Genomic DNA, 57,671 nt, shown 5'->3' with positions numbered 1-57,671 from the left:
ACGAGCCTGGGTGACTGGCAGGTCGACCCGCAGGTCTGGCCCGACGGTCTGGCCCCGCTGGCCGATCACGTGCGAGCCCGGGGCCTGGAGTTCGGGCTGTGGTTCGAGCCGGAGATGATCAGCCTCGACTCGCAGGTGGCCCGTGAGCACCCGGACTGGATCCTCGCTCCTTCGCAGGGTTTGGGCGCGTCCATGCGTCAGCAGTACGTGCTCGACCTGACCAACCCCGAGGCGTTCGCCTACCTGCTGGAGTCGATCAGCGGCCTGGTCGCGCAGTACGGCGTGGCCTACGTGAAGTGGGACCACAACCGTGAGCTACACGAGGCGGTCTCACGCATCCACAGCGACGCGGTCGCCGTCTCGGCCCAGACCCACGCGCTGTACCGGCTGATGGACGAACTGCGCTCGCGCACCCCGGGCCTGGAGATCGAGTCGTGCTCGGCCGGCGGCTCGCGCGTCGACCTGGGCATCCTGGCCCGCACCGACCGGGTCTGGGCCTCCGACTGCATCGACCCGGTCGAGCGGATCATGACCGACCGCTGGACCTCGCTGCTGCTGCCGCCGGAACTGATCGGCGTGCACGTGGGCTCGTCCCCGGCCCACACCACGAGCCGGCAGACCGACGTCACCCTGCGGTTTGCGGGGGCTCTGCTCGGGCACACCGGCGTGGAGTGGGACCTGACCAGCCGCGGTGCCGATGAACTGGCCGCGCTGACGGCATTCGTCGCTTTCCAGAAGGATATTCGCGGCCTGATTGCCCGTGGCCGAGTGGTGAATGCCGACATCCCCGACCCGGCGACCACGTTGCGGGGTGTGGTCGACGCCGACGGCAGTCGGGCCGTGTACGTGTGGGCCCGCACGGTGACATCGTCGTCCATCCTTTCGGGGCAGGTGCAGTTCCCGGGCCTGGACACCGGGCGTGACTACGCGGTGCGCATCGTCAGTGAGTTCGGTCTGCCCTCGTTCCCGGGCCGCGAGCACTCCCCGTGGGTGGCCGCGGCGCTGGAGAACACGCTCACCCTGCCCGGCGCGGTGCTGGCCCGGGCCGGTCTGCCGATGCCGACGCAGGCGGCCCAGCAGGCCCTGGTGCTGGAACTCAACGCTGTCTGAACTCTTTTCGGACGCGCCTCACACGGTTTCGCGGCCGTGTGAGGCGCTGAGAGGCAGTGCCGCGCCGACTGGTCCCTGATCCCGAGCGAAAGGCGCGGTGGTCACCTCTTCACACCGTGGCGAGGACGGCGAGTCCGGTGGCGGCCAGGGTGAGGACCGTCAGGGCCACCTGGAACGCGACGGGCTCACCTCGACGGTGGTGAACGACGACAGCACCGGCCATGAGGACGGTGAGGCAGGCACCGGCGATCGGGCTGAGGATCTCGAAGATGCCCGTGGCGACCGGTAGGAGGAGTCCCAGGGCGCCGAGAATCTCAGCGAGGCCGATGAGTTTGATGCCGGGTTCGGAGACTTCCTCCGTCCATCCCATTCCCGCGGCCTGCAGGGCCGGCTTGGGCCGTACGACCTTCATAGTTCCGGCGGCGAGATACATCAGTGCCATCAGGCCGGCGACGACCCAGAAGACGATGATCATGAGGGGCTCCTGTTGGTCGTTCCCGGTCGGGTCTCGGCCGGGGGCAGATGGGGGATGACGGCCGACATAGCCCGCATCAGGATGGGGCGCCGGCTGTGTGCCGACCGCTCAGAGCCGCAAGCTGGGGGACGATGACCCTGCGGGTGATGCGCCACCCGTCCTCACCGTGGCGAAGGACGTCATGGTGGACGACGCTCTGCACGGTGCCGTCGGGCATCAGCAGGAGGCCCTTGGAGTCCACCTCGGCCTGGGTCTCGTCCTCGCGGACGATGACCACGTTGGTCACGTGGTGCGCGACGGGACCGTTCGCTCCCATCCTCAGTGCACCCTCCCGTACCGCCTCGGTCCCGGTGAGGACCGGCATTCCGACACCGACCGCGCTCATGTCGTAGACCGCGTCGGAGGAGAAGACCGTGTCGAGCCGGTCGAGGTCGCCGCTGTCGACGACGTGGCCGGCCCGCGACACCGTCTCTGTGATGGCCCATCGATCGTCCGCGTTCATGGGGATGCCCCTTTCACGTGCTCGCCGGTCTCTCCGACTCGAGAAATGGTACTCAGTTCCAAATGGAACGCAAGCCCGCACGGAATGCCATCCCGTATGCTCGTGCTCATGACCTCGGGCCGGCTCGTCGAGCGCAAGCAGCAGCAGGCCCGCCGGCGCATCGTCCAGGCGGCCGCCGAACTGTTTGCGGACCGCGGCTTCGACAGCGTCTCCGTCTCCGACATCGCCGAACGCGCAGAGGTCGGGCGCACCACCTTCTTCCGCCACTTCGGCGACAAGCAGGAAGTGGTCTTCGCCCACGAACGCGAGCTGCTCGCCGGCCTGGACGCCGACGCCATCCACGCTCCGCCCGGCGGCGGACGGACAGCGACCGATGCCCTACTGGCCCTTCAGCCGTTCGTGCTGCGGCTGTGCGCCCTCATTGCGTCCGACCCCGACGAGTACCGCAGTCACCATCGCCTCATCGAGGCCAATGCCGAGCTCCAGGCCCGGAGTGCCGCCAAGGCGCAGCTCATCGCCCATCGACTGAGGGCGCTGCTCGTCGAGCAGGGCTGGGAGAGCGACGTGGCCACGTTCGCCGGACACGTCGCCGTCGCCTGCTTCGCGAGCGCCCGCGATACCTGTGGCGATGCCCCCGAGGCGTTGCCCGAAGCGGCCCGAACCGCCTTCGCCCAAGCGCTCAGCCTGGGAGCACCTTCCGGGCAGTAGCTTTGATGCGCCGTTACCGCACACGGGTTTCCGGCCGGGTGAGGCGCTGAGGGTCAGTTTCCAGTCCTCGCTGAGTGCCGTGTGGCCGAAACGGTGCTGCTCCTGTGAGGCGACGAGCTCGAAACCCAGACGCTCGTACATCTTCCGAGTGGCCGTGAGCGATGCGACAGTCCACAGAGTTCCCGTCGCATACCCGGCGGTGCGGGCAAAGCGATGCATTCGTCCACCAGACGGGGCACGACCACGAGCCCGAGTCGTGGACGTGACCAGCAAAGGCCGCAGTTTCGCGACCCCGGGGTCATCGGTGGCGGCAAGGGCGATCGAGCCGACGCACTCGCCGTCCACCTCGGCAATCCGAGCCTTCTTGCGGGTGGTGCCGTGAACGGCGGCGAAGTCCGCGACGATCCGGGCGACCAGGGCCTCGAAGTCGGTGGGCACGCCGCACCCCGTTCATAGAGAACTTAGACATCTCCATGACCACCCGCGACGTGCCCGGCCAAAACCTCCCGAATTTCGGCCTCCCAAGCGGACTCTTCGGCTTCACACCGGAGCCCTGGCCTGTCAGGGCGTCGGCGGTTGGAGGTTGTAGGCGTATTCGAGAGCGATGGCCAGCTCCGCTTCTTGATCGTCTAGGAGGAAACCGGCATGACGCAACACCAAGGACTTGGGAACGGTCTGGATGTTGTCCATCTGGGCGACGCTGTCGTGGTGCAGGCCGTTGCGTCGCCCGACGCGCACTTCGGAGGCCAGCCCTCGGATGGTGCTGGTGATGGGTGCAAGGCTAACCATGTTGCGGGCGTCGTAGACGGACAGGCGGGTCATGACCAGGGCGTTGCGCTCTTTGTCGAGGTTGGCCCACACGATGGGTCGCCGGTCGTCGGCCTCGTAACTGGGAGCGTCCTCAGTGGACTCACCGGGTTCGGTGGGCTCAGTCATCGAGGGCAGGGATGGTGCGGTTGTGGGCCCAGGCTTCGGCGTCGGGGTCCTCACCCTGAGTTCGATAAATCTCGGCGTCGCGCTGGCCTAGGATGCGTCGTTCTTCATGAACGAGGGCTAGACGCAGAGCGGCGGTGCGGTCCTTGGCGCCGTTCTGAACCACGGTGTCTAGTCGTTTGAGGTCCTGATCACTCAGTCGGAAGGTCACGCTCTGTGTTGTCATACCTCAAGTGTAATACGCTTGTATGTACAACTCCAGGCCTCGCCATGCTCGTCAAAGCATGATCAATTGGCGACCGACTATGCCGGTTGGGACTGTCCGGAGAGCACCGCCTTGAGCAGGGCGTTGTCCTCGCGGCAGGCCACGGTCGCGATCGGGCCGCTGAACGTGGTGCGGGCGCCATACTGCAGGAATGGGGTCTCGCAGGACCGCAGGCTCTCGCCGTACTCATCCCACAGGTCAGCTGTCGGTGTGGTCATCAAGCTCCTTGTAGACAGGTCAGGGCGGATGTCGGTCGGGGCGTGGTTCGGATTAGGTTGGCAGCATGTTCGATCTGCGCAGCGAGGTCCTCGCCACCCACCCGGTTTTCGACGGTCACAACGATCTGCCCTGGCAGATCCGCAACGAGCACGGGTACGACCCGGCCGGGGCAGGACTGGCCGAGGGCCAGCCCGCCCTGCACACCGACATCCCGCGGTTGCATGCCGGGGGCGTGGGCGCGCAGTTCTGGTCGGTGTTCGTGCCCTCGCACTGGGAGCACGCGGCGGCGGTGACGGCGACGTTCGAGCAGATCGACATCGTGCGGCGGATGGTGCTGGCGCACCCGGATGTTTTCCGCTGGACCCCGACCGCGGCCGATGTGCGCGCCGCGATCGCCGAAGGCCGCATCGCCTCGCTGCCGGGGGCCGAGGGCGGCCAGAGCATCGCCAGTTCGCTGGGGGTGCTGCGGGAACTGCGGCGTGCCGGGCTGGCGTACATGACGCTGACACACAACGACAACACGCCCTGGTCGGCGTCGGCCACGGGGGAGGCGGTCGACTATGGGCTCACCGACTTCGGCTGCGACGTGGTGCGGGAGATGAACCGGATCGGGATGCTCGTCGACCTCTCGCACGTGCACGAGCGCACCATGAACGACGCCCTCGACGTCGCGACGCGTCCGGTGATCTTCTCGCACTCCAGTGCGCGCGCGATCACCGACCATCCGCGCAACGTGCCGGACGCGGTGCTGGAGCGGCTGCCGGGCAACGGCGGGGTGCTGATGGTGACGTTCGTTCCGCCCTTCGTGAACCAGGCCTGCGCCGACTACCGGGCCGAGGCGGTGCAGGAGCAGCAGCGCCTGGGCCTGAGTTCCCTCGAGACGCACGAGCCGGTCGGTGAGGAAGGGGCGATGAAGGAGTACCAGACGTGGATGACGGCCCACCCTCGCCCGAAGGCTCAGGTCGCCGATGTGGTGGCGCACCTGGAACACGCCCGTGAGGTGGCCGGGATGGACCACCTGGGGCTGGGTGGCGACTACGACGGGGTCGACGAGTTGCCGGCCGGGCTGGAAGACGTGTCGAGGTACCCCGTGCTGCTGGAGGCGCTGGCACAGCGCAGCTGGTCGGCGGCCGATCTGCGCGCTCTGACCAGCGGGAACATCCTGCGCGTGCTGGAGCAGGCGCAAGAGGGCACGTCGGTGGACTGATTTTTCCAACGGGGGACGCCTCGGCACGAGTTCGCGGGGGCGTCCCGGACCGTCCCGGTCAGGTCAGGTCAGGGACGGATCTCGCCCTTGACGAAGAATCTGGTCAGGACCGGTGCCAGCACAGCAGGTTTCACGATGTGCATCTGGCCCGGCAGGGTCTCGTAGGCGGCGTCGGGCAGGGCTTGGGCGAGCGCGGCCATGGCCGTGCGCATCGAGGCCGGGCTCTTGCCGCCGTCGATGACGAGGGTCGGCACCCGCAGCCCGGCCCAGCGGGAGGGGTCGAGCGGCTGGCCGTAGGCGGCGGTGCCGAGGTGGGCCAGGTCGTAGGGTGCGGTGTGGGCCAGCCGCTTGAGTTTCGGCCAGGCCGGCAGCAGGTGCATGAACGCGACCAGGGGAGCGGACAGGCCGACGCCGCGGCGCATGAACCAGGACACCACCGCGCCCCGCTTGTCCTGGGCCAGCAGGGCGGACAGCTGTTCCTGGTGGTCGGCGGGTACCGGCGGGCGGGAGTCGTCCACGAGGAACGGGGCCTCGAACACGGCCACGCGGGTGGCGGGCACACCGTGGGCGACGGCGTCGAGCACGAGCGCTGCACCGGAGGAGATGCCGTAGACGCACGCCTGTCCGCCGGCTTCCTTCACCACGGCGGACAGGTCCTCGTACTCGCGCTCGGGGGCGAACGGCAGCTGGTTGCCGCTGCCACCGCGTCCGCGCCGGTCGTAGGTCCAGACCGTGAAGTCCGCGGCCAGCAGCGCGGCCAGGGCCGGGTTCGGCCCGAACGCGCGGTGTCCGAAGGCGCCGTCGACCAGGACGAGGGCCGGTCCGGAACCGGTGTGCGAGTACGCGATCGGGGTGCCGTCGGCGGAGACCACGGTGCTCATATCGAGGTTCCTCGTCTGTTCGGGAAACGGATGGGATCAGCCTGCCCTGAACCCGGCCACAGCGTCAGGGAGATACGTCATCACACGGATGGCGTTTTCAACGATCTCTTGCCCACCGGGGCGAGAGGTGCCGTGCGACGCGTCCCCCATGTGTGGGCATCGCCGTTGCCGAAGGCAGGCGCTGGCGCAGCGGACCGGGGATCGCCGAGGGCGCCCCCGTCGATGTCGGCCGGGGGAGAGCCCTGTTGGCTCTCGCGCAGGGGCGCCGGCGCTACGGGCGGACGACGTCGGCGCTGTTGTAGGTGCCTGGGGTGTGCCCGGTGACGCGGCGGAACGCGGTGATGAACGCGCTGGGGTGGCGGTAGCCGACGGCGCGGGCGGTGGCGTTGACGGATGTTCCCCGGCCCAGGAGCTGGATGGCCGCGCGGATGCGCACCTGGGTGCGCCAGGCCGCGAACGTCAGGCCGGTCTCGACCGGGAACAGACGCGACAGCGTACGGACGCTGGTGTGCACCTCGTCCGCCCAGTCGCTCAGTTCCCGCTGGTCGTCCGGGTGGGCCAGGAGGCGCTCGGCGATGACGCTCACCCGCGGGTCGGCCGGCACGGCCACCTGGATGTCGTGGGTGCTCAGCGGCGTCAGCAGGTCGAACAGCAGGGTCTCGCTGGAGCGGCGGCTGGGGTCGTGCGCCGCGATCCGCAGCAGGTGGGTGATGAGCTCGCGCAGCAGCGGCCCGACGGTGACCCCGGTCGGCTCGGTCCAGGTGATCGGGCAGCGCTCGGCGTCCAGGTGCAGGATCGACAGCTCGCCGTGGTGCAGCACGGCGCCGCCGTGCTCGTAGCCGCCCGGGATCCACAGTCCGTAACCCGGCGGGATCAGCCAGTCGCGGGCGCCGACCGAGCCCAGCACCGTCGCGCCCGCGCTGCTCATGAGCATCGGCTCGGGATGGGCATGGGTCGGCAGCCCGGAGGGAATGTCGCGGGTGTGGCCGCGCTGGATGCTCAGGATCGGTGAGTCGGGTGGCCCCGTTGTCGCAGGTGCTTCGTGCCGCATGCCCCGATCCTGGGGCACCAGTGGCCGGTGCCGCGCGGACGTGGCGTGTGCGCGTTATTGCCTGTCCGCTATTCGCACCCTGACCGGCCTAGGGTGAGTCGCGACCACCGATCAGCCATCCAGGGGATCTGACCGTGAAACACCGCCTTCTCGAACGACTTTTGCTGTCCGTCCGGGTCCAGGCCGTCGAACCGGTGGCGCCCCGGCTACGCCGGGTGACCCTGGCGGGCCCGGACCTGTCGGGCCTGAGCTGGGTTGCCGGTCAGCACGTGCGGCTGCAGGTGGCCGACGGTCCCACCGGTCTGGACTGGGTTCTGGGCACACTGCGCACCTACACCGTGTGGAACCTCGATGCTCAGGGCCTGGACCTGGTCGTGTTCGACCATGGGGACGGTCCCGGAGCCCGGTGGGCCCGCACCGTTCGGCCGGGCGAGGAGGTCATGCTGCTCAAACCCCAGGGAACTTTCACCATCCGCCCCGCGGCCTATCACCTGTTCGCCGGGGAGGAGACGGCCCAGGCCTCGTTCGGGCCGATGCTGGCGGCACTGCCCGAGGATGCCCCGGTCTTCGTCCGGCTGGAGGTCGACACCCCCGCCGAGCACCTCGACCTTCCCCGCCGAGCCGATGTCGGCTGGTCGTATCGGCAGGGACGCCCGGCAGCCTCGTCCGAGACCCTGGTCCAGGCCGTGCGCGACCTGGACCTGCCCGCCGAGCCCGGGATCGCCTACCTGGCCGGTGAGGCCCGCACGATCCAGATGATCCGCCGCCACCTCGTCGAGGAACGCTCCTGGCCCCGCCGCAACGTCCTCACCAAGCCGTACTGGGCGCCGGGCCGCAAAGGGCTCGACTGAGAATCTCTTTCAAGGCCGTCGCCGACGCGGTGAGGTCCGCCGTCCAGGTGACGCTGACTGCCGCCCAGGACCGCGGTGACCGTGGTCCTTTCCTGCTGTCGCTACCCATACCATTTGTGGCTTCCGGGGCAGATGGAGGCAGATGTGAGCGGGGAACTGGTACTGGTGACCGGCGGGACCGGATTCGTGGGTGCCCACTGTGTCGCACGGTTGCTGCACGAGGGTTTTCGCGTCCGAACGACGGTGCGCTCGCCGCAGCGGGAGGCCGATGTCCGGGCGATGACGGGGGAGGACGGCCCGGCCCTGTCGTTCGCGGTGGCCGACCTGATGGCCGACGACGGCTGGGCGCAGGCAGCAGCAGGATGCGACTACGTGCTGCACGTGGCCTCCCCGGTGCCGCAGGCCAAACCCCGGCACGAGGACGAGGTGATCGAGCCGGCCCGGCAGGGGGCGCTGCGGGTGCTGCAGGCCGCGCGGGAGGCCGGGGTGAAGCGGACGGTCCTGACCTCGTCCTTCGCCGCCGTCAAATACGGCCACGGACAACAGCGGATGTTCACCGAAGCGGACTGGAGCAACCCGGACGGCGAGGAAATGGCCGCCTACCCGAAGTCCAAACTGGCCGCCGAGCGCGCCGCCTGGGACTTCGTCCGCAAAGAAAGTATGGAACTGGCGGTGGTGAACCCGGTCGCCGTGTTCGGGCCGGCCCTGGGCCCGGACCTCTCGCTGTGGGCCGGCCTGATCGACAGCCTGCTGAAGGGTGCCCTGCCGGCGCTACCGAAGATGACGATCGGTGTGGTCGACGTGCGCGACGTCGCGGACCTGCACGTGCGGGCCATGATCGATCCAGCGGCGGCCGGTGAACGTTTCCTGGCCGCGGCGGGCACCTTGACCCTGCCGCAGATCGCCGCCCTGATGCGGGAGAACCTGGGGGAGGCGGCTGCGCGGGTGCCGACCCGGACGATGCCGGACTGGGCGGTGCGGCTGGCCGCGCGCGTCAACCCCCGCGCCGCGCTGGCGGTTCCGGAGCTCGGAGTCGCCCGCGAGGCCTCCAGCCAGAAAGCTCAGGATCTGCTGGGGTGGAAGCCGCGGCCTGCGCAGGATGCGGTGCTCGACCTGGCCCGTAGCCTGTCGTCCTGAGTCGAGGGCCTCACCGGGGGCCGGCGGTGGTCTTCGTGGTCACCGTATGAGCCAGCATCCATCAGCAACACCGACATGACCGGCGCCGGTGTCCGGGTGAGGTGGGTGCCGGCCCTGCTGGGGTCAGATCGAGCGTAGGTGTTTTCGGACGCGCGCAGGGCGCTGGGAGATTCTTGTGCGACGGAGAGCGTCTTGGCCCCGGTCCATAGTAGTCTTCTGAGACTTAGTCGCATTTTGCGACTCTGACTCCAGGATGGACGACGCATGATGGACGCGGCGCGCAGGGCGCCCCTCGATCTCGGTCGAGAAGGGTGAGTTGAGCATGAGCAACCAGCCTGAGCATGAGCGGCCCTCCGGTGGGCGCGGACACCGGCTCCCGAGCCCCCGCGTCGCCTCGGTCCTGGAGACAGACGAATCCGGTGAGGGTTCGCGGGCCGGCGAGGTCAGGGCCAACCTGTGGCCCGACCGGTTCGCTCCGGTGGGCGAGCGAGACCCGATCGCTGAGGCCGCGCTCATGCGCCGCCGCCTGGGCAGCTACCAGCGCGGCCTGACCAACGCCCGCCGGATCAGGACGACGTCAAACCCGACGTCCGCGTTCAGTTCCCGCGGGGCAAGCCTTTTCATCAGCACCGACACAGAGCAAGGAGCGGACCAGTGAACGCGAGCACCGACGTCACCTGGTTGGTCGACGGGTTCGCACAGCGGGTACCAGGCGTGTCGCATGCGGCCCTGGTCTCCTCCGACGGCCTTCTGCTGGCGAGTTCAGCAGGACTGCCACGCGATCGCGCCGACCAGCTCTCCGCGGTGGCCTCCGGCCTGGGCAGCCTCACCAACGGCGCCTCGATGCTCTTCGCGGCAGGAACAGTGATTCAGACAGTCGTCGAGATGCAGGGCGGGTTCCTGCTGCTGATGGCTGTCTCCGACGGTTCGTGGCTGGGTGTGCTGGCCGCGCCGACCTCGGACATCGGCCTGGTCGGCTACGAGATGACGATGCTGGTCGACCGTGTGGGACAGCATCTTTCGCCGGAGATCAGGCGCTGACAGCTGCGCTGTTCCTACGGATGCGCCGCACAGCGACGCAACCTCTCGACAGCGTCGCGGTACAGGGCCACCAGATCGGACTCGGGGGAGTCCACCCACTCATCGAGGGTGGCCTGCAGCAGGGCGACCGTCGTCTCCGCGAGCACGCGGGTGGCGAGCCGGTCATGGCCCTGTTCCGTCGCGAGCAACCGGGAACGGATTCTCTCTGCCAGGGCATGGGCATGAGCGTCGGCGGCCTGGCGTAACGCGTCTTCGCGCTCGATCAGCTTGCGCAGGACGGCGTAGTGAGCCATCTGCTGCGGCGTCACCCGGGCGAGAAGATCTGCGGTGCACTCGGTGAGCGCGGGAAGGGTCGGTGCGACGGCCGAGGACGCCCGGGAGCGCCGGTCCATGGCACCGGACAGATCGATCAGTTCATGCAGCGCTGCCTCTTCTTTCGACCGGAAGTAGCGGAAGAAGGTCGCCCGTGACACCCCGGCTTCGCTCGCGATGTCATCCACGGTCGTCTCGGAAAAACCACGCGCGTCGAACAGGCGCAGGGCCACGGCGCTGATCTCGTCCGTCGTCTGACGGCGTCGGCGCTCGCGCAGCGACTCGGCCGGCGCCCGGTTCGCCGACGCCGTTCCGGATCGTGTCTGTGCAGCCATGGTTCATGGTACCCGCGAGTGAGACTCAGTCGCATGCTGCGACTATGAAGCGTTGGGGTCCGTGTCGGGACATCACCGATCGCGCGCGAGGCCACCTACCGGGCACGCCCGTAGGGTCTTCCTCATGGATGAATGGGGACAGATCAGAGGCGTGAACCTGGGTGGTCTGCTGGACGCTCGAGACGGCGTCTTCCCGGGGTGGCCGTTGCTCCCGGAGCACCTGGACCTGATCGCCGGAGCCGGCTTCGACACCGTCCGGTTGCCGGTGCGGTGGTGGGGACACGAGCCCGGCGCCTTGGACGAGACCGCGCGGTCGGTGGTCGACCTGGCGGTGGAACGCGATCTGTCGGTGGTGCTCTCGATGCACCACGCGGATGGCCTGATGACGGGCGAACCCGGTGCGGCGCAGCGACTCATACAGTTGTGGGAACGCATTTCCCAGGAGTACGCGGGCGTTCCCCATCTGGCGTTCGACCTGCTGAACGAGCCACGTGACGCGCTGACCCCGGGGGAGTGGAACCAGCTCCTTCCTCAGGCGCTCGCGGCGGTCCGTGCCCAGGACGCGACCCGGACCGTGATCGTCGGTGGGGCCCGGATGAACTCCGTGGAGGGTCTGCTGGAGCTCGTTGTGCCGGAGGATCCCCATCTCGTCCTCAGCGTGCACTATTACGAGCCGTTCGCGTTCACGCACCAGGGCGCGTTCTGGGAGAAGGGTGCGGATGCCTGGGTCGGGACTCGCTGGCCGGGAGAACCGGGGCACGCGGCCCGTCTGGCTGTGACCCAGGATCTGACCAGGGCGGCCGAGCGCGCCCGGGAGTTGGGTCATCGGCTGGTCGTCGGGGAGTTCGGCGCGTATGAGAGGGCGCCGCAGGCGGATCGGGTGGCCTGGGCCGGTTGGGTCCGTGCTGAGTGTGAGCGCCTGGGTCTGGGCTGGATCTTTTGGGATTTCACTACCGACTTCGGTGTTTTCGATCGGGAAGCGGGGGCCTGGCGGGAGGACCTGCGATCGGCTCTGCTTCCGCAGGAGGGTGTGCGCTCCGGTCTTTGACGGCGCTAGGTGTCGGCTGGAGCGGTTGCTGGGTAGGCGCGGTGATGAGGCGGTTCTTCACCGGACGGCCTGACCGGTGTCGTGTTCGTCGTTCGTGGGGGCGAGTTCAATGATGCGGCGGGCCGTTCGGGTCGGCAGTACGCGATTCAGGGCCAGCATGAGCGCGAAGAAGGCCAGGGCCAGCAACCACCACGGTGATGAGTTGATGGCCAGTCCGGTGTAGAGCATGCACAGCGGCACGAAGGTCCAGGCGGCGCTTGTTTGCTGCCGCTTGAACCGGCTGAGGTGCAGCACCGCCAGTCGGTGGGCGGCCTGCCGGATCCGGGGGTCGGTGGGCACCGGGCCGCGCCGACTGGCTCGGAGAGCCTGGGCCAGCTCGTCCTGGTTGTCGAGGGCGGCGACCTCCATGGTCTGAGCGTTCGTCTCGGCCGTGAGCCGGCCCACCGCCAGGCCGACGATCGCGCCGGCCGGAAGGGCGAAAAGGACTCCGGGAAAATCAAGATAGGGATCGGTCAGGTGGAGGAACAATGCCAGGAAGGCACTGACCGGCGTCCCCACGATCAGCGCAAGCACCCACCACGGGGCCGTGATCAGGCGAGATCTCACGGACTGACCTGCTCGTTGCCGTGCCGGTCCGGTGCGTTGTCGGTGGTGTCCAGGTCGACGATGCGGCGGGCCAGGTGGTTGGGCTGAATCACGGTGTAGACCAGCATGGCCGCGAAGAAGGCCGCTGCGACCAACCACCAGGGCGACAGCAGGAACGCCATCGCTATGTAGCCAAGAACGAACACGCCGAAGAGGGCCGGCGAACTGATGCGTTGGCGCTCGACCACACTGAGATGATGCCGGGCCACCCGGAGGGCGGCCTGACGAATGCGGGGGTCGGCCGGAACGGGGCCCCGGCGGCTGGCGCGGATGGCCTCGCGCAGCTCCTGAGGATCGTTCAACCCGGCTGCGCTGATCAGGTCGCTGTTCATGTTCGTGATGAAGTGGCTCATGAAGAGACCGAAGAACACACCTGCGACCACGCCCCCGACCACGGGGCCGATGAAACGGGCCGCACCCTCTTCGGGGCCGCTGGAGTTGAAGAACGCGAAGATCGCCATGCAGGTCCCGAAAAAGGTTCCCTGGACCAGTGCAATCTTCCAGCGGGGTGCTCCGACGAGCCATATACGCATGGTCACGATCTTCTGGTGTGTGAGACAACGGCGCATGTCCAGATTGGGGCGTTTCGCGCGCCCTGCCCGATGGGCGTGCTGACACGGCTCATCCCATGTGGGGACGCGAGCTGGATCGCATTGCGCCCGAGTAACTATCGCTGGCCTTTCCGGCCATGCGGCCCACTACTGACCCCGGTCCCGAACCCGCTGCGGAACTCGATGCCGGATTGGGGGTATCGCGGTCGACAGCTAGAAACCTATGGGGATCACGGGACGCGGACGGCCAACGGGTGCACCGGCCCGGGGCTCACACACCACGGTGGGCGCCTGGCGGAGCGGATCCCGGTCGGTGGAAAGACCACCGAGGCAACTTATTTCAAGCGGCTCCGGCAACCTGGGGAGATGAAGGGGGATGCCGTCACATTCGATGCTCTGCTGACCACGCACAGGGGCGTGACGAGACCCGCGCAGACGTGCTCCAGCAATGAGTACAGCCTGGCTTGCCAACCGGAGGGCAGCGTTCCGGTCGTGGGCAGCAGCGGCCCCAGGCCGCGATCGAGGAGTACGCAGGTTGAGGGATGTCCGAAGAGGGCCACCCGACTGGCCGGGGGGCGACCTCGTCGCGGGGAACGACTTCGGCGCGCACTCAAAATTTTTCACAAATGCCGCAATAATGACTTATCGTTGATGGCGAGTCGGCTGCTGGCGCGTGCCCGTGAACGGGGGAACCATGACCGGAAACCCAGGTGCCCGATGTCGTCGTGAGCAATGGCCACCGCAGCCCCATCAGTGTCCTGAGCAGAGTCGTGACCGCCGAGCGCGGGTGCCGACCTCCGGGCACTCGTCTGCCACGGTCGGCTCTTCCCCTTCGGCGCCCTGACCGGCAGCAAGGCCCGGCGTACTACCGGTGTTCTGTCGCAACGCCCTGACCAAAACTTCAGCGGCCCGATGGAAACCAGCACACAGATCTGTTGTGCGATGACGGGCGTGCCCTGATCGATCCTTCCCGGAAATGGTTTCCCCGGTCACGCGCGCATTGCCCTGCACGGATGCCGAGACGTCTTGGTGCCGTTCTCGGACGGACGTCCAGTGAGGAAATCATCTGTTCTGAACAGTCATGATTGAGGAGGTCACCAGTGCCTGCTTTGTTCGTGGGAAGATTGACGAGCGCTCGCCCATGGTCCATGTTCTCCACCTCCCAGTACGTGAAGTATCTATATGGTTGCGCGCTCTTCTCCCTCGGCGCTTACCTGTTTATCTATGCCGATCTGGGCACGGATCCGCTTGACGTGTTTGCCCTCGGCCTGTTGAAACACGTACCGCTCACCGTGGGCATTGCCCAGGCGATCATCGCCGTGCTCTGTATCTTTATCTGGGCTGCTTGGTACCGGCGCCGGCCGATTCTGTCCCCGCTGGTGACCTTCTTCTTCTGCGGCAGCATGATCGACCTGTTGCTGGCGGCCGATCCTGGGCGTCATCTGCCCCTTCCGCATGTGACCGTCATGCTGGTGGCGGCGGCACTGTGCGCCTACGCCTCGGCGATGATCATCATGAGTGGGGTGGGCATTCGGGCGATGGATCTGGTTGCCATCGGCATGGTGGAGAAGTGGCGCTGGCCGTTCTGGATTGCCAAGATGTCGATGGAAGGGACGCTGCTGATCTCCGGCTGGCTGATGGGTGGTCCGGTGGGAGTCGGCACGGTGTGTTTCCTGATCGTCGTAGACACCCTGATCCGACCGATCATGTGGGCCAATACCCGGCTCCTGGGTATACGCAACGTCGGAATGCCGACCATCGACCTGATTCCCGTTGACACCAACCCGGGACCTCTCAGCGCCGGATAGCTTCGGACGTCGGGCTGGCACACGTCGAGCAACCAGGCGCAGGTGGTCTGCTCCCACTCGGCAGCACCGGGGGGCGGACGGCCTCGGGTCGACCGGGCGGTACCTCCCCTGGCCGTCATCTGCGATCCGGACGGTGCTCGGTGAGGTGGTGCCGCCGCAGCGTCACCCGGATGTCCGGGTAGCCGCTACGGGTGTGCCGTCACCAACTCGGGCAACTGTTGTTTCCCTGGTGGTGGATGGAGGAACGATCAGTGCTCCTGCGTGCTGGTGAACAGGGCGATGAGGTCGCCGATGTGGTGGTCGGCCTCGGCGGGGTGCCGGAAACTGCCGGCGGTGTTGATGGTGTACTCGCTGCGGCGTCCCACGCGTTCGCGGTGCAGGTAACCGGCTGCTTCGAGGTCGGCCACGATCGCCTGTACGGCGCGTTCGGTGATGCCGGCAGATGCGGCAATGTCGCGTAGCCGGGCGGTCGGCTCGCGGGCAATGGCCAGCAGGACGTGCGCATGGTTGGTCAGGAACGTCCATGTCTGCGCCCGCGGTGTGGTGGCCGGGTGGGCTGCGGGGGACATGCGGTGCCTCCGTTGGGAGAGTTTGGACGTCACCTCTCAATATACGCACCACAGAACACGAATTCAGCATCGCATGTGAGTGCCGGACGCTTGACATGCGAACGCTAGTTCGTGAATCATTGTTCGTAGTTCGAGGGGGAGTACCCGACGATCCACGCATCGCCGTCACTACGGGCCCGGCCCATCCGGTTCCCGGCGGTGCAGCCACTCGTGCAGTGGCCCGGGGAGACCTTCGTCCAGCAGCGCCGAACCTACCTATCGCATCGATGGTTTCGGCTGGGACGAAAGGTCTTTCTTCGCTATGTCCGTGTCCTGGTGGGTCTGGGCTGTCCTCATGCTGGCCATCGCGGCGATGCTGGCCATCGATCTGTTCCTGCATCGCGACAACCACGTCATCGGCTTCCGCGAGGCCGCGATCTGGTCTGGCGTGTGGATCGCCGCCGGACTGCTGTTCGGCGGCGTCCTGTGGCTCTGGCAGGGCGGTGACGTGGCCGGTACGTACTTCGCCGGCTACCTGATCGAGAAGGCGCTGTCGATCGACAACGTCTTCGTCTTCGCCCTGATCTTCACCTACTTCGCCGTGCCCGCCTCCCTGCAGCACAAGGTGCTGTTCTGGGGCGTCATCAGCGCCTTGGCTTTCCGGCTGGTGTTCATCTTCGTCGGTGCCGAGCTGCTGGAGACCTTCTTCTGGAGCGCCTACGTGTTCGGCGCGTTCCTCATCTACACCGGCTACAAGATGGCCTTCAGCCACGGCGACCAGACCCCTCCCGACCGCAACCCCGTCGTCCGCCTGGCCGGCAAGCTGATCCCGACTGACCCGGGATATCACGGCGACAAGTTCTTCATCCGGATCGACGGCAAGCGCGTGGCCACCTTGCTGTTCGTGGTCCTGATCGCGATCGAGGCCACCGACATCATCTTCGCCATCGACTCCGTGGCCGCGATCCTGGCCATCACCACCAGCACCTTCATCGTCTGGAGCGCCAACGCCTTCGCCATCCTGGGCCTGCGCAGCCTGTACTTCTGCCTGGCGGGGTTGCTGCGCCGCTTCGTGCACCTTCACTACGGCCTGGCCGTGCTGCTGGCCTTCGCCGGGCTGAAGCTGATCCTGTCCGAGACCCCCGTGGGCAAACTGCCCATTCCCCTCACTCTCAGCGTCATCGTCACGGTGATCACGGTCTCGATCCTGTGGAGCTTGCACAGCACGCGCGGCACCACCCCGGCTCCTGATCCCCGTCAGGGCGAGGATCTCGACCCGGGGGACCGAACCGGGTCCTCGAGCAGCACGGCGATCTGACCCGCAACAACTCATCCCGGATCCGTCGGCCGGCATGAGCGTCATCACCGCCCCATAGGCCGCGCTTGTCTGCTGACCGTGGACGACGTTCTTGCGACGGAATATCCGCACGAGGATCAAGGCAGCGCCCGTAACCCCTTTTCCATTCAGGGGTTACGGGCGAGGGGAAGGCCGGACGAAGGAACGCGAGTAAGTCCTTGATGGCGTCTCATGAGGCGGATTCTCACCAGATGGGTTGCTGTAGATAGGTTTAGGGTGATCCGCGGGAACGCGGCAATGTCATGCTGATGTTCATGCCGTGATGCTGTGTCGCCTGATCTCTCATCCACCGATTAGCTGTGTGGGTGAAGCCTGAAATAGGAGAAGGGCTTCCTCTGAACTGCGACGATGCTCTCGTCCGGGTGTCCCGAACGGGACGGAGGTTCGGTGTAGGTAGGCGTTTGCTCCCGGTGCTGTGCGGGCGCACCGACAGTTGGAACCACACAGGTGCGTACGGCAAACCCGGTACGCGGCTTCCTCCGCCGGCGCCCTGGCTCTGCACAGTGCATCTGTGAACCTTTCTCTTCGAGGTGTCGGGATCAGCAGACTGGTCAGTAGGCAATTACGGTGCCTGACATGGACGTTGATCTGACTGGCTTGACCTGGTGGACCGATCTCACCGAGGAGCAGCGCGAGAAGTACGCGCAGTACGGCATCGATGCCTCGGACGCGGAGCAACTCCCGCCCGCCTGCGTGGCCTTCGTCGAGACTGCACAAGCATGGGTGAGGGCCAGCCTCGACGATCGCGCCGACCTGCTCGGCTCCCTGGCTCACCGTGAGAAGGAATCGGCAACCTTCGGGATACCGGAGAATCCGAAGGACCAGTTCCATCTGTGGGTATACCGAAGTGTCAAGGGTTGGATGTTGCGACCGCTCTGAGAGAGAGTGGACAGTTTCCCGTTCTCGGCGCCGCCGAAGTGACAAGGAGCCGACTATCCTGCCGATCTTGTAGGGGGTATGGGACCGGCCACCCCAGGTGCAGCCGCAACGTCGTGTCCTGAACCACGTCTACCCGGAACGGGTTTCGCTAAGGCCGGGCGGCGCGGACGGACCAGACGACACCCAGCACGGATGCGGCCAGCAAGCAGGCGGCAGCTTGCAGCGTCTGCTGGTCGGGATGAACGACGGACTGACCCCGCAGCGCCTGCCAGGTCAGGTGCACCATGACCGCCAGATAGGGCGGCCGCCGCCACGCCGACCAATCGCGCTCGTACGGACTCGCGGGCGCCTCTATCGGTACTTTCCCAGCAAGGGGGCCATCCTCGCGGCGCTGATCATCGACGCCCACGACGATCTCGGGGCAGCGGCGGAACAAGCCCTGGCCCGGGCGCAGCAGCGGTCAGTCCTGGAGCGCAGGATGGCCATTTGCCACGGAGTGCGGGACTGGTCGCTCGATCATCCGCAGGAGTGCTCCCTCATTTTCGGCACCCCGGTGCCGGAATTCGAGGCTTCCGCAGACGCCGTCGGACCGGCCTCACGAGTGCCGGCTCTGCTGACCGGCCTGCTCGTCGAGATGGTGGGCACGGGCGAGTACGACCTGATCGGGCAGCTGCCGATCAGCGACGACGTACGACGGGCCCTGTCGCCGGTGCGAGAGAAGTCGCCTCCCCGGTATCCCTGACGAAATGATGGTTCGCGGACTGATGGCCTGGACCCACCTGTTCGGGGCGCTGTCCTTCGAAGTTTTCGGGCACCGGCGCGACATCATCAGCGACCCCGCACCCTCCTTTGGCCATGAGATGCGCACCGTTGCCGTCACCCTGGGCATGGCGACAACCCCTGCGGACCACTGAGCCGCGTGGGGTCGACGTCGGTCAAACTGACCACCGCGCCTATGCGCTGGATCCGTCCGGGTGCAAGATCCATGACGGGGCTCTGCCCAACGAGTAGGACGACCCAACGAGTAGGACGACGTCGCCCCAGTCCTGACCGGGTTGCGGGCCCGGGGCCGGCTCTCACGGTTGGTGCAGGTGTGAGAGGGGCGGCGATGGCAGAGCGGGTGCGGGACAGGCGCGAGTGCGCCATGTCACCGACGAAGTGGCTGCAGATCGAGCGGATGTGCCGGGCGCAGCGCCTGCTGGAGAGCTCCGACCTGCCAGTTTGTTCCGATCCCGGAGGTCCTCCCGGGGGGTCAGAAAATCTGTGCCCGCTGGACTAGACATCTCTTCGCGGGTGGGCTAACTTTTCCGTCGTCGAAACAAAGAGTCAGCTGGCGCAGCAGACACGAACTGCTTGCGCGGGAGTACAAAGCGAGACGAATAACCGGTCGGGACCCCAGGTTCGGAGGGGCGCCCGGCCACCGGCTCCAGGCAAGATGCAGTACAGGTCGGGACCCCGGGCATGGAGGGGCCGCCCGGCCACGCAGCTTGGCTGTTGTAGAGCCGCGCATCACGAAGGGCAAGGAGCTCACCCGTCCGATCGCCCGCCTTCGCCGGATTTGCTCCTGCTGAAGGTGGTTACCGCAGTCCCATCAGATAGAGAGGTGGTCTCCGGTCTCGATTACGCGATCCCTGCGCCGCCTCCGCTTTCGGCGGCTGACGCAGCGATGACCTACCGGTCTCACGGCTGGTAGATGGTGTCAGATCCTCAACCCAGGGGCCCCGGTGCTGATGCACCGGGGCCCCTCGTCCTGCGCAGGCCCTGTGCCGCTGCCCCAGAGACAGCGCCAGCAGCGCGGCGGCCACCGACGTTCGTATGCCCGGCGACGACAAGGGGATGGTTCGCGGTCATGACTGATGAGGCCCACCAGGACACCATTGACGAGGCATTGGACCCCGTCTGATGGTGCTTGACCTGAGTTGATGCCAACCGGCCTCCTTCACTGCGAATCCGGTATTGCGTGGACCACATCGGCCCGCTTGGTCAGGTGCCGCTCAGATCGGCCCAGAGGAGTTCGATGCCCAGGACGATGCTTCCGCACACGAGCAGGAGGCGAAGGGCGCGGGTCAGCCCTGGTGGCGCGATGTGGGCGCCGAGGCATCGCGGGCATTCGCACGCTGGATAGCCTTGGTGGGGTTCGTCATTGAGGCAACTGGGCATGATGAATTCCTCTCGTGGACTTCTTGGCAGGGGCAGAGCGTGTGTCTCACCGGCCGGTGCGCAGGTGTCCGGTCGATCCGGGCACCGTTGACTCACAAGGTCCCGGGGACCTCCAGGAGCTTCGTCCGGCGGTGGCTGGCCCGGTGGGAGGACTGCGGTCAAGGTGGCGCCAGCGCCGGGTTCGATGGCTGATCCGGGACGGTAGGTCGCACGCGACGACGGTAGGTCGCACGCGACGTCGGAGACCGTCGGCGCGGGTTTCGCGATCAGACCAGTTGCGTGCGCACAACGCGCTCTTCCGTGGGGCTCGTCGAGGAGTCGTTGATCCGGCCCAGGTATTCCAGTTCGCCGTTGAGTAGACGCACCCGATCGCCGGTGCGGTACCACCGGGGCGCCGGGGATCCACTCACCCCGTTCACGAAGGCCTCCGTCGTGAGGTCAGGGCGGTGGAGGTAGCCCAGAGCCAGCGGAAGACCTCCGATGTGGAGTTCTCCTTCCTGCCCGAGGGGGACCGGCAGTCCGTTCGCGCCGAGGACGGCCATCACACAGTTGTCGATCGGTCGCGCACGGGAAACGGGGGCAAGCGCGACCGAGGCAGGGGAGAGCGGGTCAACGGTGTCGGCCAGGTCCGGATGGCTCCAGTGGGTGATGTCGCCGGCGGCTTCGGCCACGCCGGACAAGCCGTGCAGCCGAGCCCATAGGGTGGAGGCGAAGCGGTGGGACGCCGCCGCCGAAAGTGTTCCACCGCGGTAGAAGACGTGTCGCAACGAGGAGCACTGCGCTGCCTCGGGACGGCTCAGGAACTCAGCCAGCATCGGTGGCATGAAACAGCACATGGTGATCTGTCGTTCGATGATGACGCGGGTGACGGTGGCTGGGCTCGGGTGCGCCTCGGGCGTCAGGAAGACGCAGGTCCCGCCCGAGATCAGCGGCAGCCACAGCTCCCAGGTGGAGGCTTCGCAGGTGATCGAACTCGCCTGCAGGATCCTGTCCTCGGCTCCGGCGCCGTAGGTTTCGCGCATCCATAGCAGGCGGTTGCACAACGCCTGACTGGGCAGGAGGACGCCATGAAGGGCGCCGGTAGGGCCCGGGGTGAACAGGGCGTAGACCGCCTGGGCGGCCTGGACGGCGGGGAGCTGGTCCAGGTCGGTGTTCGTCGTGACCGGTCGCAGGGCGTCGATCTCGATCGTGGACAACCCTTGCGTGGCCGTGACCTGCCGGACGTGCTGGCCGACCAGGGCCAGGGTGCTCCCGGCCTCCTGCACGATGCGGTGGACCTGCTGGTGCGGGCTCGCCGGGTCGACGGTCAGGTAGGGCAAGCCGGCCTTCAGGATGGCCAGCAACGCCACCACGAGTTCGATGCTGCGGGGAAAAGCAACGATCACCGGAACCTCGGGTGGGGCGGCCGCGCGCAGCGCCCGCGCCACGGTGTCGGACCAGACCTCCAGTTCCTGGTAGGTCAGGTCACAGACGTCGTCCGAGGCGGCGATCGCCATCGGTCGGCTGATCGCGACGTCTCTGATCAGGCCGGGCAGGCCGTTCGGGCAGTGGCGGGGAACGACGGGCCCGGACACGACGCTGTGTTCGAAGAACGGGTGGTGCTGCACGGAGTCTCACTCTCTCGCAACGTGAATCGAGAACAAACTCGACTTGAGATACCGTCAGCACACGCCATCGCCGGTGTCCGGGCAAGGCGTCTTCACATGTTCTTGACGCCGGTGGCCGTGATCCTGACGAGATTCCTACAGATGTGCCGGGGTCGGCCATCTCGGCCGGGTCGTCCGGGCGGGGAATCTTCCTGTTGCTTGCCGGGGTACGCGTCCTTCCGGGGATACTGCTCGCTGTGCTGCACTTAAGGGTTGTCTGTCCTGCCTCGATCACGGGCGACGTCGTTGCGGTGGTCCGGGCCGAACCGGGTACCACGAATCTGGTGAAGCTGACCGGTGCTGCGCTGTCCCCGGCCGGAGACCTGGTCCACGTCGATGTGGCCAGAGAAGCTCTCGACGGGCTGATCACCCGCCTGCTCGGCCTGGGGTTGGAGCGCTCGGGGTCCATCGTGGTTCTTGAGGCCGACACGGCGATCGGGGCGGATGTCGAGCGCGCGCAACGGGAGGCTCCTGGCGAGGGAGACGACGCCGTGGTCTGGGCACAGCTGGCTGCTGAGACCTCGGGGCGCTGGAGTACGTCGGTGTCGTTCCACCTCTTCCTGGTGATTGCCACGATGATTGCGGCGGTGGGGCTGCTGATCGACAGCCAGGTGCTGATCGTGGGGGCGATGGTGCTGGGGCCGGAGTTCACTCCGCTGGCCGGGATCGCCGTCGCGGTCGTGCGGCGGCGTTGGCGGGATGCGGTGGAACCCGTGCGCGCCCTGGGAATCGGCTTCGCCCTGGCGATCGTCGTGACGATGCTGGGGGTCCTGCTTCTTCAGGTGACCGGACAGGTGCCGGAGGAGTTTCTGAACGGGCGCCGACCGCTGACCTCGTTCGTTGCGGCCCCCGACGTCTTCAGCGTGATCATCGCGCTGCTGGCCGGCGTAGCGGGAACCTTGTCCCTCACCGGGGACAAGGCCGGCCCGCTGGTCGGGGTGTTCATCAGCGTCACCACCGTGCCGGCCGCGGCCGATATCGCCGCGGGCCTGGCCACCGGACAGATCAGCACGGCCGCGGGTGCCGCCGGGCAACTGGGGATCAACGGGGTGTGCATCGTGGTGGCGGCCGTCATCACGCTGCGGGTGCAGCGACGCCTGTGGACCTCCGTTGTGCATCGCCCCGCCCGCGATGTCCGGCATGCTCCCGGGAGTAGGGAGTAGTCGCCGACATGTCCGAGGTCAAGCGTGCTCACCCCCGCGATCGCGGGGAAGACGCGGTAGATCAATCGCATGCCTTGCTGGCGCTGGACTCATGCCCGCGCCGGCGGGGAAGACTCAGGATCGTGAACGTGGAAGAGCTGAAAGGTGTTCTCGGCCTGCGTCAGTTCATGGCCGCGATCGGCATCGCAGCCTTGGGCGCGGTGTCCGTCTCGCTGGGCATGTGGTGGATCTACTTCGCGCGCATCTCTACGGCCACCCTGGCGCCGATCGTCAGACCCCGGATCCCCGGCTCGCCGACCAGTTCAGTGAGCCGGGGATCGTCCCGTTCCGCTGTCGTCCTCAAGCGAGATCCAGCGACTACCCCTTTGGTGACCCGTTCCCAAAGCTGATGCAATGACCCCGACACCGAGATGAAGCCTCTCGGCAGGGCAGAAAGCCGCGAACACCAACCGCGTTCGTGCGCCGGGCGAACGCCTCGCTGAAGAACGGGCGGATCCTGCGCGCGATCCGCTCCAGCCCTAACCAGCCTGTTCGGCGCTATCCAAACTCTGATCCTGACGGGCGGATTCACCAGGATGACATCGGATCCCTGTCTCGAAGCTCAGCTGGTCCAGCCCCATGCGGCTCGCTCCGAGAGTGATTTCTCGGTGGCTCGTTTCGGTTTCATGCTCGAAGGCTCATCATGTCGCTTGAGGTTTTTGGCCGACGCGCGTTCGTGATCTACCAGCGCAGCGAACGACTCGAACCGGTCGCTCAGTCCCGGATACCAGCTGGCCCAGGAGTAGGCCGCCCGTTCTCCGTCAGCGGATACATCGCCGGAGTCGAGGACCCAGTACTGGGCATCTCCTTCCTTCGAGATGAGCAGCGCACGGTTTGCGAGCTCCGTCGATCCGTCCTGCTCGCGCTGGAGAATCTTGTGTAGGCGCTGGTCTGTGTCCCGGACCCAGCCGACCTCGCCGGTGGTCCGCATGATCCACAGGAACGGGCCGAGATGGAGCCAGCCGTCAGAAACCGCCAGGAACGCCCGATAGCTTGGCGGTAGCCCGGCACCCAGGTGTCGCTCCAGTTCCGCCAGCCGATCAGCATCCGCGCCGTCGAACCCGAGCCAGCGATTCGCCCGTTGCTGATCGCTGATCTCCAGGTTCGCGTTCTCGTCGGCGCTCTCCAGCACTTCGACGCTGTATTCGGCGAGGTAGAGCCGCCACTGCGCTTCGGACCGTGTTCCGTTCACCCGCCGTTGAGCTGATGTCATTCTGGTCAATCAGCTTGCCAGGTAGAGGTTTTAAATGGCATTGGCGAGATTGGTTGCGCCGTGGGGCCTGAGCGGATCGTGTGCAGGATTCGCCCGTTCTTCAGCTGGGCGTTGGCGCGTTCCCCGATGGTCCGGGCGTGGGCGGTGATGGCGATCTTCTGGCCAGTGGAAAGAGGTTTCATCTTCCCGGTGTCTGGTCCTTACGGCGGCTTCGCAGCGGGGTCCGGACGTTTGCCGGTGAGCCCTGGTGAGCTATGCCTGCGAACGTCCTCACCTTGGCCGTCTCCAGTTCGGACAGGATCTGGCGGGTGCGGGCGCCCTTGACGTCATGGACACCGCCGCCCAGGGCGGGGGGACCCAGATCAGCTGGCCGGGGCGGCGATGACCTGGACGTTGATGCCGTGGCCCTTCCATCGTCCGTTGTAGAACTCCCGGTCTCGTTTCGAGGCCATCGGCGACGGGCGTCAGGGCACGTCGCGAAGCCCGTTCGGGACCTGCGAGGCTTGGAGCATGAGCGGCCCCTCGGACACCGATCTCGTGCTCGCCGCCCAGAGCGGTGACGCGAGCGCTCTGGGGACGCTGCTCCAGCGGCACCGAGCGGGGATGCTGGCGGTCGCGGTGGGCGTGCTGGGGTACCGGCCGGAGACCGAGGACGTGGTGCAGGATTCCTGCCTCAGTGTTCTGCGGGGTCTGGGCCACTTACGCGAGCCGCAGGCTTTCGGCGGATGGGTTCGCACCATCGTCCTCAATCAGGCTCGCCAGCACGTGCGCTCGCGGGCGCCCGTCCCCGTGAGTGACCTGGACGCCGTGCTGCCGGGGCTGAACGATCTGGATCCGGCTCGGCTGGCGGAGCAGCACGCCTTGGGCGACTGGGTCTGGCAGGCCCTGAATCAGCTCTCGCCGGAGCACCGGTTGGTCACGATGCTGCGGTACTTCACCGCGGTCACGTCCTATGAGCAGATCGCCGCCCTGTGCGACGTGCCGGTCGGGACCGTCCGCAGTCGCCTCAGCCATGCCCGTTCCCGGCTGGGCGAGGCGCTGAGCGCGAGTGCCGATCGGTCGTACGACGATCATCGCGCGGTGGCCCGGGTGTGCCGGCGTCAGGCCGTGGAGACGGTGGAGGCGGGTCGCACCGGCCGGTTCGCCGAGGCCATGGCCGCGATCTGCCGGCCCACGCTCGAGACGGTCTGGGGCCAGGGCAAACGAACCTACGGCCTGGACTACCCGACTTTTGCGATGTACCGGGACGTCGGTGACGGCGTTCGGTTCGAGGTGGCGGACGTGGTGGTCGGCCGGGACGTCGTGATCTGGGAAACGCACCTGATCAGCCCGCCCGAAGACCCGACGCACTGCCCGCCGTCGGCGCTGTGGGTGCATTCGCTCACGGACGGTCTCGGCGATCGGCTGCGGGTCTTCCATCCGCGACCTGTGTGACCTGCTTCACCTGAATCTGCCGCCGCGAACGTGAACTTTGGCGAGTCGGACCGCATCTGTCTCCCGACCGCCCTATCTGTGTCTGGAGATTTCGTGAGCCCCCAGAGTCTGACCCCTGCCGTCCTCGAAGGCATCGAGGCCGAGTTCATGTACCGCTACCAGGCCGAATGCCCGCAGGCCACGCAGGAGCAACTCGGCATCCGCACCGCCCGGATCGGCGGCGGGGTGGCGCTGGCCATGCGCCACGACCCGACCCACTACTGGAGTAAAGCGCTGGGATTCGGGGTCGAGGAGCCGGTCACCGGCGCCCTGATCGAGGAACTGGTCGCGTTCTACCGGTCCCATCAGACGGTCCGGGCCGGGATTCAGATCGCACCGGCCCTGCTGCCCCCGGACTGGGATGACCTGGCTGAGGCCCATGGCCTGAAGGCCGGCTCGGGGATTCACAAGCTGGCCGGCCGGATCGAGGACCTGACGTTCGGGAAGAGCGACCTGCGGGTGGAGGAGGTCCGGGCCGAGCACGCGCAGGAATGGGCCACCACGCTGCTGAACGGTTTCGGCATGCCGTTGGAGGGTCTCAGCAGCATGGCGGCGGCCATCGTGACCAACCCCGCCTTCCGTGCCTTCGGGGCCTGGGACGCAGGTCAGCTGGTGGCTGTGGGCAATCTGCTGATTCACGGGTCGGCCGCGTCGCTGAACGCCGGCGCCACCTTGCCCGAGTATCGCGGTCGGGGGGCGCAGTCGGCCCTGATCGCGGCCAGGGCCCGGGCGGCAGCCGACGCGGGTTGCGCCTGGGTGATCGCTGAAACGGGCGAGAGCGGATCGTCTCTGAACAACATGCGCCGCGCCGGTCTTGAGAGCGTCTACCTGCGGCGGAACTGGATCTGGGAGGCCTGATCGCGGGCTGACACATCCTAGGTGCGTGGGACGGTGACGTTCCGGTCGAGAGTTCGCTCCCGGCCGAGACGCATGACCCGCAGGCCGGGGGTGGGCCCGCGCCAGGTGCCCGGGCCGGCCCAGCCATCACTGCCGGGTCTGGTCCGGCGAGCGCTTCCATCAGGAGAAGCCCTGCGCCATCGTGATTTCTCGCTGCTGTTCCTCGGAGGTGACGTCGACACGGGACATCGCGAACCGCAGGATCGGGGGACTGATCACCGACGTGACGACGGCGATCAGCACGATGACGGTGTAGGTCTCGGTGGACAGGACCCCCAACCGCAGACCGGTGGTGGCGATGACCACTTCGACCACGCCGCGGCTGTTCATCCCGGCTCCGAGAGCGATGCCTTCCCAGTGAGACATGCGGCTGCTGCGGGCACCCACGTAGGCCCCGGCGAACTTGCCGATGACAGCCAGCGCCAGCAACAGGACCGCGGCCAGGGCCACGGCCGGGTCGGCCAGTGCGGTGAGGTCGACCCGCAGGCCGGCGGTGGCCAGGAAGATGGGTGCGAACACGGAGAGGGTGACCGTTCGCAGCGGTGCCAGGTCGCGCCACAGTGAGCGCCCGGGCCGGTCGTCCTGGGGTTCGTCGTTGCGGGCCAGGCTGATCAGGATCCCGGCGACGAAGGCCCCGAACATCGCCTCCATCCCCATCGACTGGGTGGCCGTCGCGCCGATGAGGATCACCACCACGCTCACGGTGACGCGGGGCCCGGTGTCGGAGGAGCGGCCGGTCAGGGTCAGCACCCGGGCCACCAGGGGGCGCCCGACCAGCAGCGCTACGGCCAAGAACGCCATCAGGTAGAGAATGGACAGGGCGACGGATCCGGCGCGGATCCCGGTGGTTGCGGCTGCCGAGACCACCGAGAGCAGGAACCAGCCCACGGCATCATCGACGGTGCCCGCGGCCAGCGTTAGTTGCCCGATGTCGCGGTGCAGAAGGCCCAGGTCGGCCAGGGTCTTGGCGATGACCGGGATGGCCGTGACGCACATCGCGACGCCCAGGAACAGGGCGAACGTGCCGCGCTCGGTGCCGTCGGTCAGGAACGAGGACGGGACGGCGAAACCGGCGGCGATTCCCAGCGCCAGGGGCAGCAGCAGACCGGCCAGGCTGACCCGGATACCGGTGGCGCCGCGGCGGCGCAGCATCGCCACATCGACCTGGATCCCGGTGACGCCCACCAGGAGCAACAGGCCGATCTGGCCGACGGCGTCGACCAGGTGGAGCTGGTCGGTGCCGGCCGGCAGGACGTGGTCCCACAGGCCGGGAACCAGCGTCCCGAGCAGTGACGGGCCGAGTACGACACCGGTCAGGAGCTCGCCGACCAAGGCCGGCAGCCCGAGACGGACGGCCAGGCGCCCCAGGATCACGGCGACCGTCAGCAGCAGGCTGATCTGCAGCAGGAAGATCGTCAGGACGTGCGGGGACAGCGGGGGAAGGGGGGCACCCATGAGAGCTCCTCGTGGCGGCGCAGGGAGTTTCCGGCATGACGATGGCCGGCCGGGCTGCGGGGCAGCCCGGCCGACTCAGGACCCGCTGGGTACCGGGGACTACTGGACGGCGTCAGCCAGTTTCGGGGTCACCAGAGCGGTGATCCAGGGCAGGCTCAGGGCGGACGGCCAGCTCATCGCCCAACCGGCTGAGGGCTCCTGCTCGGTGTCGAGCAGAGCGAACCGCCCGTCGGCAACGGCCGGGATGGCCTTGAAGACCGGCTCCGACTGGATGTCCTCGCTCAGATCCTTCGAGGCCGCGAGCATCAGGACGTCGGCGTCCAGCTTGCTGTAGTTCTCCTTACTGACCAGCAGGCTGTCGCGTGAGAACTGGGAGGCGGCCTCGGACGGAACGAAGCCGAGCTCGCCGAACACCTCGGCGGTTGCCGAACCCGTGAACGAGCGGTAGGTCAGCGACTCCATGCCGGCGTGCCATTCCACGAACGAGATTGACTTGCCGCTGAACTCGGGGTGGGCGGCCTTCTCCTGGGCGACCTTCGCCTCGACGTCGGCGATCACGTCGTCGGCCTTCGCGGACAGGTCGAGGGTCTGGCCGATCAGCTTGACCGACTCCTGCCAGGTGACGTCCCAGCTGGTCTCCGGTGCGACCAGGACCGGGGCGATCTGGGAGAGCTTCTTGTAGCTGTCACCCACGAAGGCGGCATCGGTCTGGATGGCGATCAGCAGGTCGGGCTTGCTCGCGGCGACCGCCTCGAAGGGAATGACATCGGTGATCTCGCCGAGATTCTCGATCTTCGAGGCCCCGGCGTCCGCGGCCCACTCGTACTCGGCCATGTACTTGTCGGCGAAGACCGGCGTCACCCCGAGGGCGAGGGTGTTGTCCATGTCGTTGGCGCCGGTCACGATCGCGATCCGCTCGGGCCGCTTCTCGAGAACGGTTTCGCCCCAGGGGGACGTGAGTGTCATGGGGTACTGGGTGGTGCCCTCGCCGGCGGGCATCAGGGCGCTCGCCGGCGCCCCGGCCGCGGCGCCGGACTCGCCGGAATCACCGTCGCTGGAGGATCCGCAGCCGACAAGGGCGAGCAGTGCCACCAGTACAGCGGCCGGGGCAGCCATCCGTCTGCGGGTGAGGGTCTTGGTCATCGGGGTCCTCCTGGTCCGTCGGCGAACCGTTCACCGACGAGGCGCAACATGGGCAGAGCAAGACTAGCCTCAAGTTAGGTAAGGCTAAGCAAACTTTTCATCTCGATTGCTGCAGATCCGCCAGCACCTGGAGCCACCGCGACAGACGCTGATCCTCGGCCAGCACGATGAAGTCGACCTTCTCGACACCGGCCCCCCGCCAGCGCTCGACCAGCTCCATGATCCGGATCGAATCGATGCCCTGATCGCGCAGGTCCATCTCGGCGTCCACGTCACCGGGCTCCACGTTCAGCAGCTCCGCGATGTCGGCCAGGACCTGTTCGTTGGTGATGCTCACTTCGTCTCCTTCTCGGATGTCTGATCGGGTGCCAGTGGGGCGGTCAGCAGAAACTCACGCGCCGCGGGCAGCCAGCGTTCCAGGACGCCCTCGTCCAGCAGCGCGCGGTGCGTCGCGTCCACATCCACCCTCCGTGCCTGGGGCAGGAACGGCCGCCACATGCCCTCGAGCTTCTCGCCGTAGCCCAGCTCCGGCCGGTCCTCGGTAGCTGCGACCAACAGGGCCGGGCCCTCGAAAACACCTGCGGTCGGCCGAGTCGTCATCGACTCCGACCGCATGCCCGAAATCGCCCACGCACGCTTCTGCTGGGCGCCGAGATCGTCCAGCTCGTCGTCCTCCAGCTGCAGGGCGCGCGCCTCCCGGGCCAGGAACCGCTTCAGGAACTCCTCGTGCAGAGCCGGATCGTTGACGATGCGCTCGGGGGAGGCCCCGGCGGGCAGGATGTTCTCATCGTCCCGCAGCGGACCTTCCGCCGTGGGAATGGCATCCACGACCGTCAGCGTCGCCACCTCCAGCCCCCGCCGCCGCAACTCCTGGGCCACACCGAAAGCGATGTGCCCGCCGTAGGACCAGCCCAGGACGTCATAGGGCCCACTCGGCTGCACGGACACGATCGCATCCACGTACAGGGCCACCAGGTGCGCGAAATCGGAGATGACGACATCACTGCCGCCATGCACCGGATCCTGCAGGCCGTAGACCCCCCACCGCGCAGGAACGCCCGGCAGCAGGCGGGAATAGATGCTGGCGAAGCCGTTGTACTCGTGGATGCAGAACAGGACCCGTCCCTGCACCGGCTCCCGCAACGGAACGAGAATCGCCGAAGCCACGTCGATCTCGCCGCCCTGGCCCTCGGACAGCAGACCCGCCAGCTCCCTGACGGTCTGCCGGGCGAAGACATCCTTGACCATCAGGTCGCGCCCGGTGTCCCGGTGCAACCGGGCGATCAACCGCATGGCCAGCAGCGAATTGCCGCCCACATCGAAGAAGTTCGCGCTCGCCGAGATCCGGGTGGCCCCGACCAGGTCGGCCACGGCCGCGGCGACCACCTTCTCGTGCGCAGTCGCCGGTTCGGTGTAGTCGGTGCCGGTGGTCTCGATCACCGGGAGCGCCCGGGCGTCGACCTTGCCGTTCACGGTCAGCGGGATGTCGGCCACCGCGGCGATCCCGGCGGGGATCATGTAGTCGGGCAGAGCTTCCCGGGCCCGGGCGCGGATCGCGTCCAGGTCCACGTCCGGGCCTGACCCGGCCACGGCAACCACGTAACCGAACAGCTGGGGCGAACCACTCTCGTCCTGACGCACCACCACCGCGGCCCGCGCCACCAGGGGGTCCGCGCTCAGGACGTCCGCGACCTCACCCGGCTCGATCCGGTAGCCGCGGATCTTCACCTGGTCGTCGGTGCGGCCCAGATAGTCGATGTTCCCCTCGGCGCTCCAGCGCGCCAGGTCGCCGGTGCGGTACATCCGCTGCCCGGGCTCCCACGGGCACGCCACGAATCGTTCGGCGGTGAGACCGGACTGGTCCCAGTAGCCGCGAGCGGTCCCGGCCCCGGCCAGGTACAGCTCGCCGGGCACCCCCGGCAGCGCCGGCTGGAGGTTCTCGTCGAGGATGTAGGCCCGGGTGTTGAAGATCGGCCGGCCCACGCTCGAGGTCGGGCTGTCGGCCAGGTCGGCGCCGAGGGCGTTGATCGTGTACTCGGTCGGCCCGTAGAGGTTGTAGGACTCCACGCCGGGCGCCTCGCGCAGCTGCTGCCAGAGTCGTTCCGGGACCGCCTCACCGCCCAGCGAAACGAACACCACCCCGGCCGCGGTGGCCGACACCGACCGGCCCGAGGGACGCTCGCGCTCGAGCAGACCTTCGTCGACGAGCAGCTGGCCGTAGGACGGGGTGACGTCGAACCCGTCGATCCGCTCCCGGTCGTAGTGCTCCAGCAGCCGGCGCGGCTCGCGGCGCAGTTCCTCGTCGATGACGTGCACCTCGTCCCCGTTCAGCAGCCAGAACAGCTGTTCCCAGGAGGCGTCGAACGAGAACGACGTGGTGTGGGCGATCCGCATCCGCCGCCCGCCCTGATGCCGGGTGACCCGGTCGAAGATCTTCTCCACGTGGTTGGCGTACATGTTCGTCAGGCCGCGGTACCCGACCGCGACGCCCTTGGGGCGCCCGGTCGAGCCGGAGGTGAAGATGACGTAGGCGAGATGATCGAGGGAGATCTCCCCACCGCGCTCGGCCGCCGTGATCGCACCGGCGTCGAGGCCGGCCAGCTGATCGGTGACCTTCGGGTCGTCGAGATTGACCACGTACCCGGCCACACTGACCCGCGCCACGTCGCGATCGGTGACGAGGGTGACCGTGGGACGCGTGTCGTCGAGCATGTAACCGATGCGCTCGTCGGGGTGTTCGGCGTCCACCGGCACGTAGGCGGCGCCCACGGCGAAGACCGCGAACATCGCGATGATCATCCGTTCGTCGCGCGGCAGCAGCAGCGCCACCCGGTGCTCGGGCCGTACCCCGTGGCCCAGAAGCATTCGTGCGTAACGGTTCACCTCGGCGGCGAACTCCTCGAACGTGTACCTCCGGTCTCCGGCCACCAGCGCGGTCTCCCCGGCCGAGCGCAGCACCTGGCGGTTCAGCAGCTCACCGACCGGGATCTCCTCCACCGCCCGGACCGCGTCCGGGGTGTGACCCAGCACCTGGTCGTGTTCACCCGGCAGAAGGGCGGGCACCTGGGCCACCGGTGCCGCCAGGTGCCCGGCCACGAACGCCAGCACCTGCATGAACCGCCGGAGCAGGTCTCCGGCCGCCTCGTCGCCGAAGGCGTCGCGACGATAGGACAACCGGATGCCGACCCCGGCGCCCCCGTCCGACTCCCACGGGTTCACCGCGAACGTCACCGGATAGTGCGTGGCGTCGTTGGAGGAGTCCCCGGTGACCCCGAAGTCGGAGTCGCCGCTCTCGTCCTCACCCTCGAAGCCGAGGTTCTGCACCACGAACAGAGTGTCGAACAGGGTACCCAGGCCGACGCTCTTCTGGATATCGGTCAGGGCGGTGTAGGAGTACTCGACGACGAGGGACTGCTCGTGCTGCACCCGCCGCAGGAGCGCCTCGACCGTCTCGAACGGGTTCAGCCGCACCCGGAACGGCAGGGTGTTGAAGAGCAGCCCGATGATCCGTTCGGCGTCGGGCAGCTCCGGCGGCCGGCCCGAGACGTTGTTACCGAAGACGACGTCCCCGTTACCGATCAGGCGGCCCAGGGTGATCGCCCAGGCGACCTGCAGCACCGTACCGACCGTGGTGCCCGCCGCCCGGGCCGCGGCGAACACCGCGACCGCGTGAGCCGGCTCCAGATCGCGGTAGAGGTCACCGGTGTCCGCCCGGGCGGCGGTGAGGTCCCCGCCGGCCGGCCAGAGGATCGAAGGGCTCTCCAGATCGTCCAGATACTGCGACCAGGCCTGCTCGGCGGTCTGCGGGTCGCGGTCGGCGACCCAGTCGAGATAGCTGCGGAAGGAGGCCGGGGCCACCCGGTCGGCGTAGCCCGGGTCGGTGTAGAGGTCGAGCACCTCACCCAGGAACGCGTACAGCGACCAGCCGTCCATGAGAATGTGCTCGGCCGTCATCGCCAGGCTCCAGGCACCCTCGCCGCGCTCGATCAGGGCGAACCGCAGCAGCGGCGGCTCCTCGTGCTCGAACGGCTCTTCCCGCTCCCGGTCGAGGAAGGCGGCGAGGTCGTCGTACGCGGGCGCCCATTCGGTGCGTCGCACCACGCGGTAGGGAATCTCCCGCAGCGCCGGGATGACCTGGACCTCTCCCTCGGCACCGGAGACGAAGGCCGCTCGGACGTTCGGGTGCCGGCGCAACGCCGTGCGGATCGCTTCGCCGAGCTGCTCCACCTCGACGGTTCCCGTGAGGTCGTAACAGATCTGGGAGATGTAGGCGTTGTGGTCGCCGGTCTCGCGAGCCCGCAGGATGTGGTAGAGAAGTCCGCTCTGCAACGGTGAGAGCGGCAGGATCTCCGCATCGGCGCCGTAGCGCTTGCGGATACGCCCGACCTCCGCCCCCGACAGGGGCAGTCGGCTGACCCGCTGAAGGCTGGGCCCGGCCCTTCTGCCGGAAGCCGACGAGGGCACGCCGGTGCGGCCGATGTCGTGCGCGATGCGGTGGGCGATCTCGCCTGGATCGAGGGCGATTCCGGGAACCACCGTGACCTGGACGATGACCCGGCGTTCGGGACCACCGCTACGGGCGATCAGGACGCGTACGGACACCTCGATCCCGTCGGGGGTGTCGCCCGGCAGGGACGACGGCACGTGGGAGTCGGTCTCGAAGACACCGATCCGCACCGTGGCGGCCGGAACATCGTCGAAGAACCGGGCCAGGGCCGGATCTGAGATCAGCGCGCTGTACTCGTCCGCGCGGGCCGGGCTCCAGTCCAGGAGCGGTTCCACCGTCGCCGGGGCATCCTGCGCCGTGGTGGTCCGGACCCGGGACAGCGACTCGCCGTCGATCACCGTGATGAAACTCCCGGCCTGCTGCCAGGTCCGGGGCTGTTCGAGAGCTACGACGAGATCACCCTCGCCGTCCAGGGGGAGTGCCCGGCAGACGGCCGCGACAACCGTGGCCCGCGCCCGGCCCCCGGATCCGGGGTCGAGCACCTGGGCGTGGGTCGTGGCCAGCCCGATCGGCGAGACGGTCTCTCCGGCCGGCAACGTCACCGGGTCGGCCTCGGCGACCTCGTCGACCCAGTCACTCCAGAACGGGTCGTTCAGCAGGCCCGGCAGGTCGCCGAGCGCCCCGGCGGAGGGGTCGGCGGATGCGGGGCCGATCCGCAGGACGGTGCCGTCCCGGTAGCCGGCCACCAGGCCTGCTGCGAGTTCGGCCAGGGTGTCGAGCGATTCGGGGTTCTGCGAGCCGTCGGCGGCCAGCCGTCCCTGGCCCGCGTCGTCGATGCTGAGGACCGGCAGCCCCCGGGAGCCGTCGTTCCCGAACGACATCGCCAGCTGATCGGCAGCAGCCTGCCACAGGTGCGCGTCGGCCGGTACGAACTGCGGCAGGTGCACGGTCCAGACGGACTCGCGCGGCAGCAGGTCCTGCGGGGGGAGACCGACGCGAACCAGCTGCACGAGGTGCTCGAGCGGCAGGTGCGGGTGCCGTGTGCCCCACATCAGGAAGGAGCGCGTGCGCTCGATGACCCGGGCGATCGTGGACTGCGCAAACAGCTCCCGCACGCCCTCGAGGACCAGTTCGAAGTGGCCGTCACGGGCCCGTTCGATACTGATTACCAGGTCGAACAGGGCCTCGGCCGGGGTGTTTCCGGACTGCTCGTCGTCCACCTGGTAGGGGGTCAGCAGGCGTGCCTCGTCCGTGCTCGGCGGGGGAGCGTCGAAGAACACCGCCATGGTCTGGAAGAGCGGGGTGACCCCCGGGCGACGTCGCGGTGCGAGGTGCTCCACCACACTCTCGAACGGCACGAGCTTGTGTTCCAGGGCGGCGATCGTGCGGTCGCGCGACGAGCGCAGCAGGTCCTTCCACGGCAGGCTCTCGTCGATGTCGGCGCGGATCACGACGGTGTTGACGAAGTAGCCGATGAGATCGGCCAGCGCCGGGTCGTCCCGGAGGTTCACCGGGGTTCCCACCGCAACGGCGCGGCCGGCGCCCTCGTCCCACAACGCCAGGGAGAAGGCGGAGATCAGCGCCTGCAGGGGGGTGACGGCCAGGTCGGCCAGGAGGGCGCTCAGATCGCCTGACTCCTGGGCTGACAGGTCGGCCCGGGCGGATCCGAGGGTGCGCGTCGAGGTTGTCGACCGAGGCGTGTCGAAGGGCAGCGGCGTCTGCTCCGGCAGGTCCGCAAGGACGTCTTTCCAGTAGGCCAGATCCGCGGTGAAACGAGATCCTGGATCATCGCGCTCACCCAGGACGATCCGGTGCCAGGTGGCGAAATCACCGTACTGGAGCGCCAGGTCGGGCCGTACGGGAGCGGAGCGTCCGAGTTCCTGACGGTACAGGGCGTCGAGATCGTCGATGAGCGGGCGCCCGGACTGCTCGTCGGTGACCAGGTGGTGGCCGTGCGCGATGAGCAACTCCCGCTCCGGTGAACGCACCAGGGTGAAGCGAAGGCCGAACCCGGTGGCCGGATCCAGCGGCTCGGCGAACAGTTCCTCGACGAACGCGCCCAGGGAGGGGCCCGTAGTGGTGACGACGTGCAGGGCCTCGGACCCGGGAATCTCCTCGTGCACCACCTGCCGGAGCGTTCCGGTCTCGTCCAGGACGAAGGTGGTGCGCAGCGACTCGTGCCTCTCCCGAAGGCGCGTGATCGCGCGCTGGAGCGCGCCGATGTCCGCCGTCTCCTGGACCTGGAGAACCTCACCGGTCCGGTAGAAGCCGGAGGAGTCGATCTGCTCGCTGAGCCACAGGGCCTGCTGGCCGTAGGAGGCGGGCAGATCATCCGGGCGGGTGACCTCCCTCAGGGCCGGGACCGAAGAAGCGTTGCGCCCGGCCCGATTGCGGGTCCCGCTGGCGGCGAGTCCACGCTCGGCAACAGCCGCCAGGGCTTCGACGGTCGGTGCCTCGAAAATCTCGCGAAGGCTCAGGCGGGTGCCCAGAACGGCGTTGGCCCGCGCGGCGACCCGGGAGGCCAGGAGGGAGTGACCGCCCAGGTGGAAGAAGTCGTCGTCGAGCGAGACGGACAGGTCGGCCGGGAGATTCAGGACCTCCGCGAAGATCCTGGCCAGCGCGATCTGGGTCGCGGTGACCGGCCCGCGGCCGGTGCCGTTCGTGGCACCGGTCGGGGCGCCCAGGTCCGGTTCCGGTAGCGCCCGTCGGTCCAGCTTCCCGTTCACCGTGAGCGGGAAGGCTGCCAGTACGGTGAACACCGTCGGCACCATGTACTCGGGCAGGCGTGCCTGGGCGAAATCCTTCAGCGCACCGGTGAGCCCGGGATCGTCCGGGCCGGTGACGTAGGCGGCGAGGTAGGTGCCACCGGCCGGGTGGTCGTAGGCCAGCACCGCGGCGCCGGTCACCTGCGGATGGGATTCCAGGACGTTGCGGATCTCCTCGAGCTCGATCCGGAAGCCCCGGATCTTGACCTGGTCGTCGGCCCGGCCCAGGTACTCCAGGTTCCCGTCGTCGTTCCAGCGCGCTAGGTCGCCGGTGCGGTACAGCCGCGAGCCGTCGACGGCGAACGGATCGGCCACGAACCGCTGCGCGCTGAGCCCGGGCTGCCCCAGATAGCCGTCCGCGACCTGGACGCCACCCAGGTACAGCTCACCCATCACGCCGGGGGCCACCGGTCGCAACCACGAGTCCAGCACGGCCACCGACATGTTGGCCACCGGCCGGCCGATGACGTTGCGATGACCGTCCGTCGGGCTCAGGGCGGCGCAGGTCGCGTCGCCGGTGATTTCGGTGCTGCCGTAGAAGTTGTGGATCGTGGTGGCCGGTGTGGCCCGGGTCATCGCGGTGAGCAGATGAGGGGTGAGGGTCTCACCGGACGACGTCCAGTGGCGCAGACCGGCCAGTGCCGCTGCGGTCTGTGGTGTCGAGGTGGCGTGATCCAGAAGGACTTCGGTGAGGCTGGGGATGCTCAGGAGGTGGGTGGCGCCGTGCTGGTGGACGGCCTCGGTGAGGGCGGTGCTGTCACGGGCGTCGGGGTCGGGGACGACGACGGTGGTGGCGGCGGCGGTGAGGGGACCGAAGAGTTCGGTGCAGGCGTCGATGAAGCCGAGACCGGTCTTGGACAGGGCGACGCTGGTGGTCCCCAGGGCGAGAGTTCGGTTACCCCAGTGGAGCCGGTTGACCAGCGCCCGGTGGCTGAGAGCCACACCCTTGGGCCGTCCGGTGGTACCGGAGGTGAAGGTGACGTAGGCGGTGTCCTGGCCGGTCAGGGGGCGGGACAGCTCGGGAAGCCCTCGTTCGGCGGCCAGAGTCGTGCGGGTGGCCTCGGAGTCCAGCAGCAGCACGCGGTCGGCGACCTCCGTCACCTCCGTGTGCGTGGCGCCGGTGGTGACCAGAAGGGCGGGGGCGGCGTCGCGAAGGATGGCGGTGATGCGGTGGTGGGGGTGCCCGGGATCGATGGGGACGTAGGCGGCGCCGGCCCTCAGGACGGCGGTCAGGGTGACGACCTGCTCGGGGGAGCGGGGCAGGAGTACCGCGACCCGGTCCCCGACCTGGACGCCGCGGTCGATGAGCAGGTGCGCCAGAGCGTTCGCGCGGGTGTCGAGGTCACGGTAGCTCAGCCGCTCGCCGGTCGGGGTGTCGATGAGCGCGGTCCGGGACGCATGGGTGATGGCCTGGGTGTGCAGCCAGGCGTCGAGGGTGGGGTGCGGCGGGTCGGCGTGGGGGCCGGCCGACCACGTGCGTAGCCGCGCCAGGTCGGCACCGGTGAGCAGGTGCAGATCCGCCAGAACCGTTTCGGGCCCGGAGTTCTCCTGGGCGATGGCGTCCAGGACCGCGGTCAGGGTCCGGACGAAGCGTTCGGCACTGGCAGGGTCCAGGACGTCGGTGGCGTAGGTGAGGAGCCCGCGGAACTGGAGGGAGTCGTCCTCCAGATACAGATCGAGGTCGGTCTTGACCGCGGCCAGGGTCTGATGGCCCGGGGCCACCCTCACACCGGGCAGGTCCAGCCCGTGACCAGCCGTGCCGACAGTGTGGGTGAGCATGATCTGGAACAGCGGGTTGCGGTTGGCCGCCCGTTCCACCCCGGCGACCCTGGCGATCTCCTCGAACGGCGCTTCCTGATGGGCGAAACCCTCTAGCACAGTGACTTTGGTGGCCTGGAGTAGATCGGGCAGCGTGTGCCGGGGGTCCAGGCGGTGACGCAACGGCAGCGTGTTGACGAAGTACCCGACCAGGTCCTCGAGCCCGTCCTGCGTGCGTCCACCGATCGGTGAGCCGATCACCACGTCGTTGCCCGCGCCCAGCACCGATGCCGCCACCGCGGTCGCCGCGTGCGCGATCATGAACATCGTCACGCCCTGATCGGCGGCCACCTGCCGCAGGCGCTGCACCGTGGCCTCGCCGACGGTGAAGGTCAGGTCGACCCCGTGGTGGGTCGGATCCACCGGGCGCGGCCGGTCCAGCGTGATGGTGGACTCCTGCGGGGCCTCCGCTAGAACCGCACGCCAGTAGGCCAGGTCGGTCCCGAGACGGGACCTGGGGTCTTCCGCGTCGCCGAGCGCCGCGCGCTGCCACACGGCATAGTCGGCGTACTGCACCGGCAGGGGCGCCCAGTGCGGGGCCTGCCCGCCGCTGCGGGATCGGTAGGCGAGGGACAGGTCTCCCAGCAGGGACGGGAACGACCAGTCGTCCACCGCGTGATGGTGCACGGCCAGCACGAGAACCCACTCCTCGGCGTCCACCCGCAGCAACCCGGCGCGGATCGGGACGTCCCGACCCAGATCGAACTCGCGTTGCACCACCCCGGCGACCCAGGCGTCCACCGTTGCGCCGGGGGAATGCTGACTGTCGCCGGACAGGTCGGCCGTGAGCACCGACAGCCGGGTGATCGCCTGCTCGGGGCTGAGGATGCGCTGGCTGAGCCGGCCCTCGTTCTCCACGATGACCGTGCGCAGCGCCTCGTGCCGGATGATGACGTCGCGAAGGGCGTGCATCAGAGGGTCCGGATCCACGTCGCCGCTCAGGCGCAGGACCATCGGTACCACGTACCGGCCGCCCGGGCCGCCCAACTGCTCGATCAACCACAACGACTGCTGCCCGTACGAGACCGGCAGCACCGCGGGGCGGGGCACCTGTCCCACCCGGGGCGTACCGCCTTCCACGTCGGCCAGATACCGGTCGACCACAGCGGCCAGCGCCTGGACGCTGGAGGCTTCGAACACCTCACGCAAGGTCAGGGCCGTACCTAGAACCGCGTTGGCGCGCGCCACGACTCGGGTCGCCAGCAACGAATGCCCACCCAGCAGGAAGAAGTCGTCCTCCACCGAGAGGGGTGTGTCGGTGGGGAGATGGAGGACGTCGGTGAAGATGTCGGCGAGGAGGGTTTCGGTGGTGCTGGTGGGGGCTTTTCCTGTGGTGGTGGTGAGGTTGGGTGTGGGTAGGGCGCGTCGGTCGAGTTTTCCGTTGGGGGTGGTGGGGAGGGTGTCCAGGACGGTGAGGACGGTCGGGACCATGTAGTCGGGCAGGATGGCGGCTACGTGCTGACGGGCCCTTTCGGGCAGGCTCGCGTCCTGGGCATCGGTGACGCTGGTCTGGGCAGCGTCGTTTTCGTCGCTGGTGTCGGTGGTGAGGTAGGCGGCGAGGTAGGTGCCGCCGGCGGGGTGGTGGTGGGCCAGGACTGCGGCGGCGGTGATGTCGGGGTGGGTTTCCAGGGCGTTGCGGATTTCGTCGAGTTCGATCCGGAAGCCGCGGATTTTGATCTGGTCGTCACTGCGGCCGAGGTATTCGAGGTGGCCGTGGTGGTTCCAGCGGACCAGGTCGCCGGTGCGGTAGAGGCGGGAGCCGTCGGCGGCGAACGGGTCGGCGACGAACCGCTGGGCGCTCAGGGCGCTCTGGTTGAGGTAGCCGTCGGCGATTTGTACTCCGCCGAGGTAGAGCTCTCCGATGACGCCGGGGGCGACGGGTCGTAGCCAGGTGTCCAGGACGAGGGTGGTGGTGTTCTGGACCGGTCGTCCGATGGGGACAACAACCGTACCGGTGAGGTTGGTGGGTTCGACCGGGTGGGCGGTGACGTCGACGGCGGCTTCGGTGGGTCCGTAGAGGTTGTGCAGGTCGGCTGTGGTGAACAGGGTGTGGGCCTGGGTGGCTGCGGTGGCTGGGAGGGCCTCGCCGGAGAAGAAGATCTGGCGTAGGGAGGAGAGCCTGGCCGGGTCGGGGTCGGAGGTCAGGAACGCGGTGAGCATGGAGGGGACGAAGTGCGCGATCGTCACCTGGTGCTGCTCGATCACCTGCGCCAGGTACACCGGGTCTTTGTGCCCGCCGTCGCGGGCCACCACGAGTGTGGCGCCGGTGATCAGGGGCAGGAAGAATTCCCAGACTGATACGTCGAATGCGTCGGGTGTTTTCTGCAGGACCCGGTCTCCTGGCCCGACGGCGTAGGCGTCACGCATCCACACCAGGCGGTTGATGATCGCGCGGTGGTTGACGGATACGCCCTTGGGGCGGCCGGTGGTACCGGAGGTGAAAATGACGTAGGCCGTGTCCGCACCGGTCACCGGCCGGTCCCGTGAGGGCGCCGATACGTCACCGGCCGAGGCCATGGCGGAGTCGGCGTCCAGCACGAGAACGCTCACGTCGTGCTCCGGCGTGCGGCTGCCGGCAGCCCGGGCCGCGTGAGCGGTGTCGGTGACCAGGAGAGTGGGGGTGGCGTCCTGGAGGATCGCGATGACCCGGTCCACCGGGTACTCCGGGTCGATCGGCACGTAGGCGGCACCGGCCCGCAGCACGGCGGCCAGAGTGACGACCAGGCGGGTGGTGCGGGGCAGAAGGACGGCAACGCGATCTCCTGTCCGCACGCCGCGTTCGACCATCACCTGGGCCAAAGCGTTGACCTGATGGTCGAACTCGGCATACGACAGGCCGTGGCCGTCCTCGTCGACCAGGGCCGTGCCGGCTGCGGTGGCGCGCGCCTGCGCCTGCACCAGGTCGTCCAGGTTGTGGGCGGGCACCTCGACCGTCGGGCCACTGCGCCACTGCGCCAGGTCGACCTGGTCGCGTTCGGGCAGCACACGCAGGCTCGACACGCGCTGCCCGGGGTCCGCCGTGGCCAGCCGGGTGAGGAAAACGATGAAGTCGGAGAGGAATTCCGGTACCGCCCCGGACGTCAGGGCCGGGTCGCTGGAGGCCAGATCGAACCGGAAACCGTGCACCGCGTCCCGGTAGACCATCATGTCCCAGTGGCCCACCGGGCCGTTGGCGATCGTCTCCTGCCGGCCCGTCACCTGCGCGAACGAGTACCGGTAGTCGAAGGCCTTGAAGTTCAGCTGGGGGAGCGCGTAGTACTCCTCGACCCCGGCCGGCCAGAGCCGCGCCAGTTCCTCCTCGGCGGCCACGCCGTGACGGACCAGCTCACGGGCCTCACCGCGCACCCGGCTCACGAACTGCGCCACCGACTGCGCCGGATCGACCCGCAACACCACCGGTACTGAACCAACCAGCATGGCGGGGGTTCTCAGGGCTGCCGGGCCCTGCCGGTTCATCTGGGGCAGGCGGACCGCGAACAGGTCCCGCCCCTGACGAGCGGCGGTGAACAGACCCCACGCCGCCAGCACCACGTCCGACCACGAAACCCGCGCCGACCGGGCCAGGCGATCGAGCGCCGCCGTCACGTCGTCCTCCAGGACGAGCCCGGCCCGGGCGTCGGTCAGGAAGAACCGTGCGTTCCCCTGGGTCCCGGCCGACGTCCCGCCCCGGGCCCCGCTGCCGTCTTCGGCCTGTGCCAGCCGTTTCCGCCAGAAGTCCGCGGAGTCGCCGGTGCCTGCGTCGAGAGCGTCGACAAGGTCGGCGTACACCCCGAACCATCGTTCGGGGACCGTCGTCCTCTCTGCCAGCGCGGAGTACACCTCGGCAACCCGACGGGTGAACAAACCCAGCCCGTAGGCGTCCAAAAACACATGGTGGACGAAGAACTCCCAGGCCCAGCCCCCCGCTGTCCGAGGATGCAGCACCGACCCGGCCGTGAACCGCTCTTCCTGCCCCGCCAGCCCACGGCACCGTGCCAGTGCCCCGGCCCGGATGGCGTCATCACTCGACGCAATGTCTGACACTCGCACCCACGGCATGTCTCCACCGGGAGCCAGGACCGGATCGCCTCCGGAACCACCGTGCAGCCGCAGCCGCAGCACATCCGCCTCTGCGCCGGCGACGGCGAGTGCCTGCTGCAGCAAGGCGACGTCGACCACCCCGTCCAGCCACACGACCTGCGAGATCAGGAACGCGTCAGCCTGTGGTGACACCTCCTCGGCGGCCCACACGCCGAGCTGAGCAGGAACGAGACGTACAGAACCGTTGGTCACCATCAACTCCAGGAAGTTAGCTTCGCCTAACCTAACTAGCAAGCCAGCTGATCGACAAGAGCCACGGGCGATCCGGCGCCGCCACCGGTCGCCGACGGTCCCGGTCGGGGTCTGGGCGCAGTGCAAGGGACAACTGGCTGGCCAGCCCCGGTGCGTTGCCGGGAGGTCGGATTCCGTCGCCGTCAGGACATTTTCGGGTCAGGGGATTGACGGGACGGCCCGCGTGGCGTTAATGCGCGTTGTATCGCGAAGCAGGGGTGGGTTGTCGCTCCTGATGGAAAGGCCGCCGGGGCGAAGGGTCTCGGGGCGAAGCGGCCGGTGGCGGGTGCTGCCGGTGTACGAACTCCTCGGCACGTACTCTCCTGGGCGGATTTCCAGGATCGAGTCGCAGGACCCGGTTCTTCGGAGGCTGCGGCTGCCCGTCGCGGTCGGCCGGATGCCGGCGCCCGGAGGTTCGCTCACCGTGCCGGTCTTGTCGTTCGCCTGGATGGCTAGTTAGGTTAGGCGAAGCTAACTTCCTGGAGTTGATGGTGACCAACGGTTCTGTACGTCTCGTTCCTGCTCAGCTCGGCGTGTGGGCCGCCGAGGAGGTGTCACCACAGGCTGACGCGTTCCTGATCTCGCAGGTCGTGTGGCTGGACGGCGAGCTCGACATCGCCTTGCTGGAGCAGGCGCTGGCCAGGGCGGGCGATGAGGCGGACGTCCTGCGGCTGCGGATCCGTAGCGGTGCCGATGGCGAGCCGACGATGGCGCCGGTAGGAGACGCGCCGTGGGTCCAGGTGTCGACGGTGGCATTGAGCGATGACGCCATCCGGGCCGGAGCGGTCGCTCGCTGTCGTGGACTGGGTGGCGATCCGGCCCGGTTCACGGCCGGGTCGGTGCTGCATCCTCGGACGGCGGGGGGCTGGGCCTGGGAGTTTGTCGTCCACCACGTGTTTTTGGACGCCTACGGGCTGGGTTTGTTCACCCGCCGGGTTGCCGAGGTGTACTCCGCGCTGGCGGAGCAGGCGACCGTTCCTGAGCGGTGGTTCGGGAGGTACGGCGAGCTGGTGGGGGCGCTGGTCGAGCAGCCGGAAGCGGATGCTGCGCGGTCGCAGTTCTGGCGGGAACGGTTCGAGCACGCGCACGACACGGCCGGAGCCGGGTTGGGGGCTCGGGAGTCGAGTCGGGGCGAGCGCCCGGAGCGATTCCTCCTGACGGATGCCCGGGCGGGGAGAGTTCTGGGGGACGAGACGGCGGCGGCAGTCGATCGCCTGGCCCGGTCGGCGCGGGTTTCGTGGTCGGACGTGGTGCTGGCGGCGTGGGGTCTGTTCACCGCCGCTCGTCAGGGGCGGGACCTGTTCGCGGTCCGCCTGCCCCAGATGAACCGGCAGGGGCGAACGGCGCTGACGACCCCGGCGATGCTGGTCGCGGCGGCGCCGACGGTGTTCGGCTTCGATCCGGCGGCCCTGTCCGGATCGGTGGCGCAGTTCGTGGACCGGGTGCGTGATCAGTCCCGAGAGGTGGTTCGCCGTTGGGTGGCCGCCGAGGAGGAGCTGGCGCGAGCGTGGCCGTGGGGCGTGGAGGACTATTACGCCCTTCCCCAGCTCAATTTCAAGGCCTTCGACTACGAGTACCGGTTCGGTCCGGTGATGGGCCGGCAGGAGACGCTCGCCAACGGCCCGGTGGGCCGGTGGGACCTGATGGTCTACCGGGATGCGGTGCACGGGTTCCGGTTCGACCTGGCCTCCAGCGACCGGGACCTGGGTCGTGAGGGGGTCGAGAGCTTCCTGGCCGACTTCATGGCCTTCCTCACCCAGATGGTCGCCGCGGATCCGGACCGGCGTGTCTTCGACCTCAATCTGCTCCCCGAACGGGAACAGGCCGAGATCACCGGCTGGCAGAGCGGTCGGTCGGTCGAGGTTCCCGCCGTGACGCTGGACGAGCTGGTGCGCCGGCAGGCCCGGGCGACCCCGTCGGGCGTGGCCCTGATCGATGACCTCGGTGACGTCGTGTCGTTCGCCGAGTTCGACCGCCGGGTCAATGCTTTGGCTGCGCTGATGGTTGATCGGGGGGTACGGGTGGGCGACCGCGTTGCGGTCCTGCTACCCCGGACCGCTGATCTCGTCGTGGCTCTGGCGGCCGTGCTGCGGGCGGGGGCCGCCTACGTGCCGATCGATCCGGACTATCCGGGGGAGCGGGTCGCCGCGATCCTCCAGGACGCCACGCCGGCTCTCCTGGTCACCGGGCGCGCTTCGGACGGCGAGGTGCTGGATGCTGCGTCGGCCTTCCGTCTGATCGCTGCTACGGGCGAGGTTTCGGCGCCGGTACGGGACCGGCCGGTGACCGGTGCGGACCCGGCCTACGTCATCTTCACCTCCGGCACCACCGGCCGCCCCAAGGGCGTATCCGTCAACCACCGCGCGATCGTGAATCGCCTGGTGTGGATGCGTGACGAGTACGCCGTCGGGCCGGGGGATCGGGTGCTGCAGAAGACGCCCGACGGTTTCGACGTGTCGGTGTGGGAGTTCTTCCTGCCCCTGATCACCGGCGCCACACTCGTGGTGGCCCGCGACGGCGGGCACAAGGATCCGGTGTACCTGGCGCAGGTGATCGAGCAGCACCAGGTCACGCTGGCGCACTTCGTCCCCTCGATGCTGACGGCGTTCCTGGCCGCGCAGCCCGATTCGGCCCGGCTGAGGTCTCTGCGGCAGGTGTTCTTCTCCGGTGAGGCGCTGCCCACCGCCTCGGCGCTGGACGCCCACAGGCTTTTCGCCGGTGCCGGTCTGCACAACCTCTACGGGCCCACCGAGGCCGCCGTCGACGTGACCGCCCACCCCGTCGATCCCACCGGCCTGAACGGAACGGTGGTCGTCCCCATCGGTGGGCCCGTGCAGAACACCACCCTCCACGTCCTGGATACCTGGCTACGACCCGTCGGCCCCGGGGTGGTGGGCGAGCTCTACCTCGGCGGAGTACAGATCGCCGACGGCTACCTCGGCCAGACAGGCCTGAGCGCGCAGCGTTTCGTCGCCGACCCGTTCGCCGCCGACGGCTCCCGTCTGTACCGCACGGGCGACCTGGTCCGCTGGAACCACCACGGAGACGTCGAGTATCTCGGCCGCTCCGACGACCAGGTGAAGATCCGGGGGTTCCGGATCGAGCTCGACGAGATCCGTGACGCCCTGGAATCCCACCCGGGCGTGGATGCGGCCGCGGTGGTGGCGTACGACCACCCGGCGGGCGGGAAGTATCTGGCCGCTTACCTGACCGGCCCCGGCGCCGACGATGGCCTGATCGACCACGTGCGGGCACACGTGGCCGGGATCCTGCCCGACTACATGGTCCCGACGACAGTCACTGTCCTGGAAGCTCTTCCCACCACCGTCAACGGCAAACTCGATCGACGTGCCCTGCCCGCACCGGACCTGGGCGCGGCGAGAGGCGCCGGACGGGCTCCGGAAACACCGGTCGAGACCGGCCTGGCCGAGATCTTCTCCGAGATCCTGCAGCTGCCGGTTTCGGCGGAGGACGACTTCTTCTACCTGGGTGGGCATTCACTGCTGGCGACCCGGGTCGTCGCGCGCGCGAACGCCCATTTCGGCGTTGCCCTGACCCTGCGGGAGGTGTTCGAGGCGCCGACCGTGGCCGGCCTGGCCCGGATCGTGCAGGAGCGTCTCGCTGTCCTCGAAGGTGCCCCGATCCCGGATCGGGGGACACCCCGGGTCGGTGACCTCCCGCGTCCCTCATCTCTTCCGGTTTCCTACGGTCAGCAGTCGCTGTGGCTGATCGATCAGCTGGGCGGGCCGGGTGGCCGGTACGTGGTGCCGATGGTGCTGCGTCTGCGCGGCGGCCTCGACGAGGTGGCCCTGCGGGACGCGATCGCGGACGTCATCGGGCGGCACGAGGCGCTGCGCACCCTGCTGGTCGAGGACCAGGGTGAACTGCACCAGGTCGTTCTGGCGCCCGAGGCGGCCGTTGCTGCGCTGGGGCCCCTGAACGCGGATCTGGTACCGGAAAATCAGTACCCCACAGCAGAAATGGTGGACGTCTGGGCCGAGGGGCTGCTTCGGCGCCGGTTCGACCTGGGCGTGGACCTGCCGGTCCGGGCCGCACTGGTGCGGGCGGACGCCGACGAGTGGGTTTTCGTGCTGGCGGTGCACCACCACGCGGTGGACGAGTGGTCGTTCCCGTCGCTGCTGGGGGATCTGTCGGCGGCCTACCGGGCCCGGGCCTGTGGGCAGGCACCGGACTGGGCGCCTCTGGCCGTGCAGTACGCGGATTACGCGGTGTGGCAGCGTGAGGTGCTGGACGGCCCGTCGTCCTCTCTGACCCGAGATCTGGCCTACTGGCGTGAGGTCCTGGCGGAGGTGCCCCCGGAGTCCACGATCACGCCGGACCGGGTGCGTCCGAGTGAACCCACGCATCACGGTGCGGATCTGAGGTTCAGCATCCAGGCCCGCACGGTGACCGGACTGCGGCAGGTGGCCACCGATCAGGGCGTGACCATGTTCATGATCGCCCAGGCCGCCACCGCAGTCGCCGCATCCGTGCTCGGCGCCGGTGACGACGTGGTGATCGGATCGCCGATCGGGGGACGCACCGAGCACGGGCTGGAGGACCTGGTCGGGTATTTCGTCAATACTCTGCCGTTCCGTCACCGTCTCGACCCGGCGTGGGCGATCGCTGATCTGCTGCAGGCGACCCGGCAGACGGTGCTGGACGGTTTCGCCCATCAGGGTGCGCCGTTCGAGGAGATCGCCAAGGCCGCGGGTGTGGAGCGGGCGGCGAGCCGGAACCCGTTGTTCCAGATCATGCTGACGCACTACGTCGGGGAACCGGCTGCGGGCCTGGCCCTGCCCGGTGTCACGGCCACCCCTGCGAAGGTCAGTCTCGGCGCGGTCAAGACGGACATCGACCTGTACCTGGAGGACGACTCCGTCCAGATCCAGGGGTTCCTCACCTACGCCACCGACATTCTGGACCACGACAGCGCTCACCGCTTCGCCCAGACCCTCACCGCCGTCCTCGACGCGGTGGCGGCCACGTCGTCCGCCGTTGATCCCGAGCAGAATCCGCTCCTGGGCGAGCTGCGGCTGCTGCCGGACGCCGAGCTCGACCGGGTGCGCCTCTGGTCGAAGGGACCTGCGGCCGTCCTGCCGCACGCCGACCTCAGCACCTGGTTGCACACCCAGGCCGCCGCTCACCCGGCCCGTATCGCCCTGATCGACGCCGACACTGATCACCGGCTGTCGTACGCCGAGTTCGACGACCGGGTGAACGCCCTGGCCCGCGTGCTGATCGACCGCGGGGTCCGGGTCGGTGACCGGGTTGCTGTTCTCCTGCCCCGCACTCCCGACCTGGCTGTCACTCTCGCCGCGATCCTGCGCGCCGGCGCCGCGTACATTCCGATCGACCCGCAATATCCTCGCGAACGCATCAATGCCATCCTTCACGACGGCGCCCCCGCTCTCCTCGTCACCACTCGCGCAGATACTGATACCGGTGTGGCCGTACTGGCTCTCGACGCCGACGAGGTCCAGGCAACCCTCGCGGACCAGGCTGCGGGCAGAGGCGTTCCGGTGCTGTCACGCCCGCTGACGGGCGCGGACACCGCCTACGTCATCTTCACCTCCGGTACCACCGGACGCCCCAAGGGTGTGGCCGTCAGCCATCAGGCCCTGGTCAATCGACTTCACTGGGGCAACCACACCCAGGACCTCGACACCACCAGCATCACGCTGGCCAAGAGCGGCATCGGTTTCGTCGACGCCTGCACCGAGCTGTTCGGCGCCCTCACCGCCGGCGCCACCGTCGTGGTGCTGCCCGACGCTCACGCCCGCGATGCCGCCACCCTCCTGGCTACCGTTCAGCGCCACCGGGCCACGCACGTCCTCACTGTGCCGAGTCTCGCCGAAACCCTCCTCGCAACGGGTGACGGCCGCCCGCTCAGGCTGAGCAGCCTGCGGCAGTGGACCTCCTCGGGAGAGACGCTCACCCCCCACCTCGCCGCGGCCATGCGGCGGGCCGCCCCGCAGGCTGTCGTCCACAACCTCTACGGCAGCACCGAAATCACCGGTGACGCCACCCACACCGCCCATCACGCGGCCGGGGGTAGCCTCATCGGTCGCCCGGTGTGGAACACGACGGCGACCGTTCTCGACACCTGGTTGCGCCCGGTCGGCCCCGGGGTGGTCGGAGAGCTCTACCTGGGTGGTTTCCAGATCGCGGACGGCTATCTGGGCCAGGCCGGTCTGAGCGCTCAGCGCTTCATCGCCGACCCCTTCGCCGAGGACGGATCCCGGCTCTACCGCACCGGCGACCTGGTGCGGTGGAACCAGGACGGCGAACTGGAATACCTCGGCCGCAGCGACGACCAGGTCAAGATCCGCGGGTTCCGCATCGAACTCGACGAGATCCGCAGCGTTCTGGAATCCCACCCCGACGTCACTACGGCCGCTGTTCTCGCCCTCGACCACCCGGCGGGAGGGAAGTACCTCGCTGCCTACTTCACCTCCGGCTCCGTCGATGCCGGGGTGGCCGACGCAGCAAGGGAACGGGCGCAGCGAGTCCTGCCGGACTACATGGTTCCGGCCGTGTTCACCCGGCTCGCCGAGTTCCCGGTCACGGCCAACGGAAAGCTCGACCGCCGGGCACTTCCGGTCCCGGACCTGAGCACGGCCGGCGGCCGGGCCCCGGCGACCCCGACCGAGAACACGCTGGCCCGGATCTTCGCCGACGTCCTGAACCTATCGGCGAAGGAGGAACTCTCCGTCGACGACGACTTCTTCCGTCTGGGCGGACACTCGCTCCTGGCCACCCGGGTCGTGGCCCGGGCCAATGCCGTCCTCGGCACCACGCTGACCCTGCGGGACCTGTTCGAATCTCCCACGGTTGCGGTACTGGCCCGGGTCGTCGACCGGCATCTCAGCCAGGGCGACATCGCCGCCGGGTCCGGTTCGCTGCCCAGGATCGGGGAACTGGTTCGTCCGGACCGGTTGCCGGTCTCCTACGGTCAGCAGTCGTTGTGGCTGATCGAGCAGCTGGGTGGGCCCGGTGGCCGGTACGTCGTGCCGATGGCGTTGCGCCTGTCCGGTGATCTGGACGAGCAGGCCCTGCTGGGCGCGGTGACCGACGTGGTGGCGCGGCACGAGGCATTGCGGACGCTTCTCATCGAGGACGACGAGGGCTTGCGGCAGGTGGTGCTCACTTCGCAGGAGGCCCTTGCCCGCCTGGATCTGATCACCGGGCAAGATCTGAAGGCCACCGACGACAGGGTGGACGCGTGGGTGGCGGGTGTCCTGCAGCGCCGGTTCGATCTGGGGGTGGACCTTCCGGTCCGGGCCGCATTGTTGCGGGTGGACGGCTCCGAGTGGGTTTTCGTGCTGGCGGTGCATCATCACGCGGTGGACGAGTGGTCGTTCCCGTCCCTGCTGGGTGACCTGTCGGCGGCCTACGCAGCTCGGATTGCCGGGCAGGCTCCGGGCTGGGCACCTCTGGCGGTGCAGTATGCGGACTACGCGGTGTGGCAGCGTGAGGTGCTCGGCGGCCCGTCGTCTCCTCTGGGGCGTGATCTGGCCTACTGGCGTGAGGTTCTGGCCGAGGCCCCGCCGGAGTCGACCATCACGTCCGCCCGGGCCCGTCCGAGCGATCCGACCCATCACGGCGTGGATCTGAGGTTCAGCGTCGAGGCCGGTACGGTGGCGGGTCTGCGGCGGGTGGCCGCCGATCAGGGCGTGACCATGTTCATGATCGCCCAGGCCGCCACCGCAGTCGCCGCATCGGTGCTCGGCGCCGGGGATGATGTGGTGATCGGTTCGCCGATCGGTGGGCGTACGGAAGACGGCCTGGAGGACGTGGTCGGGTATTTCGTCAATACGCTGCCGTTCCGTCATCGGCTGGACCCTCAGCACTCCCTGGCGGGCTTGCTGCAGGCGACGAAGCAGACGGTGCTGGACGGGTTCGCCCATCAGGGTGCGCCGTTCGAGGAGATCGCCAAGGCTGCCGGTGTGGAGCGGGCGGCCAGCCGGAACCCGCTGTTCCAGATCATGCTGACGCACTACGTCGGGGAGCAGGCCCAGGGGCTGGCCCTGCCGGGAATGACGGCGACCCCGGTGGGCGGAAACCTCGCGGCGGCCAAGACCGATATCGATCTCAACCTCGCCGACAACGGCGACGGGATCGAAGGGTTCCTCACCTACGCCACCGAGATCCTCGACCGGCCGATGGTCGACCGGTTCGTGGACGTGTTCACAACGGTCCTGAAGGCCATCGCCTCCGACCCGGCACAGCAGGTGTCTGATCTGGCGCTGCTACCGGGACCTGACCAGACGAACGTGTCGCAGTGGCAGTCGGGTCCGGAGGTTCCGGTTCCCCCGATGACGCTGGACGCGCTGATCCAGCGGCAGATCCAGGCAACCCCGGCCGGGATCGCCCTCGTCGATCACGAGGGCGCTGAACTGTCCTACGCCGCCTTCGATCAGCAGGTGAATGCCCTGGCCGCCGTGCTCGTCAGCCGTGGCGTGCAGGTCGGTGACCGGGTGGCGGTCCAGCTGCCCCGATCCTCCGATCTGGTCGTGGCCCTCGCGGCCGTGCTGCGGGCCGGCGCTGCCTACGTGCCGATTGACCCCGATTATCCGGCTGAGCGGATGGCGGCGATCCTTCAGGATTCCTCGCCGACTCTTCTGATCACCACGTCTGATGCGGTGAACGCTGCTGCCTCGAAGGTGTTGGTGCTGGATGCGGCCGATACCCGTGCGGCGTTGGTGAATGGTGCGGTGGCGCCGGTGCTGTCGCGTGCGGTGTCGGAGTTTGACACGGCGTACGTGATTTTCACGTCGGGGACCACAGGTCGTCCGAAGGGTGTGGCGGTCAGTCATCGGGCGATCGTGAATTTGATCGCCTGGCGGCAGGGTGTGTTCCCGCTGGGGGTGGGGGATCGGCTGTTGCAGAAGAGTTCTGCCGGTTTTGATGTGTCGGTTCCGGAGTTCTTCTGGCCTTTGACGGTCGGGGCGACGGTGCGGTTGATTCGTCCGGGTGGTGACAAGGACGTCGAGTATCTGGCGGGGATTCTGGCCACTGAGCCGGTGGGTTTTGTGGAGTTTGTGCCGGTGGTGTTCCAGGCGATCGTGGCGACGGGGTTTGATCCGGTTGTTTCGCGGTTGCGGCATCTTTCGCTGGGTGCTGATGTTCTGCCGACGGGTCTGGCCCGGAGTCTGCAGGGTTCGGGTATCAATGTGTGGAACACCTACGGCCCGACCGAGGCCGCCGTCGAGACGGTCGGCTTCGACCTGTCGGCCATGGCTCCCGGCCAGGAGACCGTTCCCATCGGTCAGCCGGTCTGGAACACCACCGTGCTCGTTCTGGACTCCTGGCTGCGTCCGGTCGGGCCGGGCGTGATCGGTGAGCTGTATCTGGGTGGGTCCCAGGTCGCCGACGGGTATGTCGGTCAGGCCGGTCTGACCGCCCAGCGGTTCGTCGCTGATCCCTACGCTGCTGATGGATCGCGGCTCTACCGCACCGGAGACCTGGTGCGCTGGAGCCAGGACGGACAGCTGGAGTACTTCGGCCGGGCCGATGACCAGGTCAAGGTGCGGGGTTTCCGCATCGAGCTGGACGAGATCCGTAACGTGCTGGAGTCCCACCCGGAGGTCACGGCAGCGGCCGTTCTGGCCTACGACCACCCGGCCGGTGGAAAGTACCTGGCCGCCTACCTGACCGTCCGCACGGACGTCGGCGAGACGCTGCGGGAGTATGCGGCCGGCATCCTGCCCGAGTACATGGTGCCGACCGTGTTCACGGTCCTGGAAAGCTTCCCGGTCACGGTGAACGGCAAGCTGGACCGTCGCGCACTACCGGTACCGGATCTGTCGGCCGCGTCGGGTGCTGGCCGGGGCCCGCAGACCGCGACCGAGACGGTGCTGGCCGAGATCTTCACCGACGTTCTGAACCTTCCCGATGACCTGACCCTCTCGGTGGAGGACGATTTCTTCCGCCTGGGTGGGCATTCGCTGCTGGCAACCCGGGTCGTAGCTCGCGCGAATGCTGCGTTCAGCGGGGTTCTGACCTTGCGTGAGGTGTTCGAAGCTCCGACGATCGCTTCCCTGGCGGTTGTCGTGGACGAGCGTCTGGCCGCGTCCGGGGGAACGTCGGTGCGGGTGGGGGAGGTTCCTCGTCCGTCGGTGGTGCCGGTTTCGTACGGTCAGCAGTCGTTGTGGCTGATCGAGCAGCTGGGCGGCCCCGGTGGCCGGTACGTGGTACCGACGGTACTGCGCCTCACCGGCGACCTGGACGAGAAGGCCTTGCTGGGCGCGGTCGGCGACGTGGTGGCGCGGCACGAGGCCCTGAGAACTCTTCTGGCCGAACACGACGGCCGGCTGCAACAGGTCATTCTCGACCCCGAGCAGGCCACGGCCGCACTCGACCTCGCACCCACCGACCTGAGCACCGAGAACGTCGACGACACCGATGAAGCAGTGGACGCCTGGGTGGCGGGTTTCCTGCAGCGCGGGTTCGACCTGGGCGTGGACCTGCCGGTCCGGGCCGGGCTGGTGCGGGTGGACGTCGCGGAGTGGGTTTTCGTGCTGGCGGTGCACCATCACGCGGTGGACGAGTGGTCGTTCCCGTCGCTGCTGGGAGACCTGTCCACGGCCTACCGGGCCAGGGTCGGTGGTCAAGCGCCGGAGTGGACTCCGCTGCCCTTGCAGTACGCCGACTTCGCGGTCTGGCAGCGAGAGGTTCTCGGCGACCCGACCGACCCGACATCTCTGCTCGGGCAAGATGTGGCCTACTGGCGTGAGGTCTTCGCGGAGGCCCCGCAGGAATCGACCATCACGCTGAACCGGGCGCGCCCGAGCGACCCGACACATCACGGCGCCGATCTGAGGTTCAGCGTCGAGGCCGCCACGGTGGCCGGTCTACGACGGGTGGCCGCCGACCAGGGCGTGACCATGTTCATGATCGCCCAGGCCGCCACCGCGGTCGCCGCATCCGTGCTGGGGGCCGGCGACGACGTGGTGATCGGATCTCCGATCGGGGGACGTACCCAGGACGGGCTGGAGGACCTGGTCGGGTACTTCGTGAACACCCTGCCGTTCCGTCACCACCTGAACCCTCAGCACTCTCTGGCGGGCCTGCTGCAGGCCACGAAGCAGACCGTCCTGGAAGGGTTCGCCCATCAGGGTGCGCCGTTCGAGGAGATCACCAAGGCTGCCGGTGTGGAGCGGGCGGCCGGCCGGAATCCGCTGTTCCAGATCATGCTCACCCACTACATCGACGAGCCGGGTCAAGGACAGGGGCTGACCCTGCCCGGCGTCACGAGCACCTCGACGGACGGAACGCTCGCGGCGGCGAAGACCGACCTCGATCTGAGCATCGCTGACACCGCTGACGGGATCGAGGGATTCCTGACGTACGCCACCGAGATCCTCGACCCGGTCATGGTGGACCGGTTCCTCGAGGTCTTCACGGCCGTGCTGGACGCCATCGCGACGGATCCGCACCGGCGGGTCTCGGACCTGGCGCTGCTTCCCGAACGTGACCAGGCCGATGTGGCCGCATGGCAATCCGGGCCCGCCGTCGTGGTGCCTTCGACGACGCTGGACGCGCTGGTGCGGCGGCAGGTCGAGACCACGCCGGCCGGGATCGCCCTCCTTGACGATCAGGGCGCCGAAATTTCCTACGCCGACTTTGATCTGCGGGTGAATGCGCTGGCCGGTCTGATGGTGGACCGGGGTGTGCGGGTCGGTGACCGGGTGGCGGTGCTGTTGCCCCGATCGTCGGATCTGGTGGTCACTCTGGCGGCGGTGCTGCGGGCGGGCGCTGCCTACGTGCCGATCGACCCGGACTATCCGCTGGAGCGGGTCGCGGCGATTCTTCAGGACGCTTCGCCGACTCTTCTGGTCACCCTGTCGGGTGCGGTGCAAGTTTCTGCCGCGGCTGTGTTGGTGCTGGATGCGGCCGATACCCGGGCGGCTTTGGTGAATGGTGCGGTGGCGCCGGTGCTGTCACGTGCGGTGTCGGAGTTTGACACGGCATACGTCATTTTCACGTCGGGGACCACAGGTCGACCCAAGGGTGTGGCGGTCAGTCACCGAGCGATCGTGAATCTGATCGCCTGGCGGCAGGGTGTGTTCCCGCTGGGGGTGGGGGATCGGCTGCTGCAGAAGAGTTCTGCCGGTTTTGATGTGTCGGTTCCGGAGTTCTTCTGGCCTTTGACGGTCGGGGCGACGGTGCGGTTGATCCGTCCGGGCGGGGACAAGGACGTCGAGTATCTGGCGGGGATTCTGGCCACTGAGCCGGTGGGTTTTGTGGAGTTCGTGCCGGTGGTGTTCCAGGCGATCGTGGCGACGGGCTTTGATCCGGCTTCCTCGCGGTTGCGGCATCTTTCGTTGGGGGCTGATGTTCTGCCCACGGGTCTGGCCCGGAGTCTGGAGGGTTCGGGTATCAATGTGTGGAACACCTACGGCCCGACCGAGGCCGCGGTAGAAACAGTGGGCTTCGACCTGTCGGCCATGGCTCCCGGCCAGGAGACCGTTCCCATCGGTCAGCCGGTCTGGAACACGTCGGTGGTCGTGCTGGACTCCTGGCTGCGCCCGGTGGGCCCCGGTGTGATGGGAGAGCTCTACCTCGGCGGCGTTCAGGTCGCGGACGGATACCTGGGGCAGGCCGGTCTGAGCGCCCAGCGGTTCGTGGCCGACCCCTTCAGCGATGACGGTGCCCGGCTCTACCGCACCGGTGACCTGGTCCGGTGGAACCAGGAGGGGCAGCTGGAGTACTTCGGCCGGGCCGATGACCAGGTGAAGGTGCGCGGTTTCCGGATCGAGCTGGACGAGATCCGCAATGTGCTGGAGTCTCACCCCGACGTCACGGCGGCGGCCGTTCTGGCCTATGACCACCCGGCCGGAGGAAAATATCTGGCCGCCTACCTGACCACCCGGGCCGATGTGGGGGAAGGCCTGCGGGAGTTCGCGGCGGGAATGCTGCCGGAGTACATGGTGCCGACGGTGTTCACGGTTCTGGAAAGCTTCCCGGTCACGGTGAACGGCAAGCTGGACCGCCGCGCCCTGCCGGTACCGGATCTGTCGGCCGCCTCCGGCGCCGGCCGGGCCCCGGCCACGCCGACCGAGAGCGCTCTGGCCGAGATCTTCAGCGAGGTACTGAATCTCACCTCCGGGATCACGCTCTCGGTCGAGGACGACTTCTTCCGGCTGGGCGGCCATTCACTCCTGGCTACCCGGGTGATGGCCCGCGCCAACGCCGTGCTCGGCACGAGCCTGACCCTGCGCGAGGTGTTCGAGGCGCCCACCGTCGCGTCGCTGGCGACCATCGCCGACCGGCACCTCGACTCCCTTGCCCTCACCAGCAGCGCTGAGGGCACAGTGCTGCCCCGCGTCGGGGAGCTGAAGCGTCCGGACCGGCTGCCGGTGTCCTACGGTCAGCAGTCGCTGTGGCTGATCGAGCAGCTGGGTGGGCCGGGCGGCCGGTACGTCGTGCCCACCGTGCTGCGCCTCACCGGTGATCTCGATCCGGCTGCGTTGCTGGAAGCGGTCACGGACGTCGTGGCCCGGCACGAAGCGCTCCGGACTCTCCTCGTCGAGGACGACAGGGGGTTGTGCCAGGTCGTCCTCGCCTGGGAGGAAGCCGTGAGGCATCTGGAACTGATCACTGCCGAAGAGCTGGGCGCCACCGACGACACCGATGAAGCAGTGGACGCCTGGGTGGCGGGTTTCCTGCAGCGCGGGTTCGACCTGGGCGTGGACCTGCCGGTCCGGGCCGGGCTGGTGCGGGTGGACGTCGCGGAGTGGGTTTTCGTTCTGGCGGTGCACCATCACGCGGTGGACGAGTGGTCGTTCCCGTCGCTGCTGGGAGACCTGTCCACGGCCTACCGGGCCAGGGTCGGTGGTCAGGCGCCGGAGTGGACTCCGCTGCCCTTGCAGTACGCCGACTTCGCGGTCTGGCAGCGAGAGGCCCTGGGAGATCCGCAGGATCCGGAGTCTCGTCTGGGGCAGGACCTGGTGTACTGGGGCGAGGTTCTGGCGGAGGCCCCGCAGGAGTCCACGATCACGCTGAACCGGGCGCGTCCGAGCGACCCGACCCATCACGGCGTGGATCTGAGGTTCAGCGTCGAGGCCGGTACGGTGGCGGGTCTGCGGCGGGTGGCCGCCCATCAGGGCGTGTCGATGTTCATGATCGCCCAGGCCGCGACGGCGGTGGCGGCATCCGTGCTGGGGGCCGGCGACGACGTGGTGATCGGTTCGCCGATCGGTGGGCGTACGGAAGACGGCCTGGAGGACGTGGTCGGGTATTTCGTCAATACGCTGCCGTTCCGTCACCACCTGGACCCTCAGCACTCCCTGGCGGGCTTGCTGCAGGCCACGAAGCAGACGGTGCTGGACGGGTTCGCCCATCAGGGTGCGCCGTTCGAGGAGATCGCCAAGGCTGCCGGTGTGGAGCGGGCGGCCAGCCGGAACCCGTTGTTCCAGATCATGCTCACCCACTACATCGACGAGCCCGGACAGACGCTGAGCCTTCCGGGGATTTTCGCTGCCCCCATGGCAGACACTCTCGCGGCGGCGAAGACGGATCTCGACCTCAGTCTTGCTGATACTGCCGACGGGATCGAAGGCTTCCTCACCTACGCCACCGAGATCCTCGACCGGGCCATGGTCGACCGGTTCGTCGAGGTGTTCACCGCGGTACTGGCCGCCATCGCCACCGATCCGCGACAGCAGGTGGCAGGGCTGAACCTGCTCCCCGAACGTGACCGGATCGACGTACGGGCCTGGCAAGCAGGTCCCGCCCACCCCGTTCCCACCATGACACTGGACGCGCTGGTGCGGCGGCAGGCCAACTCGACGCCGACCGGGATCGCTCTCGTCGATGACCAGGGCTCCGAAGTGACCTACGCCGACTTCGACGCCCGGGTGAATGCCCTGGCCCAGCTGATCATCGATCGCGGCGTGCAGGTCGGCGACCGGGTGGCGGTTCTCCTGCCGCGGTCGGCCGACCTGGTGATCACCCTCGCGGCCGTGGTACGAGCCGGCGGAGCCTACGTGCCCATCGACCCCGACTATCCGCTCGAGCGCATTGCGGCGATCGTTCACGACGCTGCTCCCGCTCTCGTCGTCACCGCCTCCGGGGTGGCGAACCCCGGGACGATGGGTGCCGAGGGCCTGGGCGTAGTGGTGCTGGATGCGGCGGCGACCCGGGGGGCTTTGGTGAATGGTGCGGTGGTGCCGGTGTTGTCGCGTGCGGTGTCGGAGTTGGATACGGCGTACGTGATTTTCACGTCGGGGACGACGGGTCGTCCGAAGGGTGTGGCGGTCAGTCATCGGGCG

General features: G+C 68.3%; 35 protein-coding genes (1 of these 35 running past the window's edge). 18 read left to right on the top strand and 17 right to left on the bottom strand.

Annotated elements, in window-relative coordinates; translation table 11 throughout:
* Positions 1 to 1,110, top strand: partial view of an alpha-galactosidase gene (locus QSK05_RS27315; RefSeq protein ID WP_285600215.1) — the 3' portion only. 1,098 nt of this gene lie to the left of the window's left edge; 1,110 of the gene's 2,208 nt are visible here — the last part of the coding sequence; the start codon falls outside the window, past its left edge; it ends in the stop codon at positions 1,108 to 1,110.
* A gap of 109 nt (positions 1,111 to 1,219) precedes the next feature.
* On the opposite strand, the gene QSK05_RS27310 is transcribed toward QSK05_RS27315, so the two are convergent.
* Together QSK05_RS27310 and QSK05_RS27305 are read right to left on the bottom strand one after the other, a co-directional pair.
* The gene (locus QSK05_RS27310; protein WP_285600214.1) at positions 1,220 to 1,585 is read right to left on the bottom strand and encodes a DoxX family protein; all 366 of its coding nucleotides are present in this window, start codon (positions 1,583 to 1,585) and stop codon (positions 1,220 to 1,222) included.
* A 76-nt stretch (positions 1,586 to 1,661) separates the two neighbouring features.
* A complete protein-coding gene (locus QSK05_RS27305) occupies positions 1,662 to 2,087 on the bottom strand; it encodes a nuclear transport factor 2 family protein (RefSeq protein WP_285600213.1) in 426 nt (141 codons plus the stop codon).
* Positions 2,088 to 2,195: 108 nt separating this feature from the next.
* Here QSK05_RS27305 and QSK05_RS27300 point away from each other — a divergent pair, with 108 nt between their 5' ends.
* Positions 2,196 to 2,795 (top strand): TetR/AcrR family transcriptional regulator, encoded by a 600-nt coding sequence (locus tag QSK05_RS27300; RefSeq protein ID WP_285600212.1) that lies wholly within the window; start codon positions 2,196 to 2,198, stop codon positions 2,793 to 2,795.
* Between the two features lie 561 nt (positions 2,796 to 3,356).
* On the opposite strand, the gene QSK05_RS27295 is transcribed toward QSK05_RS27300, so the two are convergent.
* The 3 genes from QSK05_RS27295 to QSK05_RS27285 all read right to left on the bottom strand — a co-directional run bounded on the left by QSK05_RS27295 (position 3,357) and on the right by QSK05_RS27285 (position 4,211).
* Entirely contained in the window at positions 3,357 to 3,731 is a 375-nt protein-coding gene (locus tag QSK05_RS27295) for a type II toxin-antitoxin system PemK/MazF family toxin (RefSeq protein WP_285600211.1), read from the bottom strand.
* Positions 3,724 to 3,954, bottom strand: a complete 231-nt coding sequence (locus QSK05_RS27290) for a hypothetical protein (RefSeq protein ID WP_285600210.1) — start codon at positions 3,952 to 3,954, stop codon at positions 3,724 to 3,726. The genes QSK05_RS27295 and QSK05_RS27290 overlap by 8 nt, the downstream gene beginning before the upstream one ends.
* 77 nt (positions 3,955 to 4,031) lie before the next feature.
* A complete protein-coding gene (locus QSK05_RS27285) occupies positions 4,032 to 4,211 on the bottom strand; it encodes an RraA family protein (RefSeq protein WP_285600209.1) in 180 nt (59 codons plus the stop codon).
* Positions 4,212 to 4,276: 65 nt separating this feature from the next.
* On the opposite strand from QSK05_RS27285, the gene QSK05_RS27280 reads away from it, so the two are divergent.
* Positions 4,277 to 5,419, top strand: coding sequence for a dipeptidase (locus tag QSK05_RS27280; RefSeq protein ID WP_285600208.1), 1,143 nt, complete (start codon positions 4,277 to 4,279; stop codon positions 5,417 to 5,419).
* Between the two features lie 68 nt (positions 5,420 to 5,487).
* On the opposite strand, the gene QSK05_RS27275 is transcribed toward QSK05_RS27280, so the two are convergent.
* Positions 5,488 to 6,300, bottom strand: coding sequence for an alpha/beta fold hydrolase (locus QSK05_RS27275; protein WP_285600207.1), 813 nt, complete (start codon positions 6,298 to 6,300; stop codon positions 5,488 to 5,490).
* A gap of 271 nt (positions 6,301 to 6,571) precedes the next feature.
* Positions 6,572 to 7,351: a helix-turn-helix domain-containing protein gene (locus tag QSK05_RS27270; protein ID WP_285600206.1), complete on the bottom strand. Its 780-nt coding sequence runs from the start codon at positions 7,349 to 7,351 to the stop codon at positions 6,572 to 6,574.
* A gap of 134 nt (positions 7,352 to 7,485) precedes the next feature.
* On the opposite strand from QSK05_RS27270, the gene QSK05_RS27265 reads away from it, so the two are divergent.
* From QSK05_RS27265 to QSK05_RS27250, 4 genes are all read left to right on the top strand, one after another.
* Entirely contained in the window at positions 7,486 to 8,202 is a 717-nt protein-coding gene (locus QSK05_RS27265; protein WP_285600205.1) for a siderophore-interacting protein, read from the top strand.
* A 144-nt stretch (positions 8,203 to 8,346) separates the two neighbouring features.
* Positions 8,347 to 9,339 carry an SDR family oxidoreductase gene (locus QSK05_RS27260; RefSeq protein ID WP_285600204.1) on the top strand — a complete coding sequence of 331 codons (993 nt, stop codon included), beginning with the start codon at positions 8,347 to 8,349 and terminating at the stop codon, positions 9,337 to 9,339.
* 322 nt (positions 9,340 to 9,661) lie between these two features.
* Positions 9,662 to 9,997, top strand: a complete 336-nt coding sequence (locus QSK05_RS27255) for a hypothetical protein (RefSeq protein WP_285600203.1) — start codon at positions 9,662 to 9,664, stop codon at positions 9,995 to 9,997.
* Complete coding sequence (locus QSK05_RS27250; RefSeq protein ID WP_285600202.1) at positions 9,994 to 10,380, top strand: roadblock/LC7 domain-containing protein; 387 nt, start codon at positions 9,994 to 9,996, stop codon at positions 10,378 to 10,380. The genes QSK05_RS27255 and QSK05_RS27250 overlap by 4 nt, the downstream gene beginning before the upstream one ends.
* A 14-nt stretch (positions 10,381 to 10,394) precedes the next feature.
* Here the strand turns inward: QSK05_RS27250 and QSK05_RS27245 are convergent, their stop codons facing one another.
* Positions 10,395 to 11,027 carry a TetR family transcriptional regulator gene (locus tag QSK05_RS27245; protein WP_285600201.1) on the bottom strand — a complete coding sequence of 211 codons (633 nt, stop codon included), beginning with the start codon at positions 11,025 to 11,027 and terminating at the stop codon, positions 10,395 to 10,397.
* 124 nt (positions 11,028 to 11,151) lie between these two features.
* On the opposite strand from QSK05_RS27245, the gene QSK05_RS27240 reads away from it, so the two are divergent.
* Positions 11,152 to 12,075: a glycoside hydrolase family 5 protein gene (locus QSK05_RS27240; RefSeq protein WP_285600200.1), complete on the top strand. Its 924-nt coding sequence runs from the start codon at positions 11,152 to 11,154 to the stop codon at positions 12,073 to 12,075.
* 57 nt (positions 12,076 to 12,132) lie between these two features.
* Here QSK05_RS27240 and QSK05_RS27235 read toward each other — a convergent pair whose 3' ends face one another.
* Entirely contained in the window at positions 12,133 to 12,681 is a 549-nt protein-coding gene (locus QSK05_RS27235) for a hypothetical protein (RefSeq protein WP_285600199.1), read from the bottom strand.
* Entirely contained in the window at positions 12,678 to 13,253 is a 576-nt protein-coding gene (locus tag QSK05_RS27230) for a hypothetical protein (RefSeq protein WP_285600198.1), read from the bottom strand. The genes QSK05_RS27235 and QSK05_RS27230 overlap by 4 nt, the downstream gene beginning before the upstream one ends.
* Before the next feature lie 1,166 nt (positions 13,254 to 14,419).
* Between QSK05_RS27230 and QSK05_RS27225 the strand changes: the two genes are divergently transcribed.
* The gene (locus QSK05_RS27225) at positions 14,420 to 15,079 is read left to right on the top strand and encodes a YczE/YyaS/YitT family protein (RefSeq protein WP_285600197.1); all 660 of its coding nucleotides are present in this window, start codon (positions 14,420 to 14,422) and stop codon (positions 15,077 to 15,079) included.
* Positions 15,080 to 15,327: 248 nt separating this feature from the next.
* Here QSK05_RS27225 and QSK05_RS27220 read toward each other — a convergent pair whose 3' ends face one another.
* The gene (locus tag QSK05_RS27220; protein ID WP_285600196.1) at positions 15,328 to 15,648 is read right to left on the bottom strand and encodes a helix-turn-helix transcriptional regulator; all 321 of its coding nucleotides are present in this window, start codon (positions 15,646 to 15,648) and stop codon (positions 15,328 to 15,330) included.
* 301 nt (positions 15,649 to 15,949) lie between these two features.
* Between QSK05_RS27220 and QSK05_RS27215 the strand changes: the two genes are divergently transcribed.
* The 4 genes from QSK05_RS27215 (at position 15,950) to QSK05_RS27200 (ending at position 18,777) form a co-directional block, all read left to right on the top strand.
* Positions 15,950 to 16,945: a TerC family protein gene (locus tag QSK05_RS27215; protein ID WP_285600195.1), complete on the top strand. Its 996-nt coding sequence runs from the start codon at positions 15,950 to 15,952 to the stop codon at positions 16,943 to 16,945.
* 615 nt (positions 16,946 to 17,560) lie between these two features.
* Positions 17,561 to 17,863: a hypothetical protein gene (locus QSK05_RS27210; RefSeq protein WP_285600194.1), complete on the top strand. Its 303-nt coding sequence runs from the start codon at positions 17,561 to 17,563 to the stop codon at positions 17,861 to 17,863.
* Positions 17,864 to 18,101: 238 nt separating this feature from the next.
* Positions 18,102 to 18,605 carry a TetR/AcrR family transcriptional regulator gene (locus QSK05_RS27205; protein WP_285600193.1) on the top strand — a complete coding sequence of 168 codons (504 nt, stop codon included), beginning with the start codon at positions 18,102 to 18,104 and terminating at the stop codon, positions 18,603 to 18,605.
* 4 nt (positions 18,606 to 18,609) lie between these two features.
* On the top strand, positions 18,610 to 18,777 hold the full coding sequence (locus QSK05_RS27200; protein ID WP_285600192.1) for a hypothetical protein: 168 nt from the start codon (positions 18,610 to 18,612) through the stop codon (positions 18,775 to 18,777).
* A gap of 1,512 nt (positions 18,778 to 20,289) precedes the next feature.
* On the opposite strand, the gene QSK05_RS27195 is transcribed toward QSK05_RS27200, so the two are convergent.
* Entirely contained in the window at positions 20,290 to 21,630 is a 1,341-nt protein-coding gene (locus QSK05_RS27195) for an AMP-binding protein (RefSeq protein WP_285600191.1), read from the bottom strand.
* Between the two features lie 236 nt (positions 21,631 to 21,866).
* Between QSK05_RS27195 and QSK05_RS27190 the strand changes: the two genes are divergently transcribed.
* Both QSK05_RS27190 and QSK05_RS27185 read left to right on the top strand, forming a co-directional pair.
* Positions 21,867 to 22,832 carry a DUF389 domain-containing protein gene (locus QSK05_RS27190; protein WP_285600190.1) on the top strand — a complete coding sequence of 322 codons (966 nt, stop codon included), beginning with the start codon at positions 21,867 to 21,869 and terminating at the stop codon, positions 22,830 to 22,832.
* Between the two features lie 8 nt (positions 22,833 to 22,840).
* The gene (locus QSK05_RS27185; RefSeq protein ID WP_285600189.1) at positions 22,841 to 23,221 is read left to right on the top strand and encodes a hypothetical protein; all 381 of its coding nucleotides are present in this window, start codon (positions 22,841 to 22,843) and stop codon (positions 23,219 to 23,221) included.
* Between the two features lie 212 nt (positions 23,222 to 23,433).
* On the opposite strand, the gene QSK05_RS27180 is transcribed toward QSK05_RS27185, so the two are convergent.
* A complete protein-coding gene (locus tag QSK05_RS27180) occupies positions 23,434 to 24,063 on the bottom strand; it encodes an SMI1/KNR4 family protein (RefSeq protein ID WP_285600188.1) in 630 nt (209 codons plus the stop codon).
* Positions 24,064 to 24,594: 531 nt separating this feature from the next.
* On the opposite strand from QSK05_RS27180, the gene QSK05_RS27175 reads away from it, so the two are divergent.
* Positions 24,595 to 25,518: an RNA polymerase sigma factor gene (locus tag QSK05_RS27175; protein WP_285600187.1), complete on the top strand. Its 924-nt coding sequence runs from the start codon at positions 24,595 to 24,597 to the stop codon at positions 25,516 to 25,518.
* Positions 25,519 to 25,611: 93 nt separating this feature from the next.
* A complete protein-coding gene (locus QSK05_RS27170; RefSeq protein ID WP_285600186.1) occupies positions 25,612 to 26,415 on the top strand; it encodes a GNAT family N-acetyltransferase in 804 nt (267 codons plus the stop codon).
* Positions 26,416 to 26,574: 159 nt separating this feature from the next.
* On the opposite strand, the gene QSK05_RS27165 is transcribed toward QSK05_RS27170, so the two are convergent.
* From QSK05_RS27165 to QSK05_RS27150, 4 genes are all read right to left on the bottom strand, one after another.
* On the bottom strand, positions 26,575 to 27,909 hold the full coding sequence (locus QSK05_RS27165) for a cation:proton antiporter (RefSeq protein WP_285600185.1): 1,335 nt from the start codon (positions 27,907 to 27,909) through the stop codon (positions 26,575 to 26,577).
* Positions 27,910 to 28,008: 99 nt separating this feature from the next.
* On the bottom strand, positions 28,009 to 29,052 hold the full coding sequence (locus tag QSK05_RS27160) for an ABC transporter substrate-binding protein (RefSeq protein WP_285600184.1): 1,044 nt from the start codon (positions 29,050 to 29,052) through the stop codon (positions 28,009 to 28,011).
* Positions 29,053 to 29,149: 97 nt separating this feature from the next.
* On the bottom strand, positions 29,150 to 29,389 hold the full coding sequence (locus QSK05_RS27155; RefSeq protein WP_285600183.1) for a phosphopantetheine-binding protein: 240 nt from the start codon (positions 29,387 to 29,389) through the stop codon (positions 29,150 to 29,152).
* Positions 29,386 to 42,354, bottom strand: a complete 12,969-nt coding sequence (locus tag QSK05_RS27150) for a non-ribosomal peptide synthetase (RefSeq protein ID WP_285600182.1) — start codon at positions 42,352 to 42,354, stop codon at positions 29,386 to 29,388. Before QSK05_RS27150 ends, QSK05_RS27155 begins: the two co-directional genes overlap by 4 nt.
* 530 nt (positions 42,355 to 42,884) lie before the next feature.
* Here QSK05_RS27150 and QSK05_RS27145 point away from each other — a divergent pair.
* Positions 42,885 to 57,671 (top strand): non-ribosomal peptide synthetase (locus QSK05_RS27145; RefSeq protein ID WP_285600181.1); only part of this gene is annotated, 14,787 nt, incomplete at its 3' end.

The sequence above is a fragment of the Kineosporia sp. NBRC 101731 genome (assembly GCF_030269305.1).
Lineage (GTDB): Bacteria > Actinomycetota > Actinomycetes > Actinomycetales > Kineosporiaceae > Kineosporia.
Note: the sequence above shows the minus strand (reverse complement) of the source record. Positions and strands in the feature narration are given on the sequence as shown.

Coding starts and splice junctions, on each gene's coding strand:
- QSK05_RS27245 (WP_285600201.1), bottom strand. CDS start 11,027: ATGGCTGCACAGACACGATCCGGAACGGCGTCGGCGAACCGGGCGCCG.
- QSK05_RS27210 (WP_285600194.1), top strand. CDS start 17,561: ATGGACGTTGATCTGACTGGCTTGACCTGGTGGACCGATCTCACCGAG.
- QSK05_RS27200 (WP_285600192.1), top strand. CDS start 18,610: ATGATGGTTCGCGGACTGATGGCCTGGACCCACCTGTTCGGGGCGCTG.
- QSK05_RS27255 (WP_285600203.1), top strand. CDS start 9,662: ATGAGCAACCAGCCTGAGCATGAGCGGCCCTCCGGTGGGCGCGGACAC.
- QSK05_RS27205 (WP_285600193.1), top strand. CDS start 18,102: ATGAACGACGGACTGACCCCGCAGCGCCTGCCAGGTCAGGTGCACCAT.
- QSK05_RS27310 (WP_285600214.1), bottom strand. CDS start 1,585: ATGATCATCGTCTTCTGGGTCGTCGCCGGCCTGATGGCACTGATGTAT.
- QSK05_RS27165 (WP_285600185.1), bottom strand. CDS start 27,909: ATGGGTGCCCCCCTTCCCCCGCTGTCCCCGCACGTCCTGACGATCTTC.
- QSK05_RS27275 (WP_285600207.1), bottom strand. CDS start 6,300: ATGAGCACCGTGGTCTCCGCCGACGGCACCCCGATCGCGTACTCGCAC.
- QSK05_RS27230 (WP_285600198.1), bottom strand. CDS start 13,253: ATGCGTATATGGCTCGTCGGAGCACCCCGCTGGAAGATTGCACTGGTC.
- QSK05_RS27290 (WP_285600210.1), bottom strand. CDS start 3,954: ATGACAACACAGAGCGTGACCTTCCGACTGAGTGATCAGGACCTCAAA.
- QSK05_RS27240 (WP_285600200.1), top strand. CDS start 11,152: ATGGATGAATGGGGACAGATCAGAGGCGTGAACCTGGGTGGTCTGCTG.
- QSK05_RS27225 (WP_285600197.1), top strand. CDS start 14,420: ATGTTCTCCACCTCCCAGTACGTGAAGTATCTATATGGTTGCGCGCTC.
- QSK05_RS27280 (WP_285600208.1), top strand. CDS start 4,277: ATGTTCGATCTGCGCAGCGAGGTCCTCGCCACCCACCCGGTTTTCGAC.
- QSK05_RS27270 (WP_285600206.1), bottom strand. CDS start 7,351: ATGCGGCACGAAGCACCTGCGACAACGGGGCCACCCGACTCACCGATC.
- QSK05_RS27305 (WP_285600213.1), bottom strand. CDS start 2,087: ATGAACGCGGACGATCGATGGGCCATCACAGAGACGGTGTCGCGGGCC.
- QSK05_RS27285 (WP_285600209.1), bottom strand. CDS start 4,211: ATGACCACACCGACAGCTGACCTGTGGGATGAGTACGGCGAGAGCCTG.
- QSK05_RS27295 (WP_285600211.1), bottom strand. CDS start 3,731: ATGACTGAGCCCACCGAACCCGGTGAGTCCACTGAGGACGCTCCCAGT.
- QSK05_RS27300 (WP_285600212.1), top strand. CDS start 2,196: ATGACCTCGGGCCGGCTCGTCGAGCGCAAGCAGCAGCAGGCCCGCCGG.
- QSK05_RS27220 (WP_285600196.1), bottom strand. CDS start 15,648: ATGTCCCCCGCAGCCCACCCGGCCACCACACCGCGGGCGCAGACATGG.
- QSK05_RS27185 (WP_285600189.1), top strand. CDS start 22,841: ATGTCCGAGGTCAAGCGTGCTCACCCCCGCGATCGCGGGGAAGACGCG.
- QSK05_RS27175 (WP_285600187.1), top strand. CDS start 24,595: ATGAGCGGCCCCTCGGACACCGATCTCGTGCTCGCCGCCCAGAGCGGT.
- QSK05_RS27160 (WP_285600184.1), bottom strand. CDS start 29,052: ATGACCAAGACCCTCACCCGCAGACGGATGGCTGCCCCGGCCGCTGTA.
- QSK05_RS27215 (WP_285600195.1), top strand. CDS start 15,950: ATGTCCGTGTCCTGGTGGGTCTGGGCTGTCCTCATGCTGGCCATCGCG.